Annotated in this window: 51 protein-coding genes and 3 pseudogenes (1 of these 54 only partly in view); 25 read left to right on the top strand and 29 right to left on the bottom strand. The window is 57.3% G+C overall.

The window, feature by feature from the left end; translation table 11 throughout:
• Positions 1-486, bottom strand: partial view of a Nit6803 family nitrilase gene (locus AC07VR_RS19930; RefSeq protein ID WP_495012286.1) — the start only. The gene continues 492 nt to the left of window position 1, outside the view; the window shows 486 of its 978 coding nt (coding positions 1-486); it begins with the start codon at positions 484-486; its stop codon lies off the left edge, out of view.
• Between the two features lie 60 nt (positions 487-546).
• Positions 547-1,029 carry an MSMEG_0572/Sll0783 family nitrogen starvation response protein gene (locus tag AC07VR_RS19925; RefSeq protein WP_397452632.1) on the bottom strand — a complete coding sequence of 161 codons (483 nt, stop codon included), beginning with the start codon at positions 1,027-1,029 and terminating at the stop codon, positions 547-549.
• Positions 1,030-1,271: 242 nt separating this feature from the next.
• On the opposite strand from AC07VR_RS19925, the gene AC07VR_RS19920 reads away from it, so the two are divergent.
• The 4 genes from AC07VR_RS19920 to AC07VR_RS19905 all read left to right on the top strand — a co-directional run bounded on the left by AC07VR_RS19920 (position 1,272) and on the right by AC07VR_RS19905 (position 6,849).
• Positions 1,272-3,179, top strand: a complete 1,908-nt coding sequence (locus AC07VR_RS19920) for a sigma 54-interacting transcriptional regulator (protein ID WP_495012285.1) — start codon at positions 1,272-1,274, stop codon at positions 3,177-3,179.
• A 321-nt stretch (positions 3,180-3,500) separates the two neighbouring features.
• Complete coding sequence (locus AC07VR_RS19915) at positions 3,501-4,310, top strand: Pnap_2097 family protein (RefSeq protein WP_495012284.1); 810 nt, start codon at positions 3,501-3,503, stop codon at positions 4,308-4,310.
• Positions 4,307-6,415: a methylmalonyl-CoA mutase gene (gene scpA, locus AC07VR_RS19910; RefSeq protein WP_495012283.1), complete on the top strand. Its 2,109-nt coding sequence runs from the start codon at positions 4,307-4,309 to the stop codon at positions 6,413-6,415. The genes AC07VR_RS19915 and scpA overlap by 4 nt, the downstream gene beginning before the upstream one ends.
• A gap of 41 nt (positions 6,416-6,456) precedes the next feature.
• Positions 6,457-6,849, top strand: coding sequence for a methyl-accepting chemotaxis protein (locus AC07VR_RS19905; RefSeq protein ID WP_494991671.1), 393 nt, complete (start codon positions 6,457-6,459; stop codon positions 6,847-6,849).
• Positions 6,850-6,967: 118 nt separating this feature from the next.
• On the opposite strand, the gene AC07VR_RS19900 is transcribed toward AC07VR_RS19905, so the two are convergent.
• Positions 6,968-7,201 carry a DUF2790 domain-containing protein gene (locus tag AC07VR_RS19900; RefSeq protein ID WP_494991672.1) on the bottom strand — a complete coding sequence of 78 codons (234 nt, stop codon included), beginning with the start codon at positions 7,199-7,201 and terminating at the stop codon, positions 6,968-6,970.
• Positions 7,202-7,442: 241 nt separating this feature from the next.
• Here AC07VR_RS19900 and AC07VR_RS19895 point away from each other — a divergent pair.
• Positions 7,443-7,603: pseudogene (locus AC07VR_RS19895) on the top strand (helix-turn-helix domain-containing protein); the annotation flags it as partial.
• Between the two features lie 52 nt (positions 7,604-7,655).
• Here the strand turns inward: AC07VR_RS19895 and AC07VR_RS19890 are convergent.
• The 4 genes and pseudogenes from AC07VR_RS19890 to AC07VR_RS19875 all read right to left on the bottom strand — a co-directional run.
• Positions 7,656-8,285, bottom strand: a pseudogene (locus AC07VR_RS19890) (M20/M25/M40 family metallo-hydrolase); the annotation flags it as partial.
• A gap of 232 nt (positions 8,286-8,517) precedes the next feature.
• Entirely contained in the window at positions 8,518-9,765 is a 1,248-nt protein-coding gene (locus AC07VR_RS19885; protein WP_495012282.1) for an OprD family porin, read from the bottom strand.
• A gap of 173 nt (positions 9,766-9,938) precedes the next feature.
• Positions 9,939-11,435 carry a benzaldehyde dehydrogenase gene (locus AC07VR_RS19880; RefSeq protein WP_495012281.1) on the bottom strand — a complete coding sequence of 499 codons (1,497 nt, stop codon included), beginning with the start codon at positions 11,433-11,435 and terminating at the stop codon, positions 9,939-9,941.
• A gap of 1 nt (position 11,436) precedes the next feature.
• Positions 11,437-12,783, bottom strand: coding sequence for an MFS transporter (locus tag AC07VR_RS19875; protein ID WP_495012280.1), 1,347 nt, complete (start codon positions 12,781-12,783; stop codon positions 11,437-11,439).
• Positions 12,784-12,967: 184 nt separating this feature from the next.
• Between AC07VR_RS19875 and AC07VR_RS19870 the strand changes: the two genes are divergently transcribed.
• The 4 genes from AC07VR_RS19870 to AC07VR_RS19855 all read left to right on the top strand — a co-directional run bounded on the left by AC07VR_RS19870 (position 12,968) and on the right by AC07VR_RS19855 (position 17,869).
• Positions 12,968-13,858: a LysR family transcriptional regulator gene (locus AC07VR_RS19870; protein WP_494991676.1), complete on the top strand. Its 891-nt coding sequence runs from the start codon at positions 12,968-12,970 to the stop codon at positions 13,856-13,858.
• A 136-nt stretch (positions 13,859-13,994) separates the two neighbouring features.
• Positions 13,995-15,581, top strand: coding sequence for a benzoylformate decarboxylase (mdlC, locus tag AC07VR_RS19865; RefSeq protein ID WP_495012279.1), 1,587 nt, complete (start codon positions 13,995-13,997; stop codon positions 15,579-15,581).
• A gap of 12 nt (positions 15,582-15,593) precedes the next feature.
• A complete protein-coding gene (locus tag AC07VR_RS19860) occupies positions 15,594-16,787 on the top strand; it encodes an alpha-hydroxy-acid oxidizing protein (protein ID WP_495012278.1) in 1,194 nt (397 codons plus the stop codon).
• Between the two features lie 2 nt (positions 16,788-16,789).
• Positions 16,790-17,869, top strand: a complete 1,080-nt coding sequence (locus tag AC07VR_RS19855) for an enolase C-terminal domain-like protein (protein WP_495012277.1) — start codon at positions 16,790-16,792, stop codon at positions 17,867-17,869.
• Positions 17,870-18,014: 145 nt separating this feature from the next.
• Here the strand turns inward: AC07VR_RS19855 and AC07VR_RS19850 are convergent, their stop codons facing one another.
• The 4 genes from AC07VR_RS19850 to AC07VR_RS19835 form a co-directional block, all read right to left on the bottom strand.
• Positions 18,015-19,067 carry a carbon-nitrogen hydrolase family protein gene (locus AC07VR_RS19850; RefSeq protein ID WP_495012276.1) on the bottom strand — a complete coding sequence of 351 codons (1,053 nt, stop codon included), beginning with the start codon at positions 19,065-19,067 and terminating at the stop codon, positions 18,015-18,017.
• Positions 19,068-19,086: 19 nt separating this feature from the next.
• Entirely contained in the window at positions 19,087-19,992 is a 906-nt protein-coding gene (locus tag AC07VR_RS19845; RefSeq protein WP_494991681.1) for a transporter, read from the bottom strand.
• Positions 19,993-20,037: 45 nt separating this feature from the next.
• Positions 20,038-21,543, bottom strand: coding sequence for an indoleacetamide hydrolase (gene iaaH / locus AC07VR_RS19840; protein ID WP_495012275.1), 1,506 nt, complete (start codon positions 21,541-21,543; stop codon positions 20,038-20,040).
• 95 nt (positions 21,544-21,638) lie between these two features.
• Positions 21,639-22,328, bottom strand: a complete 690-nt coding sequence (locus tag AC07VR_RS19835; RefSeq protein WP_494991683.1) for a helix-turn-helix domain-containing protein — start codon at positions 22,326-22,328, stop codon at positions 21,639-21,641.
• 693 nt (positions 22,329-23,021) lie between these two features.
• On the opposite strand from AC07VR_RS19835, the gene AC07VR_RS19830 reads away from it, so the two are divergent.
• Both AC07VR_RS19830 and AC07VR_RS19825 read left to right on the top strand, forming a co-directional pair.
• On the top strand, positions 23,022-24,359 hold the full coding sequence (locus AC07VR_RS19830) for an MFS transporter (RefSeq protein ID WP_495012274.1): 1,338 nt from the start codon (positions 23,022-23,024) through the stop codon (positions 24,357-24,359).
• Positions 24,360-24,435: 76 nt separating this feature from the next.
• Positions 24,436-24,525: pseudogene (locus tag AC07VR_RS19825) on the top strand (hypothetical protein); the annotation flags it as partial.
• Positions 24,526-24,579: 54 nt separating this feature from the next.
• On the opposite strand, the gene AC07VR_RS19820 reads toward AC07VR_RS19825, so the two are convergent.
• The gene (locus tag AC07VR_RS19820) at positions 24,580-25,197 is read right to left on the bottom strand and encodes a TetR/AcrR family transcriptional regulator (RefSeq protein WP_495012273.1); all 618 of its coding nucleotides are present in this window, start codon (positions 25,195-25,197) and stop codon (positions 24,580-24,582) included.
• 227 nt (positions 25,198-25,424) lie between these two features.
• On the opposite strand from AC07VR_RS19820, the gene AC07VR_RS19815 reads away from it, so the two are divergent.
• The 5 genes from AC07VR_RS19815 to AC07VR_RS19795 are packed head-to-tail and all read left to right on the top strand — an operon-like array spanning position 25,425 to position 29,595.
• Positions 25,425-26,087 carry a DUF3313 domain-containing protein gene (locus AC07VR_RS19815; RefSeq protein ID WP_494991685.1) on the top strand — a complete coding sequence of 221 codons (663 nt, stop codon included), beginning with the start codon at positions 25,425-25,427 and terminating at the stop codon, positions 26,085-26,087.
• A gap of 8 nt (positions 26,088-26,095) precedes the next feature.
• Positions 26,096-26,722: a paraquat-inducible protein A gene (locus tag AC07VR_RS19810; RefSeq protein WP_494991686.1), complete on the top strand. Its 627-nt coding sequence runs from the start codon at positions 26,096-26,098 to the stop codon at positions 26,720-26,722.
• A complete protein-coding gene (locus AC07VR_RS19805) occupies positions 26,719-27,357 on the top strand; it encodes a paraquat-inducible protein A (protein ID WP_495012272.1) in 639 nt (212 codons plus the stop codon). The genes AC07VR_RS19810 and AC07VR_RS19805 overlap by 4 nt, the downstream gene beginning before the upstream one ends.
• Positions 27,341-28,990: a PqiB family protein gene (locus AC07VR_RS19800; protein WP_495012271.1), complete on the top strand. Its 1,650-nt coding sequence runs from the start codon at positions 27,341-27,343 to the stop codon at positions 28,988-28,990. The genes AC07VR_RS19805 and AC07VR_RS19800 overlap by 17 nt, the downstream gene beginning before the upstream one ends.
• The gene (locus tag AC07VR_RS19795; RefSeq protein WP_494991689.1) at positions 28,987-29,595 is read left to right on the top strand and encodes a PqiC family protein; all 609 of its coding nucleotides are present in this window, start codon (positions 28,987-28,989) and stop codon (positions 29,593-29,595) included. The genes AC07VR_RS19800 and AC07VR_RS19795 overlap by 4 nt, the downstream gene beginning before the upstream one ends.
• Before the next feature lie 67 nt (positions 29,596-29,662).
• Here AC07VR_RS19795 and AC07VR_RS19790 read toward each other — a convergent pair whose 3' ends face one another.
• The 5 genes from AC07VR_RS19790 to AC07VR_RS19770 form a co-directional block, all read right to left on the bottom strand.
• On the bottom strand, positions 29,663-30,436 hold the full coding sequence (locus tag AC07VR_RS19790) for an L-iditol 2-dehydrogenase (RefSeq protein WP_495012270.1): 774 nt from the start codon (positions 30,434-30,436) through the stop codon (positions 29,663-29,665).
• 66 nt (positions 30,437-30,502) lie between these two features.
• Positions 30,503-31,600: an ABC transporter ATP-binding protein gene (locus AC07VR_RS19785; RefSeq protein WP_495012269.1), complete on the bottom strand. Its 1,098-nt coding sequence runs from the start codon at positions 31,598-31,600 to the stop codon at positions 30,503-30,505.
• A 70-nt stretch (positions 31,601-31,670) separates the two neighbouring features.
• Positions 31,671-32,501: a carbohydrate ABC transporter permease gene (locus AC07VR_RS19780; RefSeq protein WP_494995305.1), complete on the bottom strand. Its 831-nt coding sequence runs from the start codon at positions 32,499-32,501 to the stop codon at positions 31,671-31,673.
• A gap of 10 nt (positions 32,502-32,511) precedes the next feature.
• Positions 32,512-33,438: a carbohydrate ABC transporter permease gene (locus AC07VR_RS19775; protein ID WP_495012268.1), complete on the bottom strand. Its 927-nt coding sequence runs from the start codon at positions 33,436-33,438 to the stop codon at positions 32,512-32,514.
• Positions 33,439-33,520: 82 nt separating this feature from the next.
• Positions 33,521-34,828, bottom strand: a complete 1,308-nt coding sequence (locus tag AC07VR_RS19770; protein ID WP_494991694.1) for an ABC transporter substrate-binding protein — start codon at positions 34,826-34,828, stop codon at positions 33,521-33,523.
• Positions 34,829-35,120: 292 nt separating this feature from the next.
• Here AC07VR_RS19770 and AC07VR_RS19765 point away from each other — a divergent pair, with 292 nt between their 5' ends.
• Together AC07VR_RS19765 and AC07VR_RS19760 are read left to right on the top strand one after the other, a co-directional pair.
• Entirely contained in the window at positions 35,121-36,071 is a 951-nt protein-coding gene (locus AC07VR_RS19765) for a cupin domain-containing protein (protein WP_495012267.1), read from the top strand.
• Positions 36,072-36,133: 62 nt separating this feature from the next.
• A complete protein-coding gene (locus tag AC07VR_RS19760; RefSeq protein ID WP_495012266.1) occupies positions 36,134-37,042 on the top strand; it encodes a carbohydrate kinase family protein in 909 nt (302 codons plus the stop codon).
• Between the two features lie 385 nt (positions 37,043-37,427).
• Here the strand turns inward: AC07VR_RS19760 and AC07VR_RS19755 are convergent, their stop codons facing one another.
• The 3 genes from AC07VR_RS19755 to AC07VR_RS19745 all read right to left on the bottom strand — a co-directional run bounded on the left by AC07VR_RS19755 (position 37,428) and on the right by AC07VR_RS19745 (position 39,260).
• Entirely contained in the window at positions 37,428-37,727 is a 300-nt protein-coding gene (locus tag AC07VR_RS19755; protein WP_495012359.1) for a hypothetical protein, read from the bottom strand.
• 106 nt (positions 37,728-37,833) lie between these two features.
• Positions 37,834-38,784 (bottom strand): hypothetical protein, encoded by a 951-nt coding sequence (locus AC07VR_RS19750; RefSeq protein WP_495012265.1) that lies wholly within the window; start codon positions 38,782-38,784, stop codon positions 37,834-37,836.
• Positions 38,751-39,260, bottom strand: coding sequence for a response regulator (locus AC07VR_RS19745; protein WP_495012264.1), 510 nt, complete (start codon positions 39,258-39,260; stop codon positions 38,751-38,753). The genes AC07VR_RS19750 and AC07VR_RS19745 overlap by 34 nt, the downstream gene beginning before the upstream one ends.
• A 162-nt stretch (positions 39,261-39,422) precedes the next feature.
• Between AC07VR_RS19745 and AC07VR_RS19740 the strand changes: the two genes are divergently transcribed.
• Positions 39,423-39,590, top strand: a complete 168-nt coding sequence (locus AC07VR_RS19740; protein ID WP_495012263.1) for a hypothetical protein — start codon at positions 39,423-39,425, stop codon at positions 39,588-39,590.
• A 31-nt stretch (positions 39,591-39,621) separates the two neighbouring features.
• On the opposite strand, the gene AC07VR_RS19735 is transcribed toward AC07VR_RS19740, so the two are convergent.
• Entirely contained in the window at positions 39,622-40,263 is a 642-nt protein-coding gene (locus AC07VR_RS19735) for a response regulator (protein ID WP_495012262.1), read from the bottom strand.
• Between the two features lie 582 nt (positions 40,264-40,845).
• On the opposite strand from AC07VR_RS19735, the gene AC07VR_RS19730 reads away from it, so the two are divergent.
• Positions 40,846-45,711 (top strand): response regulator, encoded by a 4,866-nt coding sequence (locus tag AC07VR_RS19730; protein ID WP_495012261.1) that lies wholly within the window; start codon positions 40,846-40,848, stop codon positions 45,709-45,711.
• A 117-nt stretch (positions 45,712-45,828) separates the two neighbouring features.
• On the top strand, positions 45,829-46,962 hold the full coding sequence (locus AC07VR_RS19725; RefSeq protein WP_494991702.1) for an ATP-binding response regulator: 1,134 nt from the start codon (positions 45,829-45,831) through the stop codon (positions 46,960-46,962).
• Between the two features lie 522 nt (positions 46,963-47,484).
• Here AC07VR_RS19725 and AC07VR_RS19720 read toward each other — a convergent pair.
• The gene (locus tag AC07VR_RS19720) at positions 47,485-47,856 is read right to left on the bottom strand and encodes a hypothetical protein (protein ID WP_495012260.1); all 372 of its coding nucleotides are present in this window, start codon (positions 47,854-47,856) and stop codon (positions 47,485-47,487) included.
• Between the two features lie 355 nt (positions 47,857-48,211).
• On the opposite strand from AC07VR_RS19720, the gene AC07VR_RS19715 reads away from it, so the two are divergent.
• Positions 48,212-48,346 (top strand): hypothetical protein, encoded by a 135-nt coding sequence (locus AC07VR_RS19715; protein WP_495012259.1) that lies wholly within the window; start codon positions 48,212-48,214, stop codon positions 48,344-48,346.
• Positions 48,347-48,703: 357 nt separating this feature from the next.
• Here the strand turns inward: AC07VR_RS19715 and AC07VR_RS19710 are convergent, their stop codons facing one another.
• Positions 48,704-48,982, bottom strand: a complete 279-nt coding sequence (locus AC07VR_RS19710) for a DUF2790 domain-containing protein (protein WP_495012258.1) — start codon at positions 48,980-48,982, stop codon at positions 48,704-48,706.
• Positions 48,983-49,298: 316 nt separating this feature from the next.
• Between AC07VR_RS19710 and AC07VR_RS19705 the strand changes: the two genes are divergently transcribed.
• From AC07VR_RS19705 to AC07VR_RS19695, 3 genes are all read left to right on the top strand, one after another.
• Positions 49,299-49,670 (top strand): hypothetical protein, encoded by a 372-nt coding sequence (locus AC07VR_RS19705; protein WP_495012257.1) that lies wholly within the window; start codon positions 49,299-49,301, stop codon positions 49,668-49,670.
• 216 nt (positions 49,671-49,886) lie between these two features.
• Complete coding sequence (locus AC07VR_RS19700) at positions 49,887-50,540, top strand: hypothetical protein (protein ID WP_494991705.1); 654 nt, start codon at positions 49,887-49,889, stop codon at positions 50,538-50,540.
• An 83-nt stretch (positions 50,541-50,623) separates the two neighbouring features.
• Positions 50,624-50,833 carry a co-regulatory protein PtrA N-terminal domain-containing protein gene (locus tag AC07VR_RS19695; RefSeq protein WP_494991706.1) on the top strand — a complete coding sequence of 70 codons (210 nt, stop codon included), beginning with the start codon at positions 50,624-50,626 and terminating at the stop codon, positions 50,831-50,833.
• Positions 50,834-50,993: 160 nt separating this feature from the next.
• Here AC07VR_RS19695 and AC07VR_RS19690 read toward each other — a convergent pair whose 3' ends face one another.
• The 6 genes from AC07VR_RS19690 to AC07VR_RS19665 all read right to left on the bottom strand — a co-directional run bounded on the left by AC07VR_RS19690 (position 50,994) and on the right by AC07VR_RS19665 (position 56,911).
• Positions 50,994-51,905, bottom strand: coding sequence for a LysR family transcriptional regulator (locus AC07VR_RS19690; protein WP_495012256.1), 912 nt, complete (start codon positions 51,903-51,905; stop codon positions 50,994-50,996).
• A 36-nt stretch (positions 51,906-51,941) separates the two neighbouring features.
• Entirely contained in the window at positions 51,942-52,667 is a 726-nt protein-coding gene (locus AC07VR_RS19685; RefSeq protein WP_495012255.1) for an SDR family NAD(P)-dependent oxidoreductase, read from the bottom strand.
• A 24-nt stretch (positions 52,668-52,691) separates the two neighbouring features.
• The gene (locus AC07VR_RS19680; protein ID WP_495012254.1) at positions 52,692-53,615 is read right to left on the bottom strand and encodes an NAD-dependent epimerase/dehydratase family protein; all 924 of its coding nucleotides are present in this window, start codon (positions 53,613-53,615) and stop codon (positions 52,692-52,694) included.
• Positions 53,616-53,624: 9 nt separating this feature from the next.
• Positions 53,625-54,455 carry a polysaccharide deacetylase family protein gene (locus AC07VR_RS19675; RefSeq protein ID WP_495012253.1) on the bottom strand — a complete coding sequence of 277 codons (831 nt, stop codon included), beginning with the start codon at positions 54,453-54,455 and terminating at the stop codon, positions 53,625-53,627.
• A gap of 13 nt (positions 54,456-54,468) precedes the next feature.
• Positions 54,469-55,425 carry an agmatinase gene (gene speB / locus AC07VR_RS19670; protein WP_495012252.1) on the bottom strand — a complete coding sequence of 319 codons (957 nt, stop codon included), beginning with the start codon at positions 55,423-55,425 and terminating at the stop codon, positions 54,469-54,471.
• 61 nt (positions 55,426-55,486) lie between these two features.
• Positions 55,487-56,911, bottom strand: coding sequence for an APC family permease (locus AC07VR_RS19665; protein ID WP_494991712.1), 1,425 nt, complete (start codon positions 56,909-56,911; stop codon positions 55,487-55,489).
• Between the last annotated feature and the right edge of the window lie 278 nt (positions 56,912-57,189).

Below are 57,189 nucleotides of genomic sequence, written 5' to 3'. Positions count from 1 at the left end.
CTCCCAACAGGCCAGGGAGCCAATGCGCCCTACTGCGCTGTCGATGGCGCGCAGGCCGGAACCATCGCCTTGCCCCCAGACCATGCGTTCGTGATAGGTTGGGGTGATTTTGCGTCGATGCTGAATCAGGCTGCCATCGGCATTGAAGAGTAATTGCGCGTTGTAGATCGTACCGCCATCGCGTTCGTTGACGCCGATGGACACCACCATCCCTGCTTGCTTGCAGGCTTCACCGATGGCCAAGGTGGCGGCCGACGGCACTGTCACCGATTGATCCAGCAACTTTAGGTGCTGTGCGCCCATGGCAAAGGCCGGCTGCACAAACGAAAAGTACGGGTAGTAAGGCACCACCGTTTCTGGAAAGACGGCGAACTGCACGCCTTGCCGACCGAGGTCGATGATCTGTTGGCAGACCTTGTCCACGGTGCCTTCGCGGCTGTAAAGCACCGGGCTGATTTGCACGGCAGCGGCTTTGATAATCGGCATACCTGACTCCTGAAAAATTGAGGGCGACCGGAGCAAGTGGGTGCTTGCTCCGGCAGACGCTTAGGCCGTCCAGGTATCGATGATCATTGCGCCTTCACGGCGCATCAGCAGGCGCAGGTCCATCACGTCCAGCGGATTGATTGGACGGATGCCTTCGATCAAGGCCTTTTCGGTCTGGCCATAAAGGGCTTGCAGGGCAAAGCGACAGGCGTAAACCTCACCGCCCTCCTCCATGAACTGAATGATCTGCTTGTTCACCGCCAGGTGGCCGGGGAAAGCTTCGGCGCCCAGGGTCGGGAAACCTCGCTGCACACCCAGTTGCACGCCAGGTCCGTACAGCAGAATCTTGGTTTCGAAGCCCTTGCGCAGCAGTCGCTTAGCCTGAAGCATATTGACCAGGCCGATGGAGCCCTCGAAGGCGATGGTGTGGAAGGTGATCAGGACTTTCTCGCCGGGCTCGGCTTTGACGTCCTCGAAGACTTTCTCTTCGTAATTGACCAGGAAGTCGCCGTCTTTGTAATGGGGAATATCCACGGTTGGCATAGTGTCGCTCTCCAGTTTCTTCGTGCTTTAACGGCGGCCTGAGTTGGCTGCCGGGTTGCAGGAGATAGAGCGAACGCCGTGCCAGGAAATAAAATTAATTTTCGTTAAAAGCTAAGTTATTGATTAGGTTAAAGATACTTATCTGATCCGGTTTTTTATAACGCATCTGATGCTATCGGTGAATCACGCATTCCCGTAGAAATACGAACATTCGTAGCGGCCAATCACGAGATTTCGTACCCATGAACGAAACAGATTCCCTCAGCGGCTGGGCCGACCTGGCCTACTCCTCAAGACATATGGTGTTCGAGCATTGCGCTGAGGCCATTGCCCTGCTCAATCCGTTTTCCGATCGACTGGGCGACCTGAACATCGCCGCCTGCAAGCTGCTGGGCTACCCGCGCCAGGAGTTGCTGGAGTTGCCGGTGAGCAAACTGTTCGGCCATCAACTGGCGGACCTGATCGTGTTCACCCAAGCTGTGATGGACAAAGGTCGCGGCTGGACCGAAGAGCTGAGCTGCAACTGCAAGACCGGCGAACGCATCGAGCTGGAGATCTCCGCCACCACCTTGCAGATCAAGGGTGAGCAGCATCTTATTCTGGTGCTACGCGAGCTGAGCCATGAGAAATACCAGCGCGACCAGGCCCATACCGAGCGCACCATGCGCGGCGGACTGATCGAATGGCGCAACATTCTCAACCTGTTCCAGGAAACCGAACGCGACAACCAACTGCTGCTCAGCTCGGTGGGCGACGGCATCTACAGCATCAACAGCGACGGTCTGGCCACCTTCGTCAACCCCGCCGGGGCGCGAATGCTCGGCTGGGAACCGCAAGACATGATCGGCAAGAACATCCACCGCATTCACCACCACACCCACGCCGATGGAAGTCACTACCCGGTGGAGGATTGCCCGATCTACAAAGCCGTGCATGACGGGGTAGTCCATGAAGGGCGTCAGGAGGTGTTCTGGCGCCGAGACGGCAGCTCGTTTCCAGTAGAGTTCACGAGCACGCCGGTGATTTCCGACGGCCGCATCGCAGGTGCAGTAGTGGTATTTCGGGATATCACCGAACGGCGCAACACAGAGAACCAACTGCAAAACGCTTTGGAAGAGTTGAAAGTCCTCAAGCAACGCCTGGAGGAGCAAAACGCCTACTTGCAGGAAGAGATTCACATTGAACACAACTTCCGCGAGATCGTCGGTCAGAGCGAGCCGATCCTGAAGATCATCAAGCAGATCGACGTGGTCGCCCCCACCGACGCCAGCGTGCTGATCAACGGCGAGTCTGGCACCGGCAAGGAGCTGATCGCCCGTGCGATCCATCAGGCCAGCCGCCGCAACGCCAGCCCGCTGATCCGGGTCAACTGCGCGGCGATTCCCACCGAACTGTTCGAAAGCGAGTTCTTCGGGCATATCCGCGGCGCCTTTACCGGCGCCGTTCGCGATCGTGTCGGGCGCTTCGAGCTGGCCGATGGCGGCACGCTGTTTCTCGACGAAATCGGCGAAATCCCGCTGGAACTGCAAAGCAAACTGCTGCGGGTTTTGCAGGAGGGCCAGTTCGAGCGGGTCGGTGAAGAACGTACCCGCAAGGTCGATGTGCGGATCATTGCTGCGACCAACCGCGACCTGCGCCAGGAAGTCGCAGCCAGGCATTTTCGCGAAGATCTGTATTTCCGGCTCAACGTTTTCCCTATCCAGTCCCCCGCACTACGTGATCGCCCCATGGACATCGCGCCCCTCGCCGCGCATTTCCTCAAGCAGACTGGCAAGCGCCTGAACATGCCCGGACGTCGTCTGCGCAACGCGGATATCGAACGACTGCAGAACTACTCCTGGCCGGGAAATATCCGCGAGCTGCAAAACGTCATCGAGCGCGCCTTGATCACCTCGAACGGTGCCGACCTGAACCTCGACCTGCCCGAGGAGCCGAAAACCAATCTCCCAGCCACCCAATTGCCCTCCTCCTCGTCCACGATCATGACTGACGCCCAGTTTCGCGAGCTGGAGCGCAACAACATGCAGGCCGCGCTCAAGGCCGCCGACGGCAAACTGTTTGGCAAAGGTGGAGCAGCCGAACTGCTGGGCCTCAAACCTACGACATTGGCTTCAAGGTTCAAGCGGCTGGAGATCAAGCTGGAGGAATGATTCGACCGGGTTGCTGGTTATGGCACAAGCATGACCACGCAATCTCGTGAAACCCTCTACGAATATTCGTATTTTTATGCAATTGCGTAGTTCTACTACATCGCAAGTGACGCCCCGCAGAACCAAATAAGACAAAAATGTTATTTATTATCAAATAGTTAGCTCGCGCATAAAAAACTGTAAAAAGCTGGCACGACCTTCGCTCCTGAGTACTGCAACCGATAAGCCAAGTGGGCCATCGATAACAGCAGATCACGGATGCCTACCATGCCGACAACCTCTGCTTTCACCGTCACACGCCAAGAAACCTACCTGGCTTCGATGCCCAATCTGGCCTTCACCGGCCTTTCTGAAAACTGGTTATTGAAAGAATGTGGTCATCAACATTGGCTCGCATTGGCCCAATTACATAACCGGCCTCTGCCTGATTTCGTCGATGAGCAGGGGCGCATCGCCTATGCCGCGTTCACCGCCGTAAAAATGTGGGACTTGAAGCTGGAAGCCATCGTCGAGAACCGCCCGTTCCAGATCCATACCCGGATCGGACGTGGTGGGCAGGCCCGGCATTACAGCGAGCATGAGGTCAGACTTGGCGACCGCCTCGTGGGGCAACTGGCATTGCTGTCGACCTTCGTCAGCCGGCATGTGCCGGGCGACAATCGCAGTGTCAACAAAGCGTGTCTCAGGGGCTCTCAGGCACCCGTGACGCAGCCACCTGACGTGTTGCATGAACTGCATGCCGACAGCCGGAGAATACGCACCGGCGACTGGCACCGTCATTACGGCATTGATCGTCAATCAGGTGAAGCGGCGCGTCTGTTCGATTTTACGCCCTGCCCCGATGTCGACTTCAACGGTGCCAACCTGCTGTACTTCGCCAACTTCCAGGCCATGGTCGAGCGTGCGGAATGGGCCCTATTGGGATTGCGCCGCCCCGGTCACATTCGTCGGCGCGAGCTGCATTTCTACGGCAATCTCAATATCAACGACAGCTTGCAGCTCAGACTGCACCCTGGTCAGCCAGCCAATCGCGAATTGCACTGGTGTGAAGTTTATCGGCGCAGCGATCTCTTCAAACTGGCTGACGTTTTCACCCGGAAAATCCATCTCTCGGACTGCAGCCGACCATGAGCCATCCTCCTCTCTGGCGGCCCGAAGGCCTGCGACTCAAGTCGGTGTATCACAGCAGTGACCTGGACTGTCTTGAACACCTGCATAGCCTGCCAGGCAAAGCGCCCTTTGTGCGCGGGCCCTACTCGAGCATGTACCCGGAAAAACCCTGGACCGTGCGTCAGTACACTGGGTTCTCGGGAGCGGACGCGAGCAACCAGCGCCTGCGGCAACGTTTGGCCGAGGGCGCAACGGGCTTATCACTGGCCTTCGACTTGCCGACGCATCGCGGCTACGACTCCAGTAATCCTCAATGGCAGGCCGATGTCGGCAAGGCAGGCGTCGCCATTGATAGCGTAGAGGACATGGCTGAACTGCTGGACGGCATTTCCTTGGATGAGGTGTCGGTGTCGCTGACCATGAACGGCGCAGTGCTGCCCGTGCTGGCGGCCTTTATCGTCGCCGCCGAAGAATCCGGCGTCGCTTCAGAGCGACTCAGTGGCACTATCCAGAACGATATTCTCAAAGAGTTCACGGTGCGCAACACCTACATTTTTGCGCCGCAACCCTCTATGCGTATAACCACGGATGTTATTGGCTACTTAGGTGAACACCTGCCGCGATTCAACCCGATTTCGGTGTCCGGGTATCACTTCCAGGAAGCTGGTGCAGATGCTGTACTGGAGCTGGCACTGACGCTGGTCAACGCCAGGACCTATGCCGAGCACGTGCAAAACAGCGGCCTGAATCTGCAAAGATTCTGTGAACGAATCAGTTTTTTCTTCGGCATAGGCAGCGACTTTTTCACCGAAGTCGCCAAATGTCGTGCGGCCCGTTTGCTCTGGTTCGAGATCACCCGGAAACTGGGCGTGCGGAGTGAGAAAGGCCAGGCACTGCGCATGCACTGCCAGACATCAGGCTGGTCGCTCTGCGCTCAGGATCCACTCAACAATGTCACGCGTACAACAGTCCAGGCCATGGCAGCGGTATTCGGCGGTACCCAGTCGCTGCATACCAATGCCTGGGACGAGGCGTTGACGCTACCCAGTGAGGAGTCGGCAAGGCTGGCCAGCAATACCCAACATATCCTTCAGCAGGAAACCGGGCTCTGTGATGTGGTCGATCCCTGGGCCGGGTCCTACATGATGGAATCCCTGACGGCACAAATGGCTCAGCAGGTTCGCCAACGGATGACTGAGATTGATGCCCAGGGCGGGATGCTCCAGTCAATAGAGTCCGGCTGGATCAGCCAGGCCATCCATCTTCAGGCCATGGCGACCGAGGCCCGACTTGATGGCGGTATTCAGCGGCGTGTTGCTTCAAGTGCACAGGCGCAAGCTGTGGAGGAAGCAGCGTTGGCAATGGACAGTCAGGCACTGCGCGCCCGACAGTGTCGACGTCTCAGCCGATTGCGCCTGACACGCGACACCCCACGGGTTGAAACCCTGTTGCAAGCGATAACCGAGTGCGCACGCTCGGGTCAGGGCAACCTGCTGGCGGCAACCGTGGCTGCGATCAGGGCGCGGGCGACGCTGGGTGAATGTACCCAGGCACTGGAAAAGGTATGGCCACGCTTCAGGCAGGACCTGGATTTTCGCGCAGGTCACTATGGACCGGCTGTGAGTGAGCGCCCGGACTGGACGCAGGTATGCGGGCGCATCTCGACCTTTGTCGCTGACCATGGCCGTCCGCCCAGGGTTCTGCTGACCAAGCTGGGCCAGGATGGGCATGACCGCGGAATTCGGCTGATCGCCGCAGCGCTGGCCGATGCCGGTTTCGAGGTGCGCCTTCTCCCCATGTTCCAGACGCCGGTTCGGTTACTGGAATCACTGGATGAAGAAAACCAGGTGGATCTGGTTGGTATTTCGAGTCTGGCTGGGGCACACAACGAGTTACTCACTGAGCTGATAGATCTGTTGGGCGAACGCAAGCTCGACATACCGATGGTTGTGGGGGGAATCATTCCAGATGCTGACGCGCGTCGATTGCTGGATTTAGGGGTCAAGGCATGTTTCGGCCCTGGCCAGGATGTGATTGAAATCATTGAACAGCTAGTCGATCTGCTCGACACTTGTTTTAGCGCGCGGTATCGGAGGATTTCATCCCAAGAGTGGCCGACTCTTTGATTTGAATAATCCATTGGTCGACAAGAGCATGTTGTTCGGTTATGACCTGCAAGGTTTGGGGTGCATTGCTAATGGTATTAGCGGGTGCGGGCGTCTTTCTGATGGTTGAATTCGACAGCGTTAAGTTGTTGTATGCAGCCCCCATCAACATTTTGCTGCTGGTCGTAACAGTGCTCTATCACCGACAGCCCACAGTCTCATTAGAGATCGCAGGAGGCGATCATGGTCGTGGATTTGCTGTTGTCGCAGATGAAGTTCGAAATCTATCTCGACAAACTGCAGACTCCAGCTTTCAGATTCGTCAGATAGCTACCGGTTTGGAGAAGCCGGCAGACAACACGCATCAAGGGATCGAACTGCTAACCGATTCGACTCGGCTGGGCATGACAACGGACGAGACTGCGCTACAGTCATTGGGTGAACTGTGTGGGTAGCAGCGCCATAGCAAGGGTCGAAGTCATGGAGTGCATCATGCAGTGGTTAGCGAGCTTCCATGAATTAGCGACACAAGCAACCCGAATGGTCACTTGAAAAGTGGGGCTGTTCAATACGTTAAGCGCCTGAGCAGGTGCCCATCACCTGATACGTCACGCTATGGGTTTCGCCCTGATGGTCGATGTAGACCATCGTTGCAGGTACCACGTCACAAGCCGTTGACGTTGGTGTTACAGAAATCACTTTGGCGATGTCCAGATTTTGGTCACCGCGATACTGATCTACAGGTTCGTTGGCTGCCATCGCTGCAGTAGCAGTGATCGCCAGAATTACGCCGAGTAAAATTTTCATCGTGTCTTCTCCTCTCATTTGGTGATGGCTCAATTCTAATCCTGTGTTGGTTTCGATAAAGGGGACGTTAATTGATACAGCCTTACAAAAGACGCAACAGTCTGCACCGTTGGGAAAACTATGGACTTGCATAACTGCATGAGATTATTTGTCCGAGTCGAGGAGACTGGAAGTTTCACCGTCACGGCTAATGCCCTGGACTTTCGACTGCGCAGGTATCTCGACTGGTTAGTGGCAAAAGACTCTCGACGCCTTGGCCCGGCAGTGCGGTGTGAGCCGGGCAATGCTGTCGCAGATCGAGTCCGGTCGTAGCGTGCGCTCCATCAAAGTGCTGTCCAAAATCGCCAAGGCTTGAAGGTATTGGCAGCAGCCTTTCTAGAGCATCGGGTTTTGCCCGCAAGGTGGAAGACCATGGCAAGTATGCTGATACTTCAAACGCTCGAAACGGGCAAGATTATCCCCTTGACGGCCAGACCCTAGCCTTGGCCAATATCGACTGCAACAGCACGTCGGCTCCGGCCTTGGCCCAATGGGGATGAATTTCCTCGGCTTCGTTATGGCTGAGGCCGTCCACGCAAGGCACGAAAATCATCGCTATCGGTGCCACGCGGTTCAGGTAGAAGGCGTCGTGTCCGGCACCGGAAATCATCGGTCGATGGCTGTAACCCAAGGCTTCGCTGGAGGCCCGGACCACCTCGACGCATTCGCTGTCAAAGGCAATGGGTGCGTACTGGAAGATCTGTTTAACGCTGTGCTGCAGGCCCACATGGGCGCTGCGCCCAATCAGTTCGACTTCATACCAGCGCTGGCCCTGAGCACCGGTGACCACGCCGATGGTCAAGCCCTGGGCCTCAAGGATCGGCCCCTGCTCGATATGCAGCTCGAACGCCGCATGCACCGCCTGGCCGTCCACTAGATGAGCGCCGGCATAGCCGATCTGCTGTAGAGCCTGACCGAGGCTGACGCCCTCTCTATCGACCCGTGGCAGGCCGTAGTCGAGGTCGAACACCACGGCGCTCAACGGTTTGTTACTCGAGGACGGCCAATTGGCGCTGACCGCCACCCTCACCGGCCTTGGCTGCTCACTGCTGCGCGAGCCCTTGGTGGCGCCTCATGTCGCCAGTGGCGAGCTGGTGAAACTCTTGATCTGGAAGTCGATGATGGCCGGCAGTGCTACCTGTGCCGGCGCTCCAACAGTGAACTTTCGGCAGACGGCGCCAGCCTTTACGAGTGGATCAAGCGCAGCCTCGTGAAGGGATGATCGGCAGCCCGCGGGAGAACCGGCGATCATCTGCCGATCGACAACACAGTTATGCCTACCAGAACTTCCATGTGTAAGTCGTGATCAGCCGGTTCTCATCGAAGTCGGCACCGTAGCGCGTCTTCACCTTGATGTTGCGCCCCTCGAAACCCAGCCCTTGAAGCGGACCACTCTGAACCACATAAGACATGACGAAGTTGCGTTCGCTCTCGACGTTATCCGCAAGGTTAGCTCCACGGTTGATGTCGACGCCGCGTAGATAGCGGGTCATGAACTTGAGGCCCGGAACACCCAGCGCGGCGAAATCGTAGTCATAACGCGCTTGCCAGGAGCGCTCGCTGGCTTTGTAGAAAGCGACGGTCGACCAGTTCACCAGATAAGGCTGCGGCGCGTAGCCATTGAGTAATGGAAAGGCGTCGTCACCGAACATGCGTTGATAAGCGAGCGTGTAGGTGTTTCCTCCTTTTCTCAGCGCCGTCATAAGGCCCAGCGATCGGTTATCGAGGTCACCCGACAGCTGCTTCCCCTCCTCGCGACTGTTGTAGTAACGGACATCGTTCTTGAGGCTATAACCGTCCCTAAAATTCAAGGTGTACGCGAGCCCGAGGTAATGTTGCTGGTAGATGTCTTCCAGTTGACCGAAGTAATAGGTGGCGTTTAGCGCAGGGGTAAAGTCGTAACGTGCACCGGCGAAGTTGAGTCCGTCGCTGCTCTGGGCAGGACTGTCACCGAACAGGAAGATGTCCTCCCGATTGGACGATTCGCGCGTGGCAATCTTCCAGAACCTACCGGCGTTCAAGGTCAGTTTCGACCACTCCCGGGACTCAATGGTTGCCCCTTCAAAGGTGGTGACCAGCTGCCTGGAGTCGTCCATGTAGGCCACAGGCAAGGTTGGGCGTTGCTCGCCCACGCGGACTTCGGTGTTGGACATCCGCACTTTGGCGGTCAGGCCGGCACGACCATAGTCACGAACCGGTTCGCCCTTGCTGTTATCGAAGGGCAACACGGTGTCCGGCCCCCGCCCTTCACCGCCATCGAGCCGATAGGCAAACTGTCCGGCGGCGTCCAGGCCAAACTGGATCGGGCCATCGGTATAACCCGACTTGAATTGCAAATCGAAGCCCTGGCTCCAACTGCCGACACGAGACTTGGGGGCATTGCTCTGCTTGAAGTCCCTGTCGACGTAAAAGTTGCGCAAGCCGAGGTTGAGATGACTGTCCTCCAGGGCATCAGCCTTCACTGCGGGAGCGATTACGAAGGTCAACAAAGAGCCCAAAGTACCAAGACGAACAGAAGCTTTCATGACGCATTTTCCTTTCTTATTGTTGTTCTGCAAAAACTGAAATGCAGGGCACAGCCGAACCCCTGCAAATAGCGCAAGGCTTCGCCGGACTCACTCATGCATTTGTATAAAGGGCTGTATAAAGGGCGCCATCGCAGCGATTGCGCCGCCCCCCCAAGCGACAGGAAAGCGCGCTAGAACGGGTACTGGACTGGATCGTTCATCAGGCTGACCCACTGACGCTCGGTAAACTCATCAAAGTTCGCCGGGCCACCGTAACGACCGCCGTAACCGGAAGCCCCCATGCCGCCAAAAGGCACCTGGAATTCGTTGTTAACAGTCTGGTCGTTCACATGCACCATGCCGCTGTGAATACGCCCTGCCCATTCATAGCCGCGCGTGGCATTGGCGGTATGAATGGCAACCGCCAATCCGTATGGCGACGCATTGACCAGCGCCAAGGCCTCCTCGATATCGTCGTACACGACGATGGGCGCGACCGGCCCGAAAATTTCGTCCTTGAACACCGGCATTTCCGGCGTAACGTCGATCAGTACGGTTGGCCGGTAACACAGATCCTGGTATTCCCCTCCTGTGACCAACGTCGCGCCCTGGCCGATGGCGTCTTGTACCAGGCCATGTACGCGGTCGCGCTGCTGGGCGTTGATCAGTGGTCCAAGTTGCACGGCTTGGGTAAAGGGGTTCCCACAGGCAAGACGCTCTGCCCTTTCCCTGAGTTTCTCGGTGTAGGCTGCGGCCACTCTGCGATGGACAATGTGCCTTCCTGCCTGCATGCAGATCTGCCCTTGGTGCAGGAACGAGCCCCAGGCACCTGACGAGCTGGCCGCATTGAGGTCTGCGTCAGGGCAAACGATCAGGGCATTGTTGCCTCCCAGTTCCAGCGAACACCGCTTGAGCAGTGCGCCGCAGGTTTCGGCAATCCTGCGCCCCACAGCCGTCGAACCGGTGAAGGCAATCATCTTCACTGAAGGGTCGCTGACCAGTGCAGAACCGGTTTCTGCAAGACCGGGAAGCACCTGGAACACCCCTTGCGGCACACCCGCCAGTTCGAACAAGCGTGCCAGCAGCAGACCGCCGGTCACGCTGCTGAATTCCGAGGGTTTGAGTAGCACCGCATTACCCAGGGCGAGCGCCGGCGCAATCGAGCGCAAGGACAACAGCAACGGGAAATTCCAGGGAGAGATGACGGCAACGACCCCCATCGGCACCCGACGCCAGATATTGGTTCGCCCTGGCATGCTCGAGGGGAACACTTCGCCATTGGCTTGCATTGGCATGGCAGCGGCCATCTGCAACTGCTCGACGCAAACATTGAGCTCCCACTCGGCTTTGAAACGAGCGCCGCCACACTCACGGATATTCCATTCGATGAAGCTCTCGGCTTCCTGCTGCAGAAGTCGCGCCGCCTCTCGCAGTATCGCCGCGCGCTGATCGAAAGGCGTGGCCGCCCAACCCGACTGGGCTTGCCTGGCGCGCAGCCCAGCGCGGGCAACGTCCGCCGCACCGGCAATCCCTACGGTTGCCAGACGCTCACCGGTGGCAGGCTCATTCACCTGCATTTCGTGCTCGGCCGATTGCCAGGTTCCAGGATAAAAGCGTGCTTTCCAGCATTGCTCGTCAATAAATTCGGCGATAGACGCGTATTGATTTTGAAGGTTGGCGATAGCCATATCAGACATTCTCCGTCGGGCGAGTGTGTGCCAAGGGAAGCTCAGCGGACTTCTGTGAGACCAACAGCACAGCAATTACCGCGATCACTCCAGGAAGAGCAAAGACCAGAAAATTGTGCTCAAAGGGCAAGCTCAGGCTGAACAGAAAGCCTCCCAGCAATGGCCCTGCCACAGCGCCGCAACGGCCAATTGCAGCAGCCATGCTGACGCCGGTGGAACGAACCCGGGATGGATAAAGATCGGCGGCCAGGGTATGAACTACAGAGAGGCAGCCCACGGTTGAGCCGCCTGCGATCAGCAACAAGGCATAGAGCGTGGTCGCGTCCGGCTTGATGCCCAACATCGATATGGATACGGCAGCCAAGGCGAAGAACAGCGCCAGTGTCGCTTTGCAACCCCAACGATCGGCCAGCACACCGCTGATCAAGGTGCCGATCAGGGAACCGACGTTCATCACCACCAGAAACACAATGCTGGAGCCCAATGGATAGCCACCGCTGCTCATCAGCTTCGGCAGCCAGGTGTTCAGGCCATAGACCATCAGCATGCACATACCAAAACTCAACCACAGCATCAATGTGCTGAACCCCCGGCCATTGCCAAACAACGCCGACAGCGACGTTTTGCCAGCGCCCGCGTCAGCAGCCGACTCCAACACATAGGTCACCGCGCCAACGGGATTGTGATCCCGGTTGATCCGACGCAACATCTTGGCAACCTCCTCCTGGCGGTTACGATGCAGCAGGTAGGCCACCGACTCGGGCAGGGTCTTGTAGAGCAATGGCAGGGACAAAAACGACAGGCCCGCGACGTAGAACGGCGAATGCCAACCCAGGTGCGGGATCAGATAGATACCAGCCAGGCCGGAAAGCAGCCCACCGATGGCGAAGAAGCTGAGCATCAAGTTGATAAGGCGATTGCGGCATGAACCCGGCGACATTTCTTTGAGGATGGTCACGAGGTTGGGCACAACGCCTCCCAGCCCTGCGCCTGTGAGGAAACGGCACAAGGCGAAGCTGGTGGCGTCGGTGGCAAAGGCATTGGACAGCGCCGCCAGGCTGAACAAGGCAACGCAGAAAAGGATGATGCGACGCCTGCCGAAGCGGTCGGCCTGGGTGCCCAGGGTGACTGCACCAAACATCATCCCGACCATGGAGCTGGCGCCCAATATGCCCGCTTCACCGGGTGTCAACGCCCACGCGGTCATCAGATGTGGCAGCACCGAACCGTAGATGACCAGGTCGTAGCCATCGAACATCATGATGAATGAACACCAGAAAACCAGCAGGTAGTGGAACCGATTAAGCCGTGCAGAGTTGACGACTTCCAACGCATTAATTGAGCGCATACACGTTACTCTTATTATTGTCATGGCCATGGCAGCGGGACTTGGCAGTGCGCTGTCCGGAAGTTTTACGAAGCAGTGCAGGACTACTTCGTTTGCGTTTCCAGACGATATGGATAGAATCCGAATAGATCAAATAGATAGATTTTTCGATTAAATATAAATACAAACTATATTTGGAGTGGCCGTGATCGACCTCAATCTGGTCCGGGTCTTTGTGACGATTTTCGAAACCGGCAGCGTCAGCGCCGCCGCCGAGCGCTTGCATGTGACCCAGCCGTCTGTGAGTTACGCGTTGTCTCGCCTGCGTACATTGCTGAACGAACCGTTGTTCAAACGCAGCCGGGACGGCATGCAACCCACATTCCTGGCCACGCAGCTGTATGCCAAATTCCGTTACTCACTGTCGGAGATCGAGCGGGCCATTGCCCAGACCAGCCACTTCGACCCACGGGTTTCGACTCGCGGCTTTCGCCTGGCCTTGTCCGACCTGGGCGAGGTGTTCTTTCTGCCTTACATCCTCAAGGCCTTGCAGGCGCAAGCACCCGATACCGAGCTGGAAATCATCCAGATTGACATCGACAAGCTGGGAGAGTGGCTGAGTACCGGAAAGATCGACGCGGCCATCTGTAACCGCAGCGACTCACCGCTCAATGCCAACTGTGACCTGATTTTTAGTGAGCGCTATGTGTGCCTGGTTTGTCAGGACCACCCACGCATTGGTTCGACGATGACGATGGAGCAGTACCTGGAGGAGAACCACGTGGTGGTATCCGCATTGACCGGGCACCACGTGGTGGAGGATCGTTTGCGCGAGTCAGGCTTCGAACGCAAAGTCCGATTGCGGGTGCCGCACTTCAGTGTCTTGCCGGAAGTTGTTTCCAGCAGCGACCTGCTGGTTACCCTGCCCTCACGGGTGGCGACCATGTTCGCGTCTCGCAGCCATACCCGCGTGGTGGAGCTACCCTTTAGCGTCCCGTCTATCGAAGTCAGCCTGCAATGGAATGACCATGACAGCGATATCCTTGCCCAACGTTGGTTTTGTGGGCTGTTGAAGGACACTCTGACCGGCCTCTGAGCCCAAGCGGCTGAAGCCGATCGGTTAGCCCGACAAAAATAGATATCATCTATATTTAATCGAAAAAACCATCTATTTGATCTATTCAAGACGACCTCTTACTTTTGAGGCTGACGTTTTGAGAGAGATCATCGCAATGGCATCCGTACACTCCACGACCTACGAACTGCTGCGTCGCCAAGGTATCACCACCGTCTTTGGCAACCCGGGCTCAAACGAGCTACCGTTCCTCAAGGACTTTCCAAAGGATTTCAACTACATCCTCGGTTTGCACGAGGGTGTGGTGGTCGGCATCGCCGATGGTTACGCACAGGCCAGCGGTACCCCCGGTTTCGTGAACCTGCATTCGGCCGCCGGCACCGGCAACGCCATGGGTGCGTTGAGCAATGCCTGGAACTCTCATTCCCCACTGATCATCACCGCAGGCCAGCAGACCCGCGCCATGGTTGGGGTGGAAGCGCTGTTGACCAACGTCGACGCCGCCAACCTGCCCAAGCCGCTGGTCAAATGGAGCTATGAGCCGGCCAGTGCCCAGGAAGTCCCGCACGCCATGAGTCGTGCGATCCATATGGCCTCCATGTCACCGCGCGGGCCCGTCTATTTGTCCGTGCCCTATGACGACTGGGAACGGGAAGCCGATCCACAATCTTCTCACTTGCTTGAGCGACGGGTAGTCAGTGCCGGGTTGCCGGGCGATGCCCTTCTGGCGGATCTGCTCGAGCAACTGTCGAACGCCCGCAACCCGGTGCTGGTGCTAGGGCCAGATGTCGATGCGGCAAACGCCAACAAGCATTGCGTAACATTGGCAGAACGTCTTAAAGCCCCGGTGTGGGTCGCACCGTCGGCGCCTCGCTGCCCTTTCCCGACGCGCCATCCGTGCTTTCGTGGCCTGCTGCCGGCAGGCATTGCGGCCATTGGAAAACTGCTGGAAGGTCATGACCTGGTACTGGTGCTCGGTGCACCGGTGTTTCGCTACCATCAGTACGATCCGGGTCAGTACCTGGCTCAAGGTACGCGACTGATTGCGGTTACCTGCGACCCACTGGAAGCGGCGCGGGCGCCCATGGGTGACGCCATCGTTGGCGATGTCGGCTTGATTGCCGCCGCCTTGGCCGAGCGCGTAACACCCTCCTCCCGAGCGATGCCCACAGCACTGCCACTGCCTGAGCCGGTGGAACAGCTCGCAGGCCCGCTGCACCCGGAGGTGGTGTTCGACACGCTCGACGAAATCGCTCCGCACAATGCCATTTACCTGAACGAATCCACCTCCACTACCGCGCTGATGTGGCAACGCCTGGCCATGCGCAATCCAGGCAGCTACTACTTCGCCGCTGCCGGTGGTCTGGGGTTCGCCATGCCTGCGGCAGTGGGCGTTCAACTGGCCGAGCCCGAGCGCCGTGTCATTGCGGTGATCGGCGATGGCTCGGCCAACTACAGCATCACCGCACTATGGACCGCTGTTCAATACAACATCCCGACGATTTTCATCATCATGAACAACGGGACCTACGGCGCCTTGCGCTGGTTTGCCGGGGTTCTGGAGGTCGAGAATGTACCTGGCCTGGACGTCCCGGGCATCGACTTCTGCGCCCTGGCCAAGGGCTATGGCATGCAGTCGTTCAAAGCCCAGGACCGAGGCCAACTTGAAGATGCGCTGCATCAGGCTCTGGCGCTGCACGCCCCGGTACTGATCGAAGTCAGCACATTGGCGCCGCAGAGCTGAGGAGCATCATCCATGTGGAACAATGCTCCGTTGAACGTCGCCGCCTATCGTGAGTTGGCCCGTCGGCGCTTGCCGAAAATGGTCTTCGATTACCTTGAAGGCGGTGCCGAAGACGAACAGGGCCTGCAGCACAATCGCGAGGTGTTCCAGAACGTCCGGTTCAAGCCCCGGCGGCTGGTGGATGTCAGCCAGCGTGACCTCTCGGCCAGCCTGTTCGGCAAACGTCAATCACTACCACTGTTGATCGGCCCCACTGGCCTCAATGGCGCGTTGTGGCCCGACGGCGATCTGGCCCTGGCCCGTGCGGCAAGCCGGGCGGGCATACCTTTTGTGCTGTCTACCGCCTCCAACCTGTCCATCGAAGACCTGGCCCGGCGCTGCGATGGTGAATTGTGGTTCCAGCTCTACGTGGTCCACCGCACCCTGGCCGAACAGATGGTCGAGCGAGCGCTGGCGGCTGGTTACACGACCCTGGTGCTGACCACCGACGTGGGGGTCAACGGCTACCGCGAACGCGACCTGCGCAACCAGTTCAAGATGCCGATGAGCTACACACCGCGGGTAGTACTCGACGGTTGCCTGCATCCGCGCTGGTCGCTTGATCTGGTGCGCCATGGCATGCCCGAACTGGCCAACTTTGTCAGTAGTGACGCGTCCAGCCTGGAGGTCCAGGCCGCTCTGATGAGTCGGCAGATGGACGCCAGTTTTGATTGGCAGGCGTTACGCTGGCTGCGCGACAAATGGCCCCACACCTTGCTGGTCAAGGGCCTGCTGGATGCCGACGATGCGGCCCGATGTATCGCTGAGGGCATCGACGGTGTGATTCTGTCCAACCACGGTGGACGTCAACTCGACACTGCCATCTCACCCTTCGAAGTGCTGGCTGAAACCGTGCGCAAGGTTAGCCGCCCGGTACTGATCGACAGCGGCTTCCGTCGCGGAGCCGATGTCGTCAAGGCGCTGGCCATGGGAGCCGACGCGGTGTTGCTGGGGCGCGCCACTCTATATGGCCTGGCTGCGCGGGGCGAATCCGGTGTGGACGACGTGTTACGCCTGCTCAAGGCCGATATCGATCGGACCCTGGCCCAGATCGGTTGCCCTTGCGTCGAGCAGTTGTCGCCCGAATACCTCGACCTGCCGCCTGCACCAGCACAGGCCATTTTGATACCCGCCCGGACTCATCCACTAGAACAAGCGAGAAGCTAAAGATGTGTGCTGTCAAGATCACCGGACTCAAGTCCCGAGCTGTGAATGTTCCCCTGACGTATCCCATTCATACCGCTGTCGGCACTGTCGCCACTGCCCCGTTGGTGCTATTGGATCTGACCACCGACGCTGGTGTAACCGGGCATGCCTACCTGTTCGCTTACACGCCAGTAGCACTCAAACCGCTCAAACAGATGGTCGATGACATGGCCAGTCTGATCGTCGATCAGCCCTTGGCGCCCAGTGACTTGGAACAGATGCTCAGCAAGCGCTTTTGCTTGCTGGGTTTCACTGGTCTGGTGCGAATGGCCGCCGCCGGGATCGATATGGCCGCGTGGGATGCCTTGGCCAAGACCCAGGGGGTGCCGTTGGTACAGTGTCTGGGCGGCAATCTACGGGCAGTGAAAAGCTACGACAGCCACAGCCTGGACGGTGAAGCCCTGGCAACGTCACGTGCCGTTGACGCCGCCGAAGCGGGTTTTCGCGCGGTAAAGACCAAGATCGGCTATACCAGTCTGGTCGAAGATCTGCGTGTCATTCGTAGCATGCGCCGCGCCGTAGGTGACGATTTCTCCATCATGGTCGACTACAACCAGAGCCTGAGCGTGCCCGAAGCGATCCGCCGGGGCCTGGCCCTGCAACAAGAAGGCTTGGCCTGGATCGAAGAACCGACTCTGCAGTACGACTATGTCGGTCATTCACGAATCTGCGAAGCATTGGATATACCGATTCAGATCGGCGAAAACTGGTTCGGCCCCGAAGAGATGTTCAAGGCGCTGAGCGCCGGCGCCTGCGACCTGGCGATGCCGGACATCATGAAAGTCGGTGGTGTTACCGGATGGCTCCGAGCAAGTGCGTTAGCCCAGCAATTCAGCCTGCCGCTTTCCAGCCACTTGTTCCAGGAGTTCAGTGCACACATGCTGGCAGTCTCCCCCACCGCTGACTGGCTCGAACGGCTGGACATCGCAGGAGCTGTTATAGAGCCGACTCTGACCTTCAAGAACGGGCACGCCATGATCCCAGACTTGCCAGGTGTCGGGATTGTGTGGCGCGAAACGCAGATCGATAAATTCAGTGTCTGAAGTCCCCCCTCGCAACGCTGTACCGTCAAGCAAGGAAGTGATAGCACCTATGCATGTTGCGCAATGCTTGAAATAGCACCTCCCGCCAACCCGCTTTCTCTGGATGACGGGTTGGCGGGAGGTTGCAGGTCTACTTACAACAGCTCTACTTATCGCCTTGCTTTTCTGGGCTCTCCTCGCTTCTAGTAGCATCCGTTCCCGTACCGAACGCCAACACCGAGGTCGTCGGCAACGGCTGCTGCTGGACATAATGCACACGCGTCATTGGCTCCCGGTTGACCAGCAACCGCAGCACATCAGGGCGCGAATAGTGGCCAACAGGGTCGTAGGCAGCTTTGGCCACACCGATCACCCCCAAGTCGATATCCGCATAGAGGATGCCCTCCTCTGTTTCCGCCAATGGCGTACATAGCGGTGCGCCATCCGGGCCGTAGATCATTGCGAAGCCCCCGCCTTCCAGTAGCAGCTCGGCCTTGGCAGGAGAATCAATCAGTTCGTCGAGCATTTCTTTGGACACCGTGGCACATGGCGCCAGCACAAAACACTGACCTTCCAATGCGTAGACTTGCGAGGCAGCATTATTGGCTTGGGCGCTAAGCTGAAAGGCCGCCCCCCGGTATACCGAAAAGCTAGGCCAGGCCGCGATATGCACCTGTTCGTGCTGAGCGTACATGGCGTACTTGGACAGCGGCTGGATATGCTCCGCGCAGCACAAGGCACCTAACCGACCCAAGGCAGTGTCATGCACAGCAAGGTCACTGCCGTCGCCTTCTCCGTAGACTGAGCGCTCCACGTGAGTTGGCTTGAGCTTACGCCGTGTGGCGACTACCCGCCCGCAATCGTCAATGATCGCCTGAGCCAGATACAAGGTACCGCCAGAGCGTTCTGTGAAGCCCATTACGACGTGGATCTTGTGCTGTGCCGCAGCCCTGCAGAGACGCTCGAAGGGTTCACTTCCGACCTCCAGAGCGTTGTCGAAGTTGCGCTGGACGAAGCGCATGCCACCGGCCGGTGAGTCCAGCCAGATCCACCAGGGATATCCCGGCAACCACGCTTCGGGGAAAGCCACCAGCGAGGCGCCCTCAGCCGCCGCCTGAGCAATCAGTCCAATGGCCTTGGTAATACCGGCTTCCAGGTCGAGGAACGCAGGAGCGGCCTGCACTGCGGCTACTTTGTACTGTTTCTTATGTAGGCTCATGCTTGGTCACCTTGCTTGGTCAGAAAATATGAGCCAGACGCACATTCACCCGCAGGTTTTCCTGCGGGCCATTGCTTACGTCGAGGTCTTGGCCTGCTTGGGTTTGCAGTTGTGTTTTCGGGGTAAGGAAATGCGACCAAGTCAGTAGATAGCGCCTGGTATTCAGGCTGTCGTCCAGGCTGACACCACCCAGATGATTTTCACCTCCAGTGGTGTGGAAGAAGCTGACCCCAAACTGGTCGGTGGGACTGAATACATAGCGTAAGTGCGTCTGCACTTCGAAAACCGAATCTTGACGTAATGTGCGACCGGCAAAGTCATCATTCTTGCCGAACTCATCGTGCTCCAGGGTGATTTCACCGTACAGCGTCCGAGGAATGATTGCCTGCACGTAATTGACTTCGAATATCCCTTTCCAGCGGTTCTCGCCAATGTTCATTGAGCCTTTGTCAGCATCGTAGCTACCTAACGGCAAGCCGACATAACCGCCCAGGCTGAAGTAACGCTCGTTGACCGCATCGTTGAGGAGCCAGATATTGCTGCCGATGATCGGGTCGCCAAAATTGCTTTCCGAAGCATGGCTGCCACCACTTATTTTCAGGTGGCCGTAAGGTAGGATCACCTGCGGTGTCACCAGGAAGCCGGCTAACGAAGTCCATTTCACGTATCGAGCCAGAGCTATGTCACTATTGAGGCGAAAATCCCCCGGCGCATCATGGCCGTCTACCTTCAATGTGTTGCGCTCGGCGTGTTGGTAGTAGAGAACCCCTAGATCCGTGCCCTCGGGTAAGGGAGCCGAATCTCCAGGCTCGGTGGTAACCACCCCAGCACTGGCCCCTGCGGTATACCCAATTAATAGCGTCGCCACTGCCCGCTTGAGACCATGCGCAAGACACTCGTCTTTTAGCACCGATTCACTTCTCATATCAGCTCACTCTTATAATTGGAGAGTTGGGAACAGCCTTGCGGTTTATTGCGCGGGGCCAGCCTGGTGTCCGAGGATCGATTGCATCCTCAGGCCGATAGCCAACAGGTGACCGTCAGAGTCGGGCAGTCCGTCGATTTCCAGACCAACCGGCAGCGCGCTACGTGGGCCAAGCCCAATAGGAAGTGTCAAGCCAGGCATACGAGCATTGCTGCCGGGGTCGGCGTTGCGGATCATCCGTGCAAACGCCGCAAAGGTAGTGGCTTCAGGTTCGCTTTTGATCGCCACATCGGGGGTGGTCGGAAACACCAAGGCATCGAGACGGTTGTCCTGTACGAGCGCCTGGTACATCTGCATCAGTGCCGGAACGCCTTTGTTGATCGCCCAGTCGTAGGCCGGTGCCAGATCAACGAGATTGCCATTGGCGTCAGGAAGTTTTTGCGGGGTGATGAATCGGTGAAAAATCTCCCGTACGTCAGGGCTGGAGATCTGCCGAGCCAACGTCTCGATACTGATGCCGCTGCCGCTAATCACCAGATAGCGTTGCAGGTCTAATTTGCCCTCGTACAATGCAATCGGCATCCCTACCTTGGCATCCAGTTCGAATACCCCAGACATAGAAACAGGCACCAGTTGGAACCCCGCGGCCTCAAGCTTTTTCAGCGCTTGGTCAGCGGTGGCTGCGACATCTGGATCCAGGTCTTGCCAGAACTCGGCAGGTACACCCAGCCTTATCGCGGAGGCCTTCGGTGATACTACTGGCTTCAGCCCGGTGATGACCTGATCCAGTAAAACAACATCCTCGACGCAACGTGTCATGGGCCCAGCTGTGTCCCGTGTATGGGATATCGGCGTAATGCCTTGCTGACTGTAGCGTCCCACCGTAGGCCTGAAACCTACACAGCCATTGAGTGCACACGGTTGACGGATGGATCCGCCGGTGTCGGTGCCCAAGGCCATTGGTACCAGCCTTGCGCCCACCGCACTGGCGCTGCCTGAAGACGAACCTCCGGCAATCCGTGTCGAGTCGTAGGCATTACGTACGCCAACTACTCCTGGTTCATGAAAGGCCGTGTTGTAGCCGGATGTGCCGTAGGCCAGTTCCTGCATATTGGTCTTGCCAATGACAATCGCCCCGGCGGCTATCAGGCGGTCGACGATGGGCGCGTTGGTCTTCGGATAAAAGTCGGCCAGAGCGGGGGTTCCCGCACTATTGGCGAAGCCCTTGACCTGGATATTATCCTTGATGGCGATGGGCACACCGCCCAAGGGCAGACAGGGTTTACCCTGCTGCATGCCTTGATCGTAAACGTCTGCCTGTGCCAGCGCGGCACGTGCGTCAACCGAGATGAACGCATTCAATGCCTTATGAGTCTCGATACGCGCCAACCAGCCTTCCACCAACTGGCGACTGGTAACGGTTTTCGAGCAGATCAGCTTTGCCGTTTCAACACCGGTCAATTCATAAAAATTAGCCGGTAATACTCCTGCACTCGACACGCTGGCAGCCAACGCCAACGGTGGTCCGATACCCCATTTCAACTGTCGCATCACTCGTATCCTGTCCAGTTATCGGGCCCCAATGCCCTGCCACTAAACTAACGAGCGTGCCGTTCGGCCGCTTCCTCATTAATGAGGAGGAGGTACTAGAAATGTCGAGCCAGTTGAGTGCGATTCGCGCAGTCGAGCTTGCACATGGCATTGCTCAAATGGGTTCGAACAGTGGTGAAGGCGATGCCCAATTGCCGAGCGACTTCCTTGTCGCTTGCACCGTTTGCGACCAGCCGCGCGACATCTGCCTCGCGTCCCGAAAGCCCTTGCGCATGTTGAATAGACGGTGACAGCGAACGCACGAAATAAGGTGAAAGACTATTGAGGATGCGCTCTTCCCGAAGTGTGAAGGATTGCCCTCCAGCACCTCGCCAAATGCGCAGATCGCCCACATCAACGCCCCCGTCGAAAAAGTAGATGTTGATGCCATGGTACATGCCTGCCGGCTTCAGAAAATCGACGTAGAACTCACTGCCCAGCAGCTGAGGACGAGCGATCACATTGTCCACGTTGGTAGCCGACACGCAGGCACGCAAGGCCGGAGTGACATGATCAATCTGACAGAAGTGCTGATCGTAGCTGTTCAGCATCGCATCACTGATATTGACCGCAACTCTCTGGGTCGATTTCTTGCGCTGATCATCCCAGACAAATGAGGCCGCATAGTCAGCGTCGACCAGCTCGGTCACCAGTTTAAGAACCTCTGCTCGTGCCTCAGCCTTGCCGCGATATTCAGAGAGCCGCCAGATGATTTCGGCGACGCACTCCACTTGCAGCTTGCTCAAATCTGTCGTAACCATTGTGATGAACTCTCCCCGACCGCTTGCACCAACGAAACAGCATGTGCACAGCAAGAATCAGACCCTTGCGCAGGTTACACAGATCAACGCTTCAGAGTATTCGAAGGTAGCGAGCTTTCCCTCAATGACAAAACGTTGAGGACACAGGTCCAAACTGGAAAACTTGCGAAGGTTCAACCGCGCTTTCGATGCGCATGCTCAGGGTAAACTAATGGAGTGGCTACCGATGTGCTCATTGATAAGTGAGATACTGCATACGGGCCCACATTCTCGGAGACTTGGCTGTGCTGACTCAACAGGTGCGTGTTCATGTCCGGATTACTCTGATTATTGTTATGGACCATTAATCGTGCTCATCGAAAAACAGAGCGAAGGGAATTACTCGATTTTATGGTTAAAAGAACGATATTAGCAGTGTCGTTACAGCGCAAATAGATAGTTTGACGAATGCATATAGCCCGTCTTTATAATCATCTCGATAGCCAAAAGCTCTGTAAAACTCTGAAAGCACCCTTTGCAATAGCTGGCGCTCACTAGCACTCGCCAAATCATACCTTTTAGGTATCGTACAGCACCAAAATGATATTAGACGCTGACAAGCGCCACACTTAGTCTCTGACTAGGCAGGCTCCGCCTGCGCACAAAAATTATAAAAATGCCTTAGTGATCGGAGCAGCCATGAGCACTCATTACTCCATTCCCGAGTTGATCGATAACACTCGATTCAGCGCTTTTCAGTGGCGAGTTTTTGGCCTCTGTTTTTTCGTAGCCATTTTAGACGGATTCGACACTCAAGCGATTGCATTCACCGGCCCCTCGATCATTCAGGCATTCGGACTTGGAGCAGGGGCTTTGGCGCCTATTCTGACAGCAGGAGTTGTCGGTATGGTGCTGGGGGCAATGGTACTGGGCTTGATGGGCGACAAATTCGGTCGACGACCGACGATTATCGGGTCAGTAGCATTATTTGCTGTCGCGTCCCTAGCGACTGCATTTGCACAGACTACGGACCAGATTCTGGTCTTGCGATTTATCGCAGGGCTTGGAATGGGCGGCGCAACACCCGTAGTACTATCGCTCGCGGCCGAGTACGGCTGCGCTAAACATCGTGGCACGATCATGACCACGGTTTTACTTGGTTTGCCCGCAGGAGCCATTCTGGGAGGGTTGTTAGCGGCCAAAATGCTGCCGTCTATTGGCTGGCAAGGCATCTTTGCAGTCGGCGGCATCGTACCGCTGGTGCTGTTGGCTGTATTGATATTTGCACTGCCAGAGTCGTTGTATTTTTTAACGAGACACCGGGCGAATATCAGTCGTAAAAAGATTGAGAAAATTGTCGCTAAAATCACCAAAAACCAAATCTCCCCAGGCAGTACCTATAGTGTCCCAGAGATGGATTTAAAAACTAGAGTGACCTCCTTGTTCTCTGGCGGGCTAGCGCGTAATACCTTTGGAATATGGATTATCTACCTTTTTAACTGGGTTGCATGGTTCATGTTTCTGTCCTGGTTACCCACCGTTTTCAAAGCCACCGGACTACCAGCAGAGCAGGCGCCAATGGGCACTGTTGCGGTCAACGCGGTGTTTGTTGTTTGTGCTATTCCCCTCTCGATCATCTTGCCGAAAGTTAACACTCGGCTGTTGCTGCTGGTCTTGTTTCTTTTTGGTATTGCTCTGTGCCTGGGCCTGGCTAACAGTGGTAACAACTGGACATTGGTTTTCATCCTCGCCGGCTTAGCAGGCTTAGGTATTGGTGGTCAGCAAATCGTATTGAACTACATGGTTGCCCAGGCGTATCCCACTGCATTGCGTGCAACTGCAACAGGCTGGGCGATTGCACTGGGTCGAGTAGGGGCCATTATTGGATCAGCAAGCGGCGGTTGGTTTCTCGAACACGGTGGTCCCGCGGGCTATTACTCAGCGCTGATTGTGCCATTGGCAATTGCGGCGACAGGGCTCATGATCGTTCGCGCCCAACCAGATGCGGTAGAAGGTCAGTCACTCGCAGCGCATTGAACACTGTAACCGGCAACGGCTGCTGAAAATAATGCACATGTCATTGGCTCGTGGTTGACCAGGGTCGTAGGCAGATTATCGTCTGCAGGTGCGAGACAATGGCCCAGGTATCGACCGGCCAATCCGAGTCCATTTGTTTGAGCCATTCTTAACCAATAAGCACGGCTAAGCTGACCTCCTGATGCTTTACGACAGCCTTGCTACCGCTGCTGGCGGTAGCCTAGCGAGGAGCGGCACCCAATAGAAACATTTCTACCGCTCGACCGACCAGCTCTTGAATCTGCCCAACTTCCAAAGGCTCTGAACTGGGTTGATAAAGCCTTACCTGTACCTCAGCTGTTAACAATGCCAGGAATTGTGCGGCTTTAACCTGAGGGTCTGCCTGGCGTAGCTCACCACGGGTCATGGCGTCGCGCATCCAGCTCGACAATACCGCATTACAATCGCTTGGCCCGGCCTCGTAGAACAGCATGCCGATATTGGAGCGCCCTGCCTCGGCCATGACCATCCGGTAAACCGCCAGTGCGCTGCTCTCGTTGGTCAACACGAATAACATGCGCTCGCCAAAGCGCGTCAGCGCCTGCTCGAGCGTGACGTTATCCCGGTCATGGGCGGACAGTTGCGCCACCGCCTCTGATAAATGCACGGTCGCAACCGAACGAACGACTTCTACAAACAACTCTTCCTTGGAAGGGAAATAGCCATACAGCGTGGCTTTTGAACCACCCAACCTTTTGGTCAATTCGTTCATCGACGCACGCTCGTAGCCCACCTCCTGAAACAGAACCGCCGCGGCTTCAACGATTGCTTCGCGGCGCGCCTGCGTCCTTACCTTCATCACAACTCTCGCTCTGTAAGTGAACCGACGTGTACATTTTCGCTTGACAGGCATTTGCGTGCCGCGCAAGAATTAAAAGCGTACCAACTGGTTCAGTTTTGATTTAAAAAACCACTGTACTGCGCAGGCCTTTCAAAAACAAGGAAAGGCTGGGTCGCAACCGGCACCTGTGAATGCCAAAACCGCTTTATCTCACCTGATCACGCTTCTTCAAACAGGGTTCTGACATGTACAAAATGCTCAAGGCTTCTCGACTGGCAATGCTGACGGTCACCCTGGCCATGGCCGGATGTGCCGGGACATCGCCGTCTTTGTATTCGGACATCGATTCCTCGGCACGCCTGGCGCCGAACACCGATGATGACTCCGACCGCGTGCCTTATATCTATAAGGCTAACGTGGACTGGAGCAAATACTCCGCGGTCATTCTCGAGCCGATCACGGTCTATCAAGCGCCGGACAATCAATTCGGCAACCTTACTCAAGCAGACAAACAAACCCTCACTCAGTACATGCACCGCCAGTTCAGCGAACGCTTGCAAGAGCGCTTCAAGTTAACGCGGGTAGCGGCGCCCAATGCCCTGCGAGTCAAACTGACCTTGACCGGTGCGCAAACCACTACGCCCTTTTTCGGCACATTCACGCGATTCGATCTGGCAGGCGGCCCTTACAACATCGTGCAATCCATTCGCGGGAAAGAGGGTTCGTTTACCGGCTCGGTCAGTTATGCGGTGGAGATTTACGACTCGTCCAACAACCGCCTGCTTAACGCTTACGTGACCAAGCAATACCCGAACTCGCTGAACATCAGCGCGACTCGGGGATCGCTGAGCGCCGCACAAACGGGGATCGATAAAGGCGCGGACGCGCTCGTCGCCCAGTTCGAATAACACCGCCCATGAAAACGTACCCGTACCTGATCGCCTGCGAGCATTGCGACACGGTGTATCAACGCTTCGCCGTGACTTCAGGAGAAGTGGCGCGATGCCGGCGATGCTCGGCCGTCTTGTATCGTGGGGGCCTACTGGACATCGACCGATGGCTGGCGTTGACCGTCGCAGCGGCCATCGCCTTCGTGATCACCAACGCGTGCCCGGTCATCCGCATCAGTTTCCATGGTCTGCACAACGAAGCGACACTTTGGGACGCGGCTGCCGCGCTCGCGCACAGCTCGGCGTCCCCCATCGCGGCGTTGGCCGCGTTTTCGATCATCGTCGCACCACTGCTGCAGATCGCCCTGTTGGGCTGGGTGCTGGGGTTCGCCCGGGCCGGGCGAAGGGCGCCCGGTTTCTCTCAGGTCATGAGGCTGCTCATCCATTTGCGCCCCTGGTGCATGATTGAAGTCTGCATGCTCGGCACCTTGGTCGCGGTGATCAAACTCTCAAGCTTTCTGCAGGTGCTGCCGGGTGCGGGTATCTGGGGCATGGCCGTGTTGATGGCGCTGCTCGCGTTGATCGCCAACCGGGACATGCGATGGCTGTGGGAGCTGAGCGCGCAGCTACATGGCAATGAGGTGAGAGCTTGAAATACTCACCGCGTGCCGCGCATCTGGGCGTCGTCGCCTGCCATCTGTGTGGGCTGGTCTGTGAGAGCGTCCCCGATCAAGGCGAGCCCGCTCGATGCCCGCGCTGCCGCTCAAGGCTTCATCGACGACGCCCGGACAGCATTGCGCGAGGCTGGGCCTTTCTGTTGGCGGGCCTCATTGCCTATATTCCCGCCAATGTTCTGCCGGTGATGTACTCCAGCCTGTTCGGTCATGGCAGCGAGAGCACCATCCTGCACGGGGTTATCGAGTTCTGGGAATCGGGCTCTTACGGCATCGCATTGGCTATTTTCATCGCCAGCGTGGTGGTGCCCTGCACCAAGTTTCTGGTACTCGGCACTTTGCTGTTCACCGCACAGCAGCGCAGTCTCCGGGCAATGCGTGAGCGCGTCCGTCTCTACCGCCTGGTCGAGTTGATCGGTTACTGGTCGATGCTCGACGTGTTGGTGGTCGCCGTCGTTGCCGCACTCGTCCAGTTTCAGGCGCTAAGTACCATCGAACCTCGCATAGGCATTTTCTTCTTTGGCCTGATGGTGATCCTCACCATGCTCTCGGCCATGAGTTTCGACCCACGTCTGATCTGGGATGGTGAACAAGCCGATGCGTCACATGCCTGACAACACCCATGATTTGCCACACCCTCCGATGGTGAGCAGGCGTCGTGGAATATCCCTCGTCTGGCTGGTGCCTCTGGTCGCCGCACTGATCGGGCTTTCGATGTTGATGCGTGCCTGGCTGTCGGCCGGCCCGCAAATCACCCTGACCTTTCAAACAGCCACGGGCTTGGAAGCCGGCAAGACACCGGTCAAATACAAAGACGTTACGGTCGGCAGCGTCTCCTCTATCACCTTGAGCGATGATCGCTCCCATGTACTGGTCACCGCCTCCTTGGTCGAAAGCGCCGAAAGCCTCGCACGCGAGGACACGCGTTTCTGGGTCGTGCGGCCACGTATTGGCGCCCGCGGTATCTCCGGTGTGGATACGTTACTGTCCGGCGCTTACATCGGTATGGACACCGGGATATCCTCAAAACCTGCCAGCACGTTTACCGGCCTGGAATCACCACCCACCCTCATCACGGGCATGCCGGGCAAGGTCTTTACCATTCGCACTGCTGCGCTTAAATCACTGGATATTGATTCGCCTGTCTACTACAGAGATATCAAGGTCGGGCGGGTGGTGTCGTACCAGCTGGACAGCGACGGCAAGGGCGTGAGCCTGCAAGTCTTCATCGACGAGCCCTACGATCGCTTTGTGACCACGGATACGCGCTTCTGGAATGCCAGTGGCGTGGACCTTTCACTCGGCGCCGAAGGGCTGAAAGTCAAAACCCAATCTATGGCTGCCATCGTGGCGGGCGGTATTGCTTTCTCAGCACCCGATTACAGTCGCGCCGAACCCGCCACGGCCAAAGCGCAATTTACACTGGCGCAAGATCAGCAAAGTGCCATGGTGCAACCGGATGGCCCGGCCCATTACATCCAGCTTCGTTTTGACCAGTCACTGCGTGGCTTGACTGTCGGCGCACCGGTGGAGTTCTCATCCGTCACTGTCGGCCGAGTCGTCTCGATGAACCTCGACTACGATCCCTCCCGGCAGCGCTTTCCGACGATCGTCGGCATAGAGGTTTATCAACAGCGATTGGGACGAGTGCAGGAGAAGCTTCCCAAACCCGAAGGCGACCGAGAGCAACAGGCGGCTACATTTTTGCGCGGTATGGTCGAACAGGGTTTGCGCGCGCAAGTACGCTCGAGCAACCTGCTGACAGGTCAGCTCTATGTAGCACTCGACTATGTGCCAAACGCGCCGCGGGTTACGTTCGATACCCGCGCGCGCCCGCTCAACATTCCAACCATCCCCAGCAGTTTCGACCACCTGCAAGAACAACTGGCCAGCATCATCGGCAAGGTCGACAAACTCCCGCTCGACTCCATCGCCCGGCATCTGGACGCGACTCTGGTTGGCCTGGACAAGACCCTGCACCAGGTCAATGAGCACGTGCTGCCGGAGACGACTCAGACATTGCAGCAGACTCACAAAACCCTGGGCGCGATGCAGAGTTTGATGGATGGGGACGCGCCGATACCACAAGCACTGGGCCAGACACTGCAAGAGGTGAAACGCGCCGCGCTTTCTTTTCGCGTGCTGACCGACCTGCTGGGCCGCCATCCGGAATCCTTGCTGCGCGGCCGGCCAGATGATCAACCAACCCCTCGCCCCCTCCCGGCTTCCCAGGAATTGTCACAATGAGCATTGCAGCCCGTTTTGGCTTTATTGCCCTGATCGTCGGGCTGACCGGGTGCGCCTCAACGCCCATCCATTATCACACTCTCGTTTCACCATCCTCCGTGACTTCGACCCACCTTCCCCCCGTTCCCTTCCTGATCGATGTCATGGCAGTGGGTGTACCGGTTCAGATCGACCAGCCGCAGTGGGTGGTGCGCCTCGGCGCAAACAATGTCGGCGTGCTTGAAGGCGAACGCTGGGGCGCGCCGCTGAGTGACGAGCTGCACAGCGCACTCTCCGCCGAGCTAACACAACGCCTCAATACCCAGGATATTTCCGGGCTGACAGCGTCGTCGGATAAACCGGTGCTTAGAATAAAGGTACAGGTTCGACGCTTCGATAACTGGCCCGGTCGCCAAGTCGAGCTACAGGCGAATTGGAGTTTGAGTTTTGCCGGTGACACGCCCTCTGCCCGCTTGCTGTGCCAAGGCCGGTTCAGGGAAGACGCACTCGACGGTTATCCGCAACTGGCCACCGCACAACAACGCATAGCGGCCGCGCTGGGCAAAAAGATCGCCGAGGATGCGCGTGCGTGGTCACTGCCGCGAAGCACAGCTTGCGCGCATTAGCTCCATCGTGGGTGCGTCATGAGGAGGGCGTGCAATAGGCCCCGCCATCCTCCGTGAGCCCCACCACTCAACTCATCCAATTCCCGCCATCGACGTTGTACGTTTGTGCAACTACGTACTCGCTTTCGTTTGAAGCCAGGAAAATGGCCATTCCCGTCAGGTCTTCTGCGGTTCCCATCCGTCCAAAGGGCACCTCCTGCCCCACCAGCCTTTTCTTTTCACCCAATGGCCGATTCTCATACTGGGCGAACATTGCATCGACGCCATCCCAGTGCTCACCGTCCACGACCCCTGGCGCGATGGCATTCACATTGATCCGGTGCTTGATCAGATCCAGACCTGCCGATTGAGTAAGGCTGATAACGGCTGCTTTGGTTGCGCAATACACACCCACAAGCGCCTCCCCTCTCCTGCCTGCCTGGCTGGCCATGTTGATGATCTTGCCACCATGCCCCTGGCTGATCATCTGTCGGGCCGCTGCCTGCAGAGTGAAAAGCGTTCCTGCAACATTGATCGAAAACAGGCGCTCGTAACTCTCACGGGTGATATCGACAATGGGTGCAAGATCGAACAATGCGGCGTTGTTGATCAAGATATCCAGCTTACCCGTCTGCGCTATCACGGCGGCAATGGCATCATCGATAGACGCCTGATTGGTAACATCCATCTCGACAGCGTAAGCATTTGGCCCAAGCTCGGCGGACGTAGCCCGGGCGCGCTCAAGATTGATGTCAGCGATGGCGACTGTTGCCCCTTCACTGATATAGGCCTGAGCAAAAGAACGTCCGATGCCTCGGGCCGATCCAGTAACAAGAGCACTTTTACCTTCTAGTCGTTTCATTGATTGTTCATCCGTTTGCTTGAATATCGGGTTCGCCCAACCGAGGGCATTGGAGTGTCAATAGGGTCAGGCGGCAAGACGTGCCAGCGGGGCTACAGCTTTCCCGTGCTCGTCGAACAAATGGCAATGCTGGACATCCAGCGCAACCCATCGCTGTTCTCCATACACCACTTCACAATCGCCATTGACTCGTACGGTGAGTGCTTCACCGGACTTGGCGACGACGTGGCAGAAGGTGTCACTACCCAGGCGTTCGGTGACATCGGTGGTGATGGGCAGTTGCCCTAGATCATCCAGACTGAGGTGTTCGGGACGTATGCCCACGGTGACCTCATTGCCTACAGCCAAAGTGCTTCCGTCACGAGGGATGAGCAGACGTCGACCGGATGCCAGCTCGACCTCTACGCCCTGATAGTTATTGGCAGTTACCGTGGCTTTGAGAAAGCCCATTTTCGGAGTGCCGAGGAATCCTGCTACGAACAGATTCGCGGGTTGGTGATAAAGCTCAAGGGGTGAGCCAATCTGCTCAATTCGACCGCTATTGAGCACCACCACCTTAGTAGCGAGCGTCATGGCCTCGACCTGGTCATGAGTCACGTAGATCATGGTGGCTTGCAATTCTTTGTGCAGCCGGGACAGCTCCAAACGCATCTGCACCCGCAGGGCGGCGTCGAGGTTGGACAGTGGCTCGTCGAACAGGAAGATCTTCGGGTTGCGCACGATGGCGCGACCGATGGCGACTCGTTGGCGCTGGCCGCCGGACAGCTGTTTCGGCTTACGCTCCAACAGGCGTTCCAGCTCCAGGATCCGTGCGGCCTCAGTGACCTTGCGCTCGACGTCCTGCTTGTTGTCACCCGCGAGATCCAGCGCGAAGGACATGTTCTTGCGCACCGTCATGTGCGGGTACAAGGCGTAGGTCTGAAAGACCATCGCCAGGTCGCGCTTGGCCGGGCTGACTTCGGTGATGTCGCGACCATCCAGTTCGATAGTGCCACTGGTGACCTCCTCCAGACCGGCGATTAGCCGCAGCAGGGTGGATTTGCCGCAGCCCGATGGGCCGACGAATACCACGAACTCTTTATCGCGGACTTCGAGATCAATGCCCTTGATGATGGACAAACCTTCGAAACCTTTTTTCAGATTTTTTATTCTCAGAGTGGCCATGAAATGAATCTCCGATTTGTTAGTTTCAGTTCGCACGAACCTTCAATTCGCGCTCGCAAAAATCTCTTGGTTATTTGACGGCGCCGAACGACAGGCCGCGCACCAGCTGTTTCTGACTGATCCAGCCGAAGATCAGGATCGGCGCGCAGGCCAGCGTCGACACCGCCGACAACTTGGCCCAGAACAACCCTTCGGGGCTTGAATAGGAGGCGATCAACGCGGTCAGCGGCGCGGCTTTCGACGAGGTGAGGTTCAGCGACCAGAACGCTTCGTTCCAGCACAGGATCAGCGACAGCAGCACGGTGGACGCCAGGCCGCCCTTGGCAATCGGCAGCAGCACCCGAAGCATTTCCTGAGCGAGCGTGGCGCCGTCCAGTCGCGCGGCTTCGAGGATGTCTTTAGGAATGTCCTTGAAGTAGGTGTAAATCATCCAGACCACGATCGGCAGGTTGATCAGCGTGTAGATCACGATCAGCGCGATGCGCGTGTCGAGCAGGCCGAAACTCTTGGCCAGCAGGTAGATCGGCATCAGCACGCCCACCGGCGGCAGCATCTTGGTCGAGAGCATCCACAGCAACGTGCCTTTGGTGCGTTGGGTTTCGTAGAACGCCATGGAGTAAGCCGCCGGCACCGCAATCAGCAGGCACAGGGCCGTGGCACTGAAGGAAATCACCACGGAGTTCCAGGCGAAACTGAAGTAGTCGCTACGCTCGTTGATGTGCAGGTAGTTCTCCAGCGTCGGGGTGAAGAGGAACTGCGGCGGCGTGGCGAAGGCGTCGATTTCGGTTTTGAAACTGGTCAGCACCATCCAGAAAATCGGGAAGAAAATCAGGATCGCGATGGCCCAGGCCAGAGTGCCCAGCAGCAGGCTTTGCAGACGACGGGATTGTTGAAGGGTCATGGTGCAGGCCTCAAGGCTTGTCAGTCAGGTTTTTGCCGATCATCCGGACCAGCATGATCGCCGCGATATTGGCAATCACCACCGCGATCAAGCCGCCGGCCGACGCCATGCCGACATCGAACTGCACCAGCGCCTGGTTGTAGATCAGGTAGGCGAGGTTGGTCGAGGCATAGCCGGGGCCGCCGTTGGTGGTGGTGAAGATTTCGGCGAACACCGAGAGCAGGAAGATGGTTTCGATCATCACCACCACCGCAATCGGCCGCGCCAGGTGCGGCAGGGTCAGGTGCCAGAAAATCGCGATCGGCCCGGCACCGTCCAGGCGCGCGGCTTCTTTCTGTTCCTGGTCGAGGGACTGCATGGCGGTCATCAGGATCAGGATCGCGAAGGGCAGCCATTGCCACGAGACAATGATGATGATCGACAGCAGCGGGTAATGCGCCAGCCAGTCCACCGGTTGCGCGCCGAACAGCCTCCAGACGTAGGCGAGAATCCCCGACACCGGATGGAAAATCAGGTTCTTCCAGATCAACGCACCCACGGTGGGCATGATGAAAAACGGTGAGATCAGCAGTACGCGGACGATGCCGCGCCCGAGAAACTCGCTGGCCTCCAGCAAGGCACTGATCAACACCCCCAGCACCACGCTGATCAGCAGCACGCTGCCGACCAGCAACAGGGTGTTAGTGGCACCGGGCAGGAAGCCCGAATCGCTCAGGAAGTAGGTGAAGTTCTCCAGCCCCACGAACTGGTTTTCACCAGGGTAGAGCAGGCTGTAGCGGATCAGCGAAAAGTACAGGGTCATGCCCAGCGGCACGATCATCCACAGCAGTAACAGCGCCACCGAAGGGCTGACCAGAAACCAGCCGGGATTGCTCAGACGGCTTTTGCGAACCGGCTGGGGAATATCCATATGTGCTTTGAGCGTCGAAGTATTCATGGTGATCACAACCGATTGGTGACAGGCAGATGAAGATCAAATGTGGGAGCGACGGTGCGGCGATCCCACAGGGGGCTCCGGGTTATTTGGGATAACCGGCGCGTTTCATCTCGCGTTCAGTTGAGGTTTGCGCGGCAGCGAGTGCTTGATCAACCGACATCTGTCCAGTGAGAGCCGCCGAAAACAACTTCCCTACGGAAGTCCCAATCGCCTGGAACTCGGGAATGGTGACGTACTGGATTCCAACGTAAGGAACAGGTTTGATCGAAGGGTGTGCAGGATCGGCGTGCTGCATCATCTGCAACGTAACTTTTGCGAAAGGCGCTGCCTGCAGATAGGCCTCGTTGTAAGTGGACTGCCGAGTGCCGGGCGGCACATTGGTGATTCCATCTTTTTCAGCGACCAATTGAATGTATTCTTTCGACGTCGCCCAGGTAATAAAGGCCTTTGCGGTGTCTTTGTGTTTGGAGGTTGCCGGTATCGCCAGAGACCACGCATACAGCCACGACGAACCTTTATCGGTTACCTCCGTAGGTGCAGGAGCAAAGCCCACACTGTCGACGACCTTGCTCTGCTCCTTGTCCGTGGTGAACGAGCCCGCGACGCTGGCATCCACCCAGATGGCGCACTTACCGCTGTTAAACAGTGCGAGGGTTTCGTTGAAACCATTGCTAGACACGCCTGGCGGCCCATACTTCTTGAGGGTATCAACGTAGAAATGTGCCGCCGCTGTCCACTCAGGGCTGCTTAGCTCCGGCTGCCATTTTTCATCGAACCAACGGGCACCAAACGCATTTGCCATGGTGCTCATTAGAGCGATGTTTTCACCCCACCCTGCCTTGCCGCGCAGACACATTCCATACTGCCCCTTGTCAGGCTCATGGAGTTTGGACGCAAATTCGCCGAGCTGCGTCCAGGTCGGGTGCTCCGGCATGCTAAGACCTGCTTGCTTGAACAGATCAGTACGGTAATAGGTGATCGTGCTTTCGCCATAGAATGGCAATGCGTAGAGCGTATTGTTGACCGACAACCCCTGGCGGACTGAAGGAAAGATGTCTTCCAGGTCGTACTCCGGTGGCAACGCCGTGATCGGTTCAAGCCAGCTTTTGGCGCCCCACAAGGGCGTTTCATAAGTGCCAATGGTCAGCACATCGAATTGGCCGCCTTGTGTGGCGATATCGGTGGTCAGGCGCTGACGCAGAACGTTTTCTTCCAGTACCACCCAATTGAGCTTCACATCGGGATGCTGCTGTTCAAAAATTTTGGAGAGTCGCTGCATGCGGATCATGTCGCCATTGTTCACAGTGGCAATGGTCACTGTTTCGGCGGCTTGACTGACGAGGGCGAAGGACAGGCCAGCGGAAAGGAAAAGCGCTTTCGGGATTTTCATCGTAGTGCTCTCCGCTCCGCGCCTTGGACGACGGGAGCTATTATTTTTGTTGTTAACCACCGCTGGGCAATTACAGCTTTTCAGCAATGGGGGACGATTTGATTACAGCACCTTGAAATAGCCACGACAAACGCGCAACGGACGGCCAACTGATACTTTTTTAACCTGGCCAGCGAAGCCTTCTGCGAATCAAAAAAGTATCAGTGATACGTAATCTTGAACTAGCAAGCGCCTGCGCACAGGGCGTATGTTGCTCGCATACAAACAAGAAATAACCAATCCGGGGTCTGCCATGACTGATAGCCGAACAGCGCTTTTCGAACAGCGCCCCGCCGAACTGGAAGTCATCCTTCCCGAGCCCGATCATTGCTTTCGCTGGTATGAGCACGACTACCCCTACTCCCTTGCTCGCTGGAATCACCATCCAGAATTCGAAATTCATCTGATCCGCCAAGGCAGCGGCAAGCTCGTTGCTGGTGATTACATTGGCGCATTCGGCACCGGCCACGTAGCACTTATCGGCCCTGACCTTCCCCATGATTGGATAGGCGATCTGAGACCGGGTGAGTTCTTGAAGGGGCGCGACGTTGTGCTGCAATTTGATGGTGCAGCCATTCTGGCGTTGCGCAGCACAATGCCCGAGTTAGGCGAGCTTCAGCACCTTTTTGAACGTGCACGCCGTGGCTTGGAGTTCACCGGAGCAACCGCAGTACAGGCGGCTCGATTGATGGAAGATATCGGCCCTGCGCAAGGACTTGAACGCCTTATTCTTTTTCTGCAGTTGATCAACGTACTAATGAAAGCGCCAACCCAAGACGCTCATACGCTGGCCAGCGCTTGCTACGCGCCGACCCTGGACGACCGAAGTTCTGAACGCATCCATAAGGCCTTTGACTATTTGTTGACTGAGCTCACTGGCGACATTCGCCTGTCGGTGATTGCTCGGCAATTGGAAATGAGCGAGCCCGGCTTTTCGCGCTTCTTCAAGCGGGTAACCGGCCATGGCTTCATTGATCTGATGCGTAAACTCAGGGTTCAGCGCGCATGCCGACTATTGTTGCAAACAGAGATGTCCGTGGCAGACATCTGTTTTGAGGTTGGCTATGAAAACCTTTCCAACTTCAACAGACACTTCCGTATCGAAATGGAACAGACACCGAGTGAATATCGTCGCGGAACGGCGATGAACCTGTTCAATCGCAACGGTCTCCAGGCTGTCCTGGCGCACACAAAAGCCCATTAAGTAATGAACGCCTGACCGATGCGGGTTAGTCATCCGCATCCCACAACAAGAAGGAAATCACAATGGTGTTGCCTCGCGCAGTCGTATTTGGCGAAGCCCTGACCGACCTGGTACAGGGTCATCCTGGACAATGGCAAGGGTATCCGGGCGGTGCGCCATGGAATGTCGCACGAGCGCTGAGTCGCTTGGGAGTCAGCACGGCATTCGCCGGATCGGTGAGCACCGATTCTCTGGGCGATGAGATTGTCCAGAAATCGGCTGCGGCAGGACTGGATATGCGGTTTATCCAACGAACAGAGCGCGATCCGCTGGTTGCCATCGTTCCCTCTAGTCGTCCGCCAAGGTATTTTTTTGCTGGAAACGCCGATTTGTCTTTCGATCCCGAACAGCTACCGAACGATTGGATTTTGCACGCTGAAGTCTGTCATTTCAGTTGCATTAGCCTGGCCCGCCAACCATTGGCAGACACGTTGGTAAGAGTGGCACAACTGGCGAAACGGGAAGGCAAACGGATCAGTTTTGACCCGAACTGGCGTAACCTGATGGACAGACAATACCGAGAGCAAACTTTCCCATCAGTGACCGCCCTTGCCGACATGATCAAGCTCTCGGACGAAGACATTCGGCATATCTATCCAGGGTTGACCGAAACCCAGGCAATCAATGAGATTCGTGCCATCAACTCGCACGCTCAAATCCTGTTAACGCGCGGTGAATGCGGCATGGCGCTGTACACCTCCGATGGCTACTACGAACAGTCCGCTTACGTTGTAGACGTCGCAGATACAGTCGGGGCCGGAGATGCTTCTATGGCCGGTTGGCTCGCCGCAGACTTGCTTGGGATCTCCGATCTGCAAGAACGCCTTCGTTTTTCAGCCGCTTGTGCATCTGTATCTTGTTGTTATGCAGGTGCCCATGCGCCAGCAATGGCCGAAGTGAAAAAGTTGCTCAGCGCCGTTCCCGGTATTTGACGAAATGGCTCGACTGCTGAGAGGCATCTAAAAATGTTTTTCGCGACAATGAAAAAGGCCCTCAGGGCCCAATGCCAGTCAGTTAAGGGTATGTGTAGGAGCAGCCGGTCGACGCTTGATTGCTCCGGGCGGCGCTCCGACGATGGACCTGAGGGCGACGCGTTTATCCAGCAAACACGTGTCATCGTTAACGTCCATCACGCCCTGAGCCTTTCCGTCAACACGGTTTGCGGTGTCCGGCTCCATGACCAAAGGCGAGCCGCTGCCAGCGAGGCTGCGGCTGCGGCTGTTCAGATGCTGAGTTGAGCGCCTGACCGGGGGAATTTCCTTGCCAGCCGACGATAGTGAAATATCAATTACCCGCAGTAGTCATGGAGATGGGCATCTATCGCTTCCCCTTCATGCAGACTACGGAAAGATAAGAACCCCAAAGAACACCACATAGGGCAAGTATTAGCTCCGGATTGAAAATGCGCTGATCGACCGGCGCCACCAGGATTTCGCTATAAAGGCACAAGGCGCCCGCGATCAACGCAATAAAGTAGCCGGTCCGGGTTCTAGTCCGGCGCAGCAACAGAACCTTTTTCAGACCCTCGTCTTTCCATTCTTGAAGGGGCATGCATTGGATCTCCTCCAGCAGCACCACACCCCACAGCAACGCGCACAACCAATAACCTATCATCATGATGTCCTCCAGTTTGAACATTGATTCAACATGAATACAGCGCGCACTCCGCGCTCAACTTACGAATATCGATTCCAGAGTCTTTTCTGACTCGTGCAATTTGCTCTCATGCATATTCTGAAACAGGTGAGAAGGTTCGAGCGGCTGCCAGGGACGGCGATGCAGGACCATAGACGGGGAGTCCGAGCGGAGCACGCCCGGTCTCGTTGCCAGTGGTCGCATCCCGCTGGACCAGTTCGGCGGCGTCGAAGTCATATTCCCAGTGGCCTGCCTTATTCCACTCGTGGAGAAAGTAGGTATAAAACGGCACAAACAGTCCCTGGCCCGGTTCAGCGTATTGCAGCCCGAACACGTACTCAGGCTGGTCCTTCATTTCACGACCACTATGGCAATGCTGGACCCAGACACGGTCGTCGAGGACGACAACCTTCCAGAACGGGTCGTGGTCGTAGAACTTCAGCGAAACTTTCTTGCCGCGTCTGCGGCACTCATTAAGGAACGCAATGCTGGCGGCAAGTTCCTCTTGAAAGGTCGAGGTCGTAATTTCTTCTGGAAGTGAGTCGACTCGCTTGCGCGCTGCTACGCCAAGCGGATTGAGCAGCATGACGCGGATTTCATACGCCGTCGTGAAGACGTCTTTCAACACGCTATCTGGCGCAATCAGGGTTTCGTACCCCGTGAGCGAAAGGATGGAGGCGTGACGCGCCGCCGGTAAAGAGCGGACCAGATTCCGTTCGTGAAGGGTCGAAAGCCATCCCATGCGAGGATGTCTCGCAAAGAGCAGGGAGGCCATCTTCGCGCTTGTCAGACGATGGTGGTTGCCCCATGCGCGTTTGCACAGATAGAACAGAACCATCAAGGTTGAGGCCAGCACGATTTCTGTCGCAAGCAGCAGATTCGAGTTCAACTCCACGCGTGGCCACCATACATAGAGGATGTACCGTGCGGCATCCGGCGTGGCAAACGCCATAGCCATTGCGAGCAAGGTGATGACGCCATGTGACATGACGTGCTGCAGTATGGCTAGAAAGTCGTGTTCTTTGCTGATTGGTTCCATGGGGTACTGCTCCCATTTGGTGATGGTTGCCAGCAGGACAAAGCTTCTGGTAACAGGGACTTGGCTAAACGCTCCAACATGCGGCGCATGGCGGCAAGTTCATGGATCTTGTCGTAGGAGGCGTAGGCTCCCGCTTTTGTGAAGTACCTCCAATGTGTCGGATCAGCACAATTGCTGGCCACTATGACTTTTGTCAGCGGATACTCGGCTGCGACCACACGCAATACTTCCATGCCATTACCGTCGCTGAGGTTGACGTCCAGTAAGACGACATCGGGTGGTTCATGCCGGATGGCGGCGATAGCGGTCGATGCGCAGTGGAACGCCCCGGCAAGTGACAGGCCCGCGATCCGCGGCGACACCGTGTGCCACAACGCTCGCACGACGTTCGAATCCTCAACGACAAACAGGCGCAAGGGGCCTGAATCTCTGGCTGGCATCAGTGCAGTCAATGGTTTTGTGTTGGTGACCTGCATGATTTGACCTCTCTTTTTTGACATAGCTGTACAAGACGCTGACGAAGACAACTCCATTCAGCGGACGAAATCTTGCAGAGAGGTAACTATGCTTAAGTGCAACGAATCCCACTATCGACGTTAGCAGGAGTTCTTTGTGGAGATATCGGCCAAGAACTTGTAGTGATTCCACTACAAGCAGGCTGGATCGGGCGACGCTTCGGCGAAGCCGGGCATGTGCTGCGCATCATTGCTGCACAGTTCGTTAAACCGCACCTGAAGTTCAATCAGAACGATTCAATGATGCCCAGGCGTTTACCGCAGAGAGTGGAGGATGCCGAAAACGATTGAGTGGCTCGGCTGCGTCGGATGGCAGGGCGTTCTAAGTTAACAGGCCGTTTTCGAGTGCATAGCGGGCCAGTTTTGCGTTGCTGTCGATCCCTGTTTTTTCCAGGATGCGTGCCCGGTACGTCGTGACGGTACTCGGGCTTAAGTGCAATATCTCAGCGATGCGGACAATTCTCTCGCCTGAAGCGAGGAGCTTTAGTACTTCAAGTTCCCGGTCCGATAGCGCTTCGTGGGGTGCCGCGTCGCCTCTGCCGATAGCGTTGACCAGTTTTTCTGCCAGTTCAGGACTGACGTGCTTGCCGCCTGAGGCCACCTTGCGAACTGCCGCAACCAGGGTGGCTGCGGAAATATCCTTGGTGAGGTATCCCGCAGCGCCGTGCTTGATTGCGCGTAACGCATAGGCCTCGACCGAATGCATGCTCAACATCAGAATGGCGAGCTTGGGCTTCTCCGCACGCATGAGCTTGAGGAGTTGGAGGCCGGTCTTATCGGGCAGCTGAATATCTACCAGCGCCACGTCGAAATCTTGCTCCCGGACCAGGAGCATTGCTTCTTGTGCCGTCTCTGCTTCACCCGTTACGTCGATCTCGTTGGCAGTCTCCAGCATGCGTCGCACGCCGTTACGCACGATGCTGTGATCATCCACCAGCAAGACTCTGATTCTGTGGTCAGTCATCCGTATTTTCCATTCGCACCCGCAAGGCCCTGGCCGTATCGTGTCTCGATGTACAGATGATGTTGAACCCGCCGGCACAGTGGCGCGCGTTCATGCAGTCCCACACTAACCCTGCGGCCAGTGGCCGGCAAGCCATGGAATCTGCTGCAGAGTTTGACGTTAGCAGGCAGGTAGCGCACTTGCACTGTTGCCTCAGGCGTTAGCGCTCACTTCTCCGGACTGCCGGTGCAGTCGGTTGGAACGGCCTGTCCCCGGAAGCCATCAGTCGGCCACTACCACCCGGCATATTCAATCGGCATCCGCCAGGCAGCCAGGCTGGGATTGCACTGCAAGATGACAATCTCCCCAGAATCTGGGGCATTGCGCCAACCTTGCTAATATTTCGTAAGCCAGCGCTCAGTTTTCAGCATGGAAAATACTGCAAAGCCGGCTCCTGCGGCAATGGCAATCCTGGAGTCGACACCCGTGTGGGCATTCAGTCCGGGGGCATTTCCGGCCTCTGGCGCCTAAGCTCTCAGGTGTGTCTGCATGCGCCCATGGCTAATGCCTTGCGCGTGGCATCAATTTTAACCGGACAGAGACATGGCCACAGTGACGACACCGATCGAAGTTTTCGACATGAAGACATTGCTGGCAGCGCTGAAGTCGTTGCGCAAAGGTGACTTCACCACGCGTATGCCGGAAGACTGGACCGGCATGCCGGGCAAGATCGCCGACACGCTCAACGAGATCATCGACATGGCAGCCGACACCACCACCGAATTCGAACGCGTGGCGCGACTGATCGGCAAGCAGGGCAAGGTCGATGAGCGTATCGAATTGCCGATGATGAAAGGCTCATGGCAAAAGATCGTCAACTCGAGCAATGCGCTCACCAGCGACCTCATCAGCCCGATGAACGAGATAATTCGCGTTGTCGGTTCGGTTGCCGAGGGTAATCTGAGCCAGCAAGTACCGCCGGTACTCGACGGCCTGAAACTCCGGGGCCAGTTCCTCAAATCCGCCCAGATCGTGAACACCATGGTGACGCGACTGGGCTCCTTCGCTTCCGAGGTGACCCGCGTGGCCCGCGAAGTCGGCACTGAAGGGATTCTCGGTGGGCAGGCCAATGTCAAGGGAGTGTCCGGCACTTGGAAAGACCTGACCGACTCCGTCAACGACATGGCCGCCAATCTGACCACCCAGATGCGCAACATCGCTTACGTGACCACCGCGGTGGCCAATGGCGATCTGGGCAAGACGATTACCGTCGAAGTCAGGGGTGAGATTCTCGAGCTGAAAAACACCATCAACACGATGGTCGGCCAGCTCTCGAGCTTCGCTGCGGAGGTGACCCGCGTGGCGCTGGAAGTCGGTACCGAAGGCAAGTTGGGCGGTCAGGCGGAAGTGCGCGACGTATCAGGCACCTGGCGCGACCTGACCGAATCGGTCAACGGCATGGCGGCCAACCTGACCACCCAGGTGCGCAACCTCGCACAGGTGACGACGGCGGTGGCGCGCGGCGACCTCGGCAAGAAAATTACGGTTGAAGCCAAGGGCGAGATTCTCGAACTGAAAAACACTATCAACACGATGGTCGACCAACTCTCCAGCTTCGCCGCGGAGGTGACACGCGTCGCGCTGGAAGTCGGTACCGAAGGCAAACTGGGCGGACAGGCCGAAGTGAGCGGCGTATCCGGTACCTGGAAGGACTTGACCAATTCGGTCAACGGCATGGCGGCCAACCTGACCACCCAGGTGCGCAACATTGCCGACGTGACCACTGCGGTGGCCAACGGCGATCTGTCGCGCAAGATCACCGCCGAAGCGAAAGGTGAAATTCTCCAACTCAAGGAAACCATTAACACAATGGTGGACCAGCTCTCGACCTTTGCCGACGAAGTGACGCGCATGGCACGCGAAGTGGGGACTGACGGCAAACTCGGTGGCCAGGCCAAGGTGGCGGGCGTCGGTGGAACCTGGAAAGATTTGACCGACTCGGTCAACAGCATGGCGGCCAACCTGACCAATCAGGTCCGCAACATCGCCGACGTGACGACGGCGGTGGCCAAAGGCGACCTGGGGCGCAAGATTACCGTGGAAGCCAAGGGCGAAATCATGGAGCTGAAGAACACCATCAACACAATGGTGGACCAGCTCAATAGCTTTGCCGCCGAAGTGACGCGGGTGGCGCGCGAGGTCGGCACCGAAGGAAAGCTCGGGGGACAGGCACAGGTGCAAGGCGTATCTGGCACCTGGAAGGATTTGACCGAAAACGTGAACTTCATGGCGGCCAACCTGACCAGCCAGGTGCGAGGCATCGCGAAAGTGGTGACCGCGGTAGCCAACGGCGACATGAAGAAGAAACTGACACTGGAAGCCAAGGGCGAGATCGCCGAACTGGCCGACACCATCAATGGTATGACCGATACGCTGGCGCTGTTCTCCGATCAGGTGACCTCGGTGGCGCGTGAAGTGGGCGTCGAGGGCAAGTTGGGCGGCCAGGCCAACGTGCCGGGTGCTGCCGGCACCTGGCGCGATCTGACCGACAACGTGAACGGTCTGGCGGCCAACCTGACCAATCAGGTGCGCGCAATTGCCGACGTGGCGACTGCCGTGACCAAGGGCGATCTGACTCGTTACGTGGAGGTGGAAGCAAAGGGTGAAGTGGCGGAATTGAAGGACAACGTCAACGAAATGATCCGCAACCTGCGGGAAACCACGCGGCAAAACGCGGAACAGGATTGGCTCAAGACCAATCTCGCGAAATTTACCCGCCTGCTGCAGGGCCAGCGCGATCTGGCGGCAGTCTCCAAGATGGTGCTGTCAGAACTGGCTCCGCTGATCAACGCCCAGCACGGTGTGTTCTACATGATGAACGAGAGCCCGCCCGATCCTGCGAAACTCAAACTGCTGTCGGCTTATGCGTATAAGGGAAACATCAATGTGAACGATGAGTGGCGGCTCGGCGAGGGCCTGGTCGGGCAATGCGCTTACGAGAAGCGGCGCATCCTGCTGACCGATGTACCCGGAAATTACGTCGCGATTTCATCGGGACTGGGTGCGGCCGCCCCGCTGAATATCATCGTGTTGCCGATCCTGTTCGAGAACAAGGTCAAGGCCGTCGTCGAAATGGCTTCGTTCACGCGCTACAGCATCATTCATCAAACCTTCCTTGATCAGCTTGCTGAATCGATTGGTATCGTGCTCAACACGATCGAAGCCAATATGCGTACCGAAGAACTGCTCAAGCAGTCGCAATCGCTGGCGCAAGAGCTGCAAAGGCAACAAGAAGAGTTGAGACAGACCAACGAGGAACTGGAGGACAAGGCTGGACTGCTGGCGGAGCAGAAAGCCGAAGTCGAGAGCAAGAACCGCGAAGTCGAAATCACCAAGCTGTCGCTGGAGGAGAAGGCGGAGCAGCTGATGCTGACCTCGAAGTACAAGTCCGAATTCCTCTCCAGTATGTCCCATGAGCTCAGAACGCCATTGAACAGCTTGCTGATCCTGGCCCAGCAGCTCAGCGACAATGCGGAACACAATCTCACTCCCAGGCAGGTCGAATATGCCAAGACCATCCGTAGCGCGGGCAAAGACCTGCTGGAGCTGATCGACGAGATTCTCTATCTGTCCAAGATCGAGTCGGGTACGGTCACACTGGATCTGAATGAAGCGCTGTTCGCCAATCTGCACGACCAGATCGAACGCACCTTCCGGCCGGTCGCCGAAAGCCGAGGCCTCACCTTCACGATTGAACTGGCGCCTACCCTGCCCCCCGTCATCTGGACCGACGAAAAGCGCCTGTTGCAGGTGGTCAAGAACCTGCTGTCCAACGCCTTCAAGTTCACTGAGCAAGGCAGCGTCAAGATCAGCATCGCGCCCGCTGTGTCCGGCTGGAGCGTGGATCACAGCGAACTGAATCGCGCCGATACTGTGGTCGCCTTCGTGGTCACCGACACTGGCATTGGCGTATCTGGCGGCAAGCAGAAGCTCATCTTCGAGGCGTTCCAGCAAGCAGATACCGGAACCTCACGAAAATACGGCGGCACCGGCCTCGGCCTGTCGATCAGCCGCGAGCTCGCACACCGGCTGGGCGGTGAGCTGCGGCTGATCCCCGGTGAGGGCAAGGGCAGTACTTTCGCGCTGTACGTGCCCTTGCGTACACAGGATGCCCAGCGTCAGACGCTAGACGAATCAGCGACAGAGACAGAGACAGTACCTGGCCAAGTCAAGCGCGACCTCATGTCAGGTCCGTCTGCACAGATACTGGACGACCGCGAATCTGTCCAACCCGGGGACCAAGTGCTGCTGATGCTCGAGGGCGACGCCCGATTCGCCGGCATTCTGCTCGAGGCTGCGCGCCAGAAGGGGTTCAGGGCTATCGTCACGACCCGTGGCGCGGATGCACTGGAGCTTGTCGAGCGCTTCAAACCCGCCGCGATCACGCTAGACCCGGGCCTGACGGACATCGATGGCTGGTTGCTACTCGAGCAGTTGAAGCGAAATTTCGCCACGCGTCACATCCCGGTCCAGATCATCTCGATCGCTGACGACCGCACACGCGGGCTGCGCTATGGCGCTTTCGACTATCTGCTCAAGCCGGTCACAGCCGACGAGATTCAAAATGCGCTGGTCGGCATCGTGGCATTCGCACGGCGCAAGACCAGGAGTCTGCTGCTCATCGACGGCGACGAAGGGAACCGCGCCCGCATCCTCGATCTACTTGGCAACACCGACGTAAAGATCGCAACGACCGACAGCGGCGCTGATGCCTTGAAGAAACTGGCAAAGAAACGCTACGACTGCATGGCAATCAATCTCAAACTGCCCGACGCATCCGGTATCAGGTTTCTCGAGGCGCTGCAGGAAGACCACGCATTGCGTGAATTGCCGATCGTCGTCTATGGTGCAGAAACACTGACCAAGCCGGAACACGAGCGTTTCAGGACACTGCTCGGCAAGGGCGTCATCAAGGCAGTTCAATCCCCCGAGCGCATACTCGACGAAACCGCGCTGTTTCTACACCGCGTCGTAGCCAAGCTGCCGCAGACCCAGCGCAGGATGCTGGAAAAACTCTATGAGGGTTCGGACAGTCTGGAGGGTAAAAAGGCCCTGGTAGTCGACGATGACGTGCGCAATATTTTTGCCCTGACCAGCGTGCTTGAGTCCAACAAAATGCTGGTGGCCACGGCCGAAAACGGCCGAACCGCCATAGAACTGCTGCAGCAGCAGCCCGATACCGACATCGTGCTGATGGACATCATGATGCCCGAGATGGATGGCTTTGAAACCATGCGCCAGATCCGTACATTCAAAAGATTTGAAACCCTGCCCATGATTGCGCTGACGGCCAAGGCGATGATGGGTGACCGTGAAAAGTGCATCGAAGCAGGAGCATCGGACTATGTCAGCAAGCCGGTGGATACCGACCAGCTGCTGTCACTGATGCGCAAATGGCTCTATCGATGACTCTGTACCGCGCTCATTGCGCGACAGCAAAGGTGGCAATGTGCGCAAGGCCCGCTCGATTTTACCGGTGCTGCCGTTATGGCAAGATGCGCTAGCGCAAACCGAAGTGGCATAAATATGCAGCAGGAACCCCCGGTATTCAAAGAGAGAGCCCAGGTGCGGCAAGCGCTCCCGCCTGATGGCGTGCCAGCATCAGTGTTGCTGGTGGATGACAACCCCGCCAAGCTTACGGCGCTTGCCGCGGTGATTGCCGACATGGGCCTCGATATTGCCACGGCGACTTCCGGGTTCGAGGCGCTGCGCCTGCTATTGCAGCGCGACTTCGCAGTCATTCTGCTCGACGTGAAAATGCCCGTGATGGACGGTTTTGAAACCGCGGCACTCATTCACGGCCGCCCGAAGTCGGCCCACACGCCCATTATCTTCGTCACAGCTGAGGCCGATACGGATTCCGAGCGTTTCCGCGGTTATACGTCCGGCGCAGTGGATTACATCTTCTCGCCGATTGTGGCCGAGGTTCTTCGCGCCAAGATCCGGGTGTTTGTCGACCTGTTCTACCTGCAGCGCAAACTGACGATGCAGGCCGAAGAATTGCTGCAATCGAAGCTGCTGCTGCGTGAACTGGCCTCCTATCAGGAGCACATCAAGGAAGAAGAGCGAAAGCGGATCGCACGCGATATCCATGACGAGCTGGGACAGAGTCTGCTGGCGTTGCGAATCGATGTCTCCATGTTGCAGGCGCGCACCAGTACCATGCACCCCAAGCTCAACGAAAAGGCCAGCGATGCTCTGAATCACCTCGATACAGCCATCCGCAGTGTCCGCAGTATCATCAATGATCTTCGGCCGCCCGTACTCGATCTGGGATTGCAGGCAGCGATCGAGTGGCAACTTGAAGAGTTCCGGCAGCGCAGCGCGATCGATTGCGTGATGTCGATGAAAGACCAGAATTTCCGTTGCGATCTTAATGAAAAATCCGCCACGACTCTGTTCCGCATCGTGCAGGAGTCGCTGTCGAACATTGCCCGGCACGCGCAAGCGACACAGGTGCATATCGAGCTCTACAGGGACGGTCGCCGGCTTTACCTGCAGATCAAAGACAATGGCGTAGGCATGACGGATCGCAAAAAATTGAACTCGTTCGGGTTGGTGGGGATGAAGGAACGCATCAGCATGCTGGACGGGGAATTCACGATCGACAGCGCACCGGACAAAGGAACGAGATTAACGATATCGCTGCCACTCGACTGACCCGGATGGCATTGAAATGCTATAGCCCGGGCCCATCGGGCGGGCCAACCAGACTGCGACCACCCTCTTGATGGCGGTGCAGCCGCCAACGAATATCCCCGCTGCCGCTATCTTCGTCGGTGTTTCGGACGGTGCGACAGATTTCGAAAAAAAAAGTCGCAAACCCCGCGACGTTTCAGGGCTTGCGACTCATTGCCGATACGTCCCTCAAGCTCCCGGGACGTTTTCTACGGGTTTGCCTGCCGTGTTCATTACGGAACGTGCAGGCCTAGTTCTGTACCTCAACCGCGTCGAAATCCGGCGCGTCCGGGGCATCTGGGGCGTCGGCCACATCCGCTCTGGCTGCCCTCGCCTCAACTTTGGCAGCCTCTCTGGCTGCGTTCGCCTCGACTTTGGCAGCGTCCCGGGCCGCATCTGCAGCAGCCCTGGCAGCATCTCTGGCTGCATCTGCGTTTGCCTTGGCGGCGTCCCTGGCTGCATCTGCCGCGGCCCTGGCAGCATCTCTGGCTGCATCCGCGCCCGCTACGCCAGCAGCTTTTGCAGCGTCCCTGGCTGCATCCGCCTCAGCTCTGGCGGCGTCTCTGGCCGCATCTGCAGCAGCTTTTGCAGCATCCCGGGCTGCATCAGCATCAGCTCTGGCAGCATCTCTGGCTGCATCCGCATCGTTTCTGGCAGCGTCCCTGGCTGCATTTGCGGCATCGTTGTCGTTGTCATGCGCATTGCCTGGGCCTCTGTTCCCGGCAATACCACCATGGTCAGCGTCGCCGCGCCCCGGGCCTCCATGACCGTCAGCTCCATGACCTGCAGCACCATGACCGCCACCGCCGTCACCGCCGTGACCACCGCCTCCGGAGCCACCGCCGCCGTGACCACCACCGCCTCCGCTACCGCCATCTTTGGCATACACGCTGGAGAAACTACTGATGTAATCGGGCACCAGGACAGTCGATGCCGACAGGACCCCGCCAATTGCCAGTGCCAACAAACATTTCTTGAGCAGCATGATGCACCTCCGCTTGGAGTTGCGTCGTCATCTGCGTATCGAACGCAATGACCAGTGAGTTCGCAGCCGCCCATAGGAGCGGCCAGCCAACCGGCGCGGCCATGCATCTGCAGCATTAACGAGCAGCTGCGGTTTTCGCACGATCCTTCAGAGCCAGTTGGCATCGTTGCGTGGGAAATCTTCCCACACATTAAGATTAGTGCTGTCAGCCCGAGTGTCAACGACCGAATATCAGGACTAAGGCACGTGTTGAGCAAAAACTTCAACCTGACCCATTGGAGAATCGCCTCTCACCCGATCGGCTGGTTTAACGAGACGAGTTTTTTCAATGGAATAGACCAGGAACTGCCGGTCGGCTTTCCGGAGGGACAGGAAATGTGAGCGGAATGGGGAATTACTTTTCGGCGCTGCGCTGGGGGCAGTCAATAAATCAGGGAATCATCTGACCGGCTCGATGGCGGAAAATGTGCACATGAACGAGGCCTGGCCAAACATGCCTGGAAGACCGAGGGAGACTGGATATAAACCGTGGTTTGCAATCCGTTTCAGAGGTCCATGCGCTGAGCGCAGCTCCTCTGCATCAATGGCCTGGCAAGTCGCCGGGGCGCGTTGAAACGCCTTCAGGCTTGCTCGCGGAACACCCGCGCCGCGACCGTGGACGAGTTGCTGTGACAGGAGATAGTCGGGGTTCCGGCCTGCGCCGCGCAGGCGAGGCCCAGAATCCTATCGGCGAGCGGATCAGGCAATACTGGCGGGGTTGGCCGGGCTTGCACCCCACTCGAGGAAACGGATCTTGTGCACCTCGCCCTCGCTGTCTTCGTAGACCAGGGTTACCGGTACCACACCGGTCTTATCGGATGTATCAGTGCGCTGCAGTACCCGTTTCACATCGATGTCCATCCCGTAGTGGTATTCGACGGCTGAGACATGCGCGCCGGGTTCTTGCAGGCCGTTCTGGTCGAATACACTTGGCGCAAGACTGGAAATCACGGCACTTACTGCTGTGGCGATGTTCATTAGGCTGTACCTCTGCTGAAGTTCGCTTGACAAGGACTAGATGTGACACGCGGTGAAAGTGAAGTTCACTCCACCCGGACGAACGACCCTTTTCCATTATTGCTTGAGTCGCCGCAGGCCCCAGCGATCCCCCATGGTTGAGCGGTTTCGACCACTCGTCCTTTATCCATGGGCGTTCTCCCAATTTGTCGATTGTTTTACCAAAGCGGCATTCATTTGCGCAGGACGTGGGAGTTGATGTGGTGGCTTGAGGATCGTTTCCCCTCGATTCCCCTCGATTCCCCGAGGAATCAATTTTTTAGCTGAGGACTCCCCTATGGCATGGCCGCGAATGTGCTTTTTTCGAGGGGAAAATGGCAGTGCTTTGACCTGGTTTGTTAACCCGGCCAAGGGATTTTTTATGGCTGACCAGGTTATACCCCCCGATTTCCCCCATGGAATTTGGAAAAAAGACGAAAAAATCGGCGGGGCTCTCATCTGCCTCCCGACTCGCCGGAAACCCAGTAATGGTGCTGGCTGCGCCATCAAAACTGGCAATGTGCCGCTATCCATTTCACTGCCGTTTGTCGGGACAATTGATCAAAAAATGAACGGACTCGGACTTTTTCGTTCAGAATACGCAGCAGGTGACACAGGCTCTGATCCTCACCTAGCCCCAGAAGCGGAAGTTAAACCACATATGCACTAAGTGCGAATGGGGATTTTCATTACCTGAAAATGGAGATAATCGAATGATTAGAAGTTCATTCGCGAAGCTCACTTTTATCTCGACAGCGTAATACCGCAAGACTAATTAATAGAAATTGCTGGATCTTAATTGCAGTCAGTAACTGTAAGTTCCAGTTAAGTCCAACTGAGAGTCATGTACTGATTCACTACTAGAACAAAGAGGTAGCCGGTAACCATGGAGCTTAATATGCTTTCTTCGTCGACCGTGGAGTTTTTGCGTTTGGGAGTTGTATATGCCCACCTTATTGCCTGCTGTGTGGCAATCGGGCTTGTTTTGACCAGCGATATTGCAATGGTCAAGCAACTCCTGAAGGGGGATGCGTCAGGTCACCATGATGACGCGCACATGGAAAGTCTTCAAAAAACCGTAGTGCTTGCCCTTGTAGCTCTTTGGATTACGGGCATTGGTATTGTCGGGATAGATTATGCCGGCAAGGGGATGGAGTATTTCCTCAATCCAAAGTTGCAAGCCAAGATCGGCATAGTTGTACTGCTGACCATTAATGGCGTCGTGTTGCATAGCGCGGTATTGCCTGCTCTGAAAAAAGCCGGTTCGTTGCTCAAGCTCTCCTTCAGCCTGCGCATGCTGGCGCTGTTCTCGGGGGCGTTCTCTGGCGTGTCGTGGTTCTATGCCGCAATGCTGGGTGTTGGTCGTCCGTTGGCCTGGAAATACTCGTTGGTGGAGTTGCTGGCAGCCTATCCGGTCCTCATCGTCGGTGGATTCGGGATGATGGTGATGCTCACCATCTGGGCCAAAAACAAGAGCACGGCAGAATCTACGGAGCAAAGCACCTGGACAGTAGGAAACGCCGCCCTGGCTGGATGGTGAAGCCAGGTTGAACAAGGACGTTCAGCTTTAGCCAATAAATCCCGCTGTTAGCTGTTAACCCAATCTCACTTGAGGATACCCAAATGAAATCCATGAAAGCTCTCTTCGTCGTCGCCGCTCTGACCGTTTCTTCTCTGGCTATGGCCACAGGTGGCGGTGGTGACCGGACCATCGCACGCATGGAGAAAGCCCGGAAAGTCTCGATGGAAGCCTACCAGGTTGCACAGAAACAGAAGGCTGAAGCCGCTGTAGCTCAAAGCAAAGCCAAGGCGGCCGATCACTCCAACTCCTGATCTGTCTGTCGCGTCCCCGATCTGACAGACATATGCGGTCTCAAGCTTCAAATGCAGCACCCAAGGTTCAGCCTCTGTGCTTCTTGCCCGGCAGTCGTTTCAATCCTGGCGTTTTCGAGGGATGTTGCGCCGACTTCCAGCCGGCTTTGCCCCTTGGAATCTAAGGCAGATGAAGCCTCGCATGAGCGGTGAGCTTATCTAGAAACCGGCTTACCGTACTCTTTTGCTCTACCCCTTGACGGGTAATGCAATGAAAGGCAGAACGATAAGCCAAGCGTTGCGGCATGATCGATCGAAGCCTGCCTCGCTCGACCCAGCTCGCGGCGTAGTGGGTGGGCAGGTAACCGATGTAGGTGTCGGAAAAGACCAGCAGCGCAATGGCCTCCATCGAAAACGCGCTGACCGCGCTGGCGAACCTGAGCTCGCACGGTCGTTTGTTTTCGGCGACATAGCCTCTGTCGACATAGTCCGCTGCGCTTAACTCTTCATACGTCAGGTCCTGATCAGGGCGCTCGAAAAACGGATGCCCGTTGCCGCAATACAGGTGCTGCTCCTCTTCGAACAGCGCCTGATAATGAAGCCCCGACAATCGGTGGTGGAAAGCGCCGACGGCGACCTGGATGCGCTCTTCAAGGACCGCCTGTTCAAGTTCGTCGGGACGCATGACTTGCAAATCGATATGGACACCGGGTTGCGCAGCACGTAACTGGGCAATGGCCGCCGGTACAGGGCTGTGCTCGAGGGTGATCAGGCTGTCGACCGTGCCGATGCGCAACAACTCCCGATGGCGCCCGCTGAGCACCGCCGTGCGCTGGCGGAAATGTCCGATGTTGGCGAACAGCTCCTGGGCTGCCGCGTAGGTTTCTTCGCCTTCTTCGGTCAACTGGAAACCGCTTTTCCCGCGTTTGCACAACGAGTAGCCGAGCCTGACTTCAAGGTCTCGAACGAGCACGCTGAGGCGCGACAGACTGGTGTTCAACGGGACCTGTGCAGCCGTAAAACCACCGGCATCCACGATCGCACAGAAGATCCGCAGCATGCGCAGATCCACATCCGTCAAATTCACCAGCATGCCGCCCTCTCCTCGTGTGTTTGCTTGCGACCGCAATCAGCCGTTCATTACACCGCCGCCATTGACGCCCAGTATCTGCCCGGTCATGAAACTGGCCTGCTCCGAGGCCAGGAAGATCACCGCGGCGGCAATTTCCTGTGCCGTTCCCAGTCGCAGTATCGGGTAACGCAGCGCTTCTTCGCGAATATAAGCCTCGCCCAGGCGTTCGACCATCGGCGTCAACGTGCCGCCGGGGGCAACCCCGTTTACCCGTATACCATGGGCCGCCAACTCTCGCGCCAACGACTTGGTCAGCGCAATGATTCCACCTTTTGCAGCCGAGTAATGGCAGAGATTGGCGCACCCGAGCTGCCCAAGGTCAGAGGCAATATTGACGATGGTGCCGCTGCCCTGGCGGGTCATCAGGGCCGCCGCCGGCTTGCAGAAAAGGAACGTCCCATAGAGATGAACACGGATCATCCGGTCCCAGGCCTCGACACTGAGTTCGCTCAGCGGCGCCTCCTGCAAGAACCCCGCGTTGTTGACCAGCACATCCAGGCGTTGCAGCCCGGCAAATGCACGCTCTGCTGTTGCGGGGTCCGAGACATCACCCAGCGCAAGACGCACCTCCACGCCCCGCGCCTGCAGCTCATCGGCCAAGGCCAGCAGCACCGGGCTTTCCTGCAAATCATTGAGAACGGCAAGACTGCCTTGCTCGCCAAGAGCAAGCGCGACCGCATGGCCGATGCCCTGTGCAGCACCGGTTACCAAATAGGTTTTCATGAATGACCTCAGCCTTCAGAGAATTTAGTAAGGATGCTGTTCCAGCCACTGCGCATACATGGCAATGCCTTCATGCAGGTCGAACCGGGGCCGGTAGCCCAGTTGTTCGCCCGCCGCCGAAATGTCGAAGCACGCATTTTCATCCAGTACGCTCAAAGTACCGGGGCCGATGCTGAGCTGGGCATGGGGGTAGACCTTGCGAATCCGCGCCGCGACCGCCCGGTAACTGTCCTGCTCACCAGCCGTCACATTGAACACCCGTTGTTGCAACCGCTCTTCCTGAACAGTGGCCGCCAGTACACAAGCGTGGGCAACATCCACGACGTGCACGTACTGAAAGCGGTAATCGCCGCCCTCCTCCTCATGCCACGGCTCGTTATCGATCGCGCTTCTGAGCATGCTCTTGAGGTAGCACTGCATGAACTGGCCAGGACCATAGATCCAGCCCGGTCGCAAAGACACCACGCTGACCTGGTACAGGTCGCTGTAAACCTGACCGAGCTTTTCGGTGAACACCTTGGTACAGCCATACGGCGTGGTCGGTTCAAGGGGCGCGCGCTCATCGACCACATCCATTTCCCGGTTGGGCCCGTAGGCGCATTCGGAACTGAGGTTGACCACCCGAGAAATACCGCTGAGCCGGGCGCACTCAAACACATGGGTGGTGCCCAGTGCATTGGTCAGCACCGTTTGCAGGGGAATACGCCGAGAGTCCACCGGGTGCGAGATCGCCGCGGTATGAACGATCGCGTTGACCGGACGGCTCCGGCAGCTCTCCAGCAAACTCGCCAGGTCAGCCAGATCACCTTGTACGTAACGATACGCAGCGTGCTCGATGGCGCACACCAGGCTGCGGTCGTAGCCCACCACTTCGTTACCCTGAGCCAGTAACTGACGCACCACTTCCTGGCCAAGAAATCCGTTGGCCCCGGTTACCAGTATGTTCATGATCCGTCCTCAGTAAGGATGCAGCGGCAGTGTCAAGTCGCCCGCCTGCCAGCGTGAGTAGACATCGTCAGGCGTGCAGATCCAGACATCGTCATAGCGTTGAATCTGTTGGATCAGCCGCTCCAGCATCGCAATGCGTGATGCGCGACCGATCAATTGCGGGTGCATGGTCAGGATGAAATGGCTGCCGTAGTGACGCATTCCTTCCAGCTCCGCCGACCAGAGTCGAAAGACCTTTTCCGGGTCTTCGATCACACTGCCCAGCGCAGGCTCTGCCGAATAGGCGAACTGCTCCCAGTCGTCCAGCAACCAACTGACGGGCAGCTCCAGCAGACTCTTCTCAGCGCTGCCGACGCGGTACGGCCGGTCATCGCCCATCAAGCTGCTATCGCTGTGAAAGCCCAGGGCAATGAGCGAGTCAACGACGTCCGGGGTCAGCTCCCACAACGGTGCGCGGTAATGGGTGACCGGCCGATCCAGGAGGATTTCGAGCAGCGCCTTGGAGTCCTTGAGAATCTGCAGATTCTGCTCGGGCGTCTGTTCATCGACACGCTCATGGAAGTAACCGTGGCAACCAATCCCGTGGCCGGCAGCTGCGATGCGGCGTACCACCTCCGGGTCGATCTCGGCCACGCGAGCGGGAATGTAGAACTGCGCCCGAAGGCCGTAGCGGGCCAGCAATTCCAGCAGGCGCGGCACGCCAACGCGGCGTCCATAGGCGCCCATCGACAGCAGCGAGAGCCGGCGCCCGTCGAGGCTGGATGGCTCCCAGGCGCTTTCTGCATCCAGGTCAAAACTCAAGGTCACAGCAAAACGTTTATTCTCAGGCCAGGCAGTCATCAATGGATTCCTTCTACGAGCGACGCTTGATTGAGTCGGCGAGAATGCACAGCAACTCGAACATCATGGTCGCGCCCACCAGCGCCGTGGCCCCGCCCACATCAAAGGGCGGCGACACTTCCACCACATCGGCACCGACCAGGTTCAGGCCTTGCAGGCCCCGGATCAGTTGCTGCGCCTGCAACGTGGTGATGCCGCCTATCTCGGGTGTGCCGGTGCCCGGGGCAAACGCCGGGTCCAGGACATCGACATCGAAGGTGACGTAGGTCGGCTCGTCGCCCACGATGCGTCGCGTCTCGGCAATCGTCGCGGCAACGCCGATGTCGGCGAACTCCTCCATATGGATCACCCGGATACCGCAGTCCTTGGCGAAGTCTTCGTCTTCTGCCGAATAGATCGAACCGCGAATACCAATCTGTACCGTGCGCTTGGGGTCCAGCAGCCCCTCCTCGATCGCACGGCGAAAAGGTGTGCCATGGGTGTAGAGGTTGTCGCCGAAGTAGCGGTCATTGGTGTCGGAGTGAGCATCGAAATGGACCATGCCGATAGGCCGGTCCCGGGCGATGGCGCGGAAAATCGGCAACGTCACCAGATGATCGCCACCGACGGACAGCGGCACCGTACCGACCTCATGGACCTGCCGATAGAACGCTTCAATTCGCTTGAGGGAATCGAGCAGATCAATTGGGTTGACCGGCGCGTCGCCCAGGTCGCCGACCCGCACCAGATCATAGGGTGCTATATGGCTGACGTGGTGAACCTTGCGCATCATGCTCGACTGGTTGCGCACCTCCCGTGGACCATGCCGGGCGCCTGCGCGGTTGGTGGTGCCGCCATCCCAGGGGATACCTAGCAAGGCGATCTGGACGTCTGCCGGATCGGTGAATATCGGCAGGCGCATAAAGCTCGGTATGCCTGCAAAACGGGGGATGACGGCGGCGTCCAGAGGTTGCGGAAAGTCATTGGCCATCAAGATTACTCCTGGGTATCAGCAGATGAATTGACGATAAAAAAGGGATGTTCAGGACGTATCACGCCTTCGCCGGCATCGCACCGGCACCTCTGCGGCGGCGTTTACCCGAGAGCACGATCAGCGCGCCACTCACCAGCGACAGTGCTCCCAAATACCAGGCGGTATAGAGATCGTCCGGGGAGACCGGGTTGGCGCCTGCGGTGTAACCGATGTAGGCGAGTACAAAGAGCGCCAGCAATGCGGGGATCGACAGTAGTGTTGCGGTGAGTGCCTTGTGTTGTTTCCAGGTCATGACCATGAAGGCCGCCAGCGCCGAGATGTAGGACATCACCAGGGTGATGGTGACCACGTCGTAATACCAAACGATCTTGTCCAGCGGTTTCCACCAGAGCAAGGCAATGCCGGCGAGCGACACCAGCCCCAGGGTGAACCACGGCGCCTTGAAGCGGTTGACAGCGCTAAACGCACCCGGCAGATGCCCCTCCTCACTCATCCGATACAGCGTGCGCGCCGACGAATTGGAAGAAATCTGCAAGCCGGCGCACGCCGAGGTAATCACTACGAACAGCGCCAGCCAGGCCATGGCCGGTGGCAGGTAGACATTGGCGACAGCGGCGATCGGCCCGCCGTTGCCGTTTTCAACAATGGCAGCCAACTGCTCCACCGGAACCGCGTATTGCCAGCCGATGGCCGCCAGACTGTAGATCACGAAGGCCGAGGTCAGCACGATCAACAGTGAACGCTGCACGGTGCGAACCGGTACGCGCGCCTCTTCGATGTAGTTAATGGCCGAATCGAAGTTCGCCAGCATCCACACACCAAACAGCACTCCCGGGCCAATCGCCGCCAGACCACCGGCGCCTTGCAGCGAATACATCGAGGCAAACGACAGGTTCTCGACCTGAGGATGGATGAGCCCCATGAAACCGAGCCCGGCGACCACGGCTATTTCGAAAACCAGAAAGGTACTGGCAAGCTTCGCGGTCACTCCGACCCCGCGCACCGACACAGCAAAGAAGGTCACGATCAACAACGTACCGATGATCTTCGCGTTGAGTTCGCCAGCGAGCGAAGGAATCAGCGCTTGGAGGTACTCGGAGCCAATCAACGCACACATCGGCGTGACGGCGATGCAGGCAACGGCATAGGTCCAGCCCAGGATGCAACCAATATCCGGGTGCAGAAAACGCGAGCAAAAGGTGAAGATGCCCCCTGCCGACGGTGCCTGACGTGTCAGCGAAACCATGCACACGGCCAGCACCAACATGGGAAAGAAAAACGCAATCAGGATCGCCAGGGGTGCCTGGTGACCGGAGATCGAATAGAGGATCGACATCGACGAGGCGGCCACCCAGGCCGGTGCGTTGAACCCCAACGCGGAAAAACTGACGTCCTTGGTGTTGAGCTTTCCTTTGTTGAGCGCCGTGTCGAGCTCGCTGATTGCACCGTGACGGTCGTAACCGAAAAGTTCGTAGAGTTTCATGATTGTTCCCAGGCTCGTTTTTTATTGGCAGGTAGCGAAAACGCTTCTTGTAGGACAGAGCTCTTGAGCAACACCCGATCGTTGCCGGGTGTTATCGCCAACTCAAGATAGGGGGATGGCTGCAAGGCACCAATTACCAAAGACGAAAGCTGACTTGCACAAAACCGCACGGATGCCGGACGCCGGCAGGATTTATCGACAAAAAAAAAGCCGAAGCCCTTAAAAGGCATCGGCTATTTTTATCGGTTGATCGTTCCCACGCTCCCGCGTGGGAATGC

Source organism: Pseudomonas sp. GW821-FHT02H09 (assembly GCF_059421425.1).
The sequence above is the reverse complement of the archived record's forward strand: the minus strand, read 5'-3'. Positions and strand labels throughout refer to the sequence as shown.

Excerpts from the sequence above, each read along its gene's own strand:
- AC07VR_RS19925 (WP_397452632.1), bottom strand. The coding sequence starts at position 1,029 with ATGCCAACCGTGGATATTCCCCATTACAAAGACGGCGACTTCCTGGTC.
- AC07VR_RS19920 (WP_495012285.1), top strand. The coding sequence starts at position 1,272 with ATGAACGAAACAGATTCCCTCAGCGGCTGGGCCGACCTGGCCTACTCC.
- AC07VR_RS19915 (WP_495012284.1), top strand. The coding sequence starts at position 3,501 with ATGCCCAATCTGGCCTTCACCGGCCTTTCTGAAAACTGGTTATTGAAA.
- scpA (WP_495012283.1), top strand. The coding sequence starts at position 4,307 with ATGAGCCATCCTCCTCTCTGGCGGCCCGAAGGCCTGCGACTCAAGTCG.
- AC07VR_RS19905 (WP_494991671.1), top strand. The coding sequence starts at position 6,457 with ATGACCTGCAAGGTTTGGGGTGCATTGCTAATGGTATTAGCGGGTGCG.
- AC07VR_RS19900 (WP_494991672.1), bottom strand. The coding sequence starts at position 7,201 with ATGAAAATTTTACTCGGCGTAATTCTGGCGATCACTGCTACTGCAGCG.
- AC07VR_RS19885 (WP_495012282.1), bottom strand. The coding sequence starts at position 9,765 with ATGAAAGCTTCTGTTCGTCTTGGTACTTTGGGCTCTTTGTTGACCTTC.
- AC07VR_RS19880 (WP_495012281.1), bottom strand. The coding sequence starts at position 11,435 with ATGGCTATCGCCAACCTTCAAAATCAATACGCGTCTATCGCCGAATTT.
- AC07VR_RS19875 (WP_495012280.1), bottom strand. The coding sequence starts at position 12,783 with ATGCGCTCAATTAATGCGTTGGAAGTCGTCAACTCTGCACGGCTTAAT.
- mdlC (WP_495012279.1), top strand. The coding sequence starts at position 13,995 with ATGGCATCCGTACACTCCACGACCTACGAACTGCTGCGTCGCCAAGGT.
- AC07VR_RS19860 (WP_495012278.1), top strand. The coding sequence starts at position 15,594 with ATGTGGAACAATGCTCCGTTGAACGTCGCCGCCTATCGTGAGTTGGCC.
- AC07VR_RS19855 (WP_495012277.1), top strand. The coding sequence starts at position 16,790 with ATGTGTGCTGTCAAGATCACCGGACTCAAGTCCCGAGCTGTGAATGTT.
- AC07VR_RS19850 (WP_495012276.1), bottom strand. The coding sequence starts at position 19,067 with ATGAGCCTACATAAGAAACAGTACAAAGTAGCCGCAGTGCAGGCCGCT.
- AC07VR_RS19845 (WP_494991681.1), bottom strand. The coding sequence starts at position 19,992 with ATGAGAAGTGAATCGGTGCTAAAAGACGAGTGTCTTGCGCATGGTCTC.
- iaaH (WP_495012275.1), bottom strand. The coding sequence starts at position 21,543 with ATGCGACAGTTGAAATGGGGTATCGGACCACCGTTGGCGTTGGCTGCC.
- AC07VR_RS19830 (WP_495012274.1), top strand. The coding sequence starts at position 23,022 with ATGAGCACTCATTACTCCATTCCCGAGTTGATCGATAACACTCGATTC.
- AC07VR_RS19820 (WP_495012273.1), bottom strand. The coding sequence starts at position 25,197 with ATGAAGGTAAGGACGCAGGCGCGCCGCGAAGCAATCGTTGAAGCCGCG.
- AC07VR_RS19815 (WP_494991685.1), top strand. The coding sequence starts at position 25,425 with ATGTACAAAATGCTCAAGGCTTCTCGACTGGCAATGCTGACGGTCACC.
- AC07VR_RS19810 (WP_494991686.1), top strand. The coding sequence starts at position 26,096 with ATGAAAACGTACCCGTACCTGATCGCCTGCGAGCATTGCGACACGGTG.
- AC07VR_RS19800 (WP_495012271.1), top strand. The coding sequence starts at position 27,341 with ATGCGTCACATGCCTGACAACACCCATGATTTGCCACACCCTCCGATG.
- AC07VR_RS19795 (WP_494991689.1), top strand. The coding sequence starts at position 28,987 with ATGAGCATTGCAGCCCGTTTTGGCTTTATTGCCCTGATCGTCGGGCTG.
- AC07VR_RS19790 (WP_495012270.1), bottom strand. The coding sequence starts at position 30,436 with ATGAAACGACTAGAAGGTAAAAGTGCTCTTGTTACTGGATCGGCCCGA.
- AC07VR_RS19785 (WP_495012269.1), bottom strand. The coding sequence starts at position 31,600 with ATGGCCACTCTGAGAATAAAAAATCTGAAAAAAGGTTTCGAAGGTTTG.
- AC07VR_RS19780 (WP_494995305.1), bottom strand. The coding sequence starts at position 32,501 with ATGACCCTTCAACAATCCCGTCGTCTGCAAAGCCTGCTGCTGGGCACT.
- AC07VR_RS19775 (WP_495012268.1), bottom strand. The coding sequence starts at position 33,438 with ATGAATACTTCGACGCTCAAAGCACATATGGATATTCCCCAGCCGGTT.
- AC07VR_RS19770 (WP_494991694.1), bottom strand. The coding sequence starts at position 34,828 with ATGAAAATCCCGAAAGCGCTTTTCCTTTCCGCTGGCCTGTCCTTCGCC.
- AC07VR_RS19765 (WP_495012267.1), top strand. The coding sequence starts at position 35,121 with ATGACTGATAGCCGAACAGCGCTTTTCGAACAGCGCCCCGCCGAACTG.
- AC07VR_RS19760 (WP_495012266.1), top strand. The coding sequence starts at position 36,134 with ATGGTGTTGCCTCGCGCAGTCGTATTTGGCGAAGCCCTGACCGACCTG.
- AC07VR_RS19755 (WP_495012359.1), bottom strand. The coding sequence starts at position 37,727 with ATGATGATAGGTTATTGGTTGTGCGCGTTGCTGTGGGGTGTGGTGCTG.
- AC07VR_RS19750 (WP_495012265.1), bottom strand. The coding sequence starts at position 38,784 with ATGGAACCAATCAGCAAAGAACACGACTTTCTAGCCATACTGCAGCAC.
- AC07VR_RS19745 (WP_495012264.1), bottom strand. The coding sequence starts at position 39,260 with ATGCAGGTCACCAACACAAAACCATTGACTGCACTGATGCCAGCCAGA.
- AC07VR_RS19735 (WP_495012262.1), bottom strand. The coding sequence starts at position 40,263 with ATGACTGACCACAGAATCAGAGTCTTGCTGGTGGATGATCACAGCATC.
- AC07VR_RS19730 (WP_495012261.1), top strand. The coding sequence starts at position 40,846 with ATGGCCACAGTGACGACACCGATCGAAGTTTTCGACATGAAGACATTG.
- AC07VR_RS19725 (WP_494991702.1), top strand. The coding sequence starts at position 45,829 with ATGCAGCAGGAACCCCCGGTATTCAAAGAGAGAGCCCAGGTGCGGCAA.
- AC07VR_RS19720 (WP_495012260.1), bottom strand. The coding sequence starts at position 47,856 with ATGGCGGTAGCGGAGGCGGTGGTGGTCACGGCGGCGGTGGCTCCGGAG.
- AC07VR_RS19710 (WP_495012258.1), bottom strand. The coding sequence starts at position 48,982 with ATGAACATCGCCACAGCAGTAAGTGCCGTGATTTCCAGTCTTGCGCCA.
- AC07VR_RS19705 (WP_495012257.1), top strand. The coding sequence starts at position 49,299 with ATGGCATGGCCGCGAATGTGCTTTTTTCGAGGGGAAAATGGCAGTGCT.
- AC07VR_RS19700 (WP_494991705.1), top strand. The coding sequence starts at position 49,887 with ATGGAGCTTAATATGCTTTCTTCGTCGACCGTGGAGTTTTTGCGTTTG.
- AC07VR_RS19695 (WP_494991706.1), top strand. The coding sequence starts at position 50,624 with ATGAAATCCATGAAAGCTCTCTTCGTCGTCGCCGCTCTGACCGTTTCT.
- AC07VR_RS19690 (WP_495012256.1), bottom strand. The coding sequence starts at position 51,905 with ATGCTGGTGAATTTGACGGATGTGGATCTGCGCATGCTGCGGATCTTC.
- AC07VR_RS19685 (WP_495012255.1), bottom strand. The coding sequence starts at position 52,667 with ATGAAAACCTATTTGGTAACCGGTGCTGCACAGGGCATCGGCCATGCG.
- AC07VR_RS19680 (WP_495012254.1), bottom strand. The coding sequence starts at position 53,615 with ATGAACATACTGGTAACCGGGGCCAACGGATTTCTTGGCCAGGAAGTG.
- AC07VR_RS19675 (WP_495012253.1), bottom strand. The coding sequence starts at position 54,455 with ATGACTGCCTGGCCTGAGAATAAACGTTTTGCTGTGACCTTGAGTTTT.
- speB (WP_495012252.1), bottom strand. The coding sequence starts at position 55,425 with ATGGCCAATGACTTTCCGCAACCTCTGGACGCCGCCGTCATCCCCCGT.
- AC07VR_RS19665 (WP_494991712.1), bottom strand. The coding sequence starts at position 56,911 with ATGAAACTCTACGAACTTTTCGGTTACGACCGTCACGGTGCAATCAGC.